Origin of the sequence: Arsenophonus sp. PmNCSU2021_1, assembly GCF_036919435.1 — a bacterium.
In the GTDB taxonomy this organism is placed as follows: domain Bacteria; phylum Pseudomonadota; class Gammaproteobacteria; order Enterobacterales; family Enterobacteriaceae; genus Arsenophonus; species Arsenophonus nilaparvatae.
Genome location: NZ_JAZHPL010000002.1, coordinates 1 through 53,457 on the forward strand (window position 1 = coordinate 1; position 53,457 = coordinate 53,457).

A 53,457-nucleotide genomic window follows, 5' to 3' on the forward strand; every position below is an offset into this window, starting at 1 on the left:
CGTGGTGGTTCAACAGTTGCGCGCGCGTTTCCAGGCGGCGGGCAAGACCTGGCGCAGTGAATTTTACACCACGCTAACCCAACGCTTCCCGGACGGCATACCCGCTGACCAGGTCGACGCGCTGGGTGATGAGCTGATGGCCCAGTCCACCGAGGTGGTGGTCAGTCTGGCCAGTCACGGTTAACGGGAGGCCATCATGCTGAAACTCAAAACCCTGTTACAACACCACAACCTGACCCAGGCAGCACTGGCCCGTGCGCTTGACCTTTCCGAGGCGACGCTGGCGCAAATAGTCAATCACCATCAGTGGCCGAAACAGGATACCGACGCACTAAAACACCGCATCCGTGGCTGGCTAAGTGACCAGGGCATCGCGGCGGACGACTGCTTTGACGGGGTCACATCCAGCAGCAAGGAAAAGCACACACCACCTAGCAACGAGGAAGACACCATGTTACTGAAAAAACAGGTATTACTGACTGCCACCAAAAAGCATTTTGGGCTGTTTCGTGCCCCATTTGACGACAACGCGGTACAAGGTCATGAAGATGTGTTTTTAACCCCTGAAAGTCGTTATGTGCGCGAGGCGTTGTACCAGACCGCCAGCTATGGCGGCTTTATCGCGGTTATCGGTGAATCCGGCTCGGGTAAAAGCACGCTGCGACGTGACCTGACTGACCGCATCTATCGGGAAAACGCCCCGGTGGTGGTGATTGAACCCTACGTGCTGGCGATGGAAGACAACGACCATCAGGGCAAAACCCTGAAAGCCGCCAGTCTCGCCGAGGCTATTGTCCATACCCTGGCCCCACTGGAAAAACTCAAACGCTCGCCGGAGGCCCGCTTTCGTCAGCTACACCGACTATTAAAAGAGAGCAGCCGCGCCGGGTACAGCCATGTACTGGTGATTGAAGAAGCCCATTGCCTGCCCATCCCGACCTTAAAGCACCTTAAACGCTTCTTTGAGCTGGAAGACGGCTTTAAAAAACTGCTGTCCATCGTCCTGCTGGGACAACCCGAACTGGGCGACAAGTTATCCGAGCGCCTGTTAGCGGTCAGGGAAGTGGTACAGCGCTGCGAGGTAATTGACCTGCCGCCGCTAGATGAACACTTGAACGACTTTCTTGATTTCAAGTTTAAACGCGTCGGCGGCGACCTTAGCAAAGTCCTTGGCCCGGATGCGATACCGGCACTGCGTCAACGCCTAAGCTGGCTGCGCCCGAAAAAAGACACGCCGGTCAGCCTGCTTTACCCCTTGGCTATCGGCAACCTGCTGACCGCCGCCATGAACCTGGCCGCGCAAAACGCCATCCCGGTTATCGACGCCAATATTATTCACAGTGTGCATTAAAGGAGGCTTTTATGCTGAACCCCGCCGTGACCATTAAAAACCCGTCAGCGATGACCTACCAGGCCATCCAGCAGCAGTTCAGGCAATGCCTGTCGGTGATGGATAAACTCAGCCAGGAAGGTTTTATCGTCAGTCAGTTTACCGTTGATGGCTATAGCCGTCCGACCCTTACCCTGCTGCATGACCGACGGTGTGATGCGTTATATAAAAACGGCCATGCCGTTCGCTATGCCCTGGGTACTGACCGTCAGGGCCGCTGGGAAAAATACCAGTTCCTGCAAGATAACTGCCGAATCACCTGGGAGGTACGTTAATCATGACAACACGCCCTGTCCGTATTACCGCTCGCCAATCGGTTTATTTGGCAAAGACCGTCGATATGCCGGAACAGGACGATGAAACCTATTTGTCGATTTGCGAGAACTGCCGTGATTTTGATGAACAAGACCAGCGTCTTGGTGAAATCGCGACCCGATACAACATGAATTTATTTGAGCATATTCAACACAGTGACGCCCTGGAAGACATTATTTTCGAGCGCGTTTAATTCCCGACGTTGTTAATGAAAAGGTAAAAAAGATGGCAAAGAAAATAACGCGGCTTAAAGCCGCGGCGGGTGCCTGCACGCCGCAAACCCGTGAGCAGGTAATAAACGATATTAAAAATCTGGGCGATATCCAGCGGGAAATGACCCGACTGGAGACAGAGATTAATGATGAAATTGCGCGGTTAACCCATCAACATGCGGCTGATATTGAAGCCAGGAAAGCCCGCATCACCCTGTTGCAAAGAGGTATCCAGACCTGGTGCGAGGCCAACCGTGAGGCGCTTACCCAAAACGGCAAAACCAAAACCGCCAACCTGATAACCGGCGAGGTGTCATGGCGTAACCGCCCACCGTCCGTTTCGGTAAAAGGGGTGGATGATATCATTCAGGCGCTGGAAGAAAACGGACAGACCGACTGCATTATTCGCAAAGCACAGCTTGATAAAAATGCCCTGCTCAAAAATCAGGACACTATCCAGCGACTGAATATTCCCGGCATTACGTTTCGCAATCAGCTTGAGGATTTCATTATTACGCCCTTCGAGCAGGAGGTGACCTCATGAGCTATCAGGAAATAAAACCTCTGCGCCGCCAAATTGAAAGGCACATAAACCGCGCCATGCATCACCTGCAGGCAGACCATTCTGCCGCCGCGTATTGTGAATTTCAAAATGCCTTCGAGATATTGGCCGAACTCATCGTCGCCTTAGATAAGGAAAACACGTTATGACCATTACCTGCATCAGCTGCCATCAGGCAACGCGACGCCTGAATCCTACCCAGGCCGAGATCATCCAACAACCGGAAAGCGGCGAGTGGGGGATTGACCTGTTACTGACCTGTCCACACTGCGGACAGCGGTATAGCGCCTGGGTACTTAATTGGGATGTCGTGCCGCTAAAAGGTATCACGGCAAAGTCGCCATCAACACCACCCCATCATCAAACGCACGAGGTAAATAAACCATGAACCTTGACCTTTGGTTAGTTTTTTTAGGCGGTGCCTTGCTCAGTGCCGTATTACCCGGCGCTGGCGCTATCCTCACGCTTAACCATGCCTTCCAGCGGGGATGGTGCAAGACGCTACCGCTTATTGCCGGTCAGGCGACCGCATTAGGCTTGATGGTACCCATTGTGGCACTAGGCACGGAAGCGTTGCGCGCTTCAGCGACAGCCTGGCTGTTACTGAAAGGCATTAGCGTACTCTGGCTACTGTTTGCCGCCTACCGAACCTGGCGCGCACCAGTCATCATGGATGCTTACGATGTCGTGACATTGACCCGCTGTGCGCAACGGTTCTGCTGGGGTTTTCTGACCGATATCACCAACGCCAAAGCGCTCGCCTTCCTACTTGCCACACTACCGGTCTTTCTTAATCCGTCCCAATCGTTAGGGCCACAAATTACCCTTATGACTCTGACGATGGTAATGGTCGATGCGCTGATGATGACGCTTTACGCGCTCATTGCCGCCCGCTTGCGGCCTTATTTTCAATCGCCCGAAACCCGCAAACAACAAAACCGCCTGTTTGCCGGTTTCTTGGTGTTCATTGCGGTCAGCCTTTGTTTTATTGAACATCCGACCTTAATTCAGTGAAAGAGGATAAATTATCATGTGGATATTAATTTTAGCCCTATACGCCAGTCCCTATGCCGGTAATGCTTTTTCCACGCTGCATACACAGGCGTTTGACACGGCAACCGCCTGTCAACAGGCCGCCAAACAGTTCGCAGAAAAATTTGAAACCTTCAAGGATATGGATGCCAAGGCGATTTGCGTGAAGAAGTCATAGCGGAAAAGCGGCGTTTACTGCATTCAATTGTATAATAACGATATTCATTTTATAATCCTTCAAAACCCGAAGGATTATTTTTTTATTCATGGCATAAGGAATCCTGACCCCGACCACAACGATAAAGGACGCCTCCGATGACCCGACAAAAATACCTGCAGTTAATCCATATTGCCGCCCACCACCTCAAACTGGATGACACGACTTACCGCCAGATGCTGCACAGGCTAACGAGGAAAACATCAGCAAAAGCCCTGAATATCGGTCAACTGGCGCAAGTGTTAAACGCCCTAAAAGCCAAAGGTTTTCGTATCCAGCCGACTCAACCCACGACGAAAAAGCAGACCGACCGTCCGCAAATCCAGAAAATGCAGGCCCTGTGGCAGGCAATGGCCGATGAGGGCATTGTCCGGGATGCGTCAGCAACAGCCCTGGCCCACTTTGTTAAACGGGAAACCGGCGGTGATTCGCCTTACTGGCTAGATAGCCAACAGGCCAGCCAGGTTATCGAGAAACTCAAGCAGTGGCAAAAACGCGTGGCAAGGACAACCTCATGCTAGAGCATACCTTTCGCAGTAAAGGGCCGGAGTTACTGGTTGAGCTGGCCGACCACACGGCGCAGATCGTCAGACAGATTATCGATGTTGACCCCGCTGTTGCCAGCCAGATAGGCGATGCCGTCGCCAGTCAAATGATGGCGGTATGGGGCGGGCAAAATGTCTATTTCCCGATGGGGCTGATGTGGAAAATAAACCAGCGCGACCGGGAGATATTTGCCGACTTCAATGGCCATAACCACCGCGCCCTGGCACGCAAGTACGAAGTCTCGCTACAGTGGATTTATTCCGTGATAAAACGGGTTAAAAAAGAAGAAATTGCTCGCATCCAGGGCAATCTGTTTGAAGATGAAGATAAGCCGTCTCGATGACTGTTTCTCGTTTCACATAGTGAAACGTCGGAGAGAAAAATATAACCTATACACCAGATAGTGAGCATTGGTTTAATGCTAACCAAACAATAGAAGGATATTTCATATGCTCGATTCATCACTGCTAAATCTGCCCTGGGCAACATTGGTGACGCTGGCTTCTGGCTATGTTGGATACTTTATTGCCAATGTTGGTCTGAAAGAGCACCACAAAACCGTTGACATAACGTTTTCGACATTAGTTTTTGGTCTTATATCTGCAACCGCTTATGAATCCGTCACCGTATATGCGGTTTACTGGTCAACCCTTGTAGCGCTGGTTACCGCAATAATAACAGGAGCCGTATGGCGTAAATACGGGCGTAGATGGATGTACAAGCTCATGCGCGCCTTAAACATCTCATGGTCTGATGGCACCCATTCCGCGTGGCAGCAGCTGTTCGGGCAGATTGAGTACCGAGCCACTGAAGTGTTTGTTATTCTCAAGGATGGCAGCGGGTTATTATCGCGGCCTCTGGCTCGTTTTGAAGGGCTCCCTAATGGGCCGTTTGCGCTGGGCAATACGGGAGACGTCATTCTTTATGTAACACACCATAGCGCACCAGATAGTGATGAATGGCGCGAGTTTGCTGGTGTGATCGATGACTCCTGGGGGGCGCTGGCGACCTACATTCCTGCAGAGCAAATAGCTAGGGTGGAAATTAGGAGGAACAAGATTAAAACTGCATCCACGCCTCCTAAGGTTTAGCTATCACTCATTTTTTAGGACGGATACCAGGCGGGTTATTTGACTGTTGCGATGGGGTGGGTTTATTCTCCTTGCTGGCATCTTTTTCAAACGTGACTACTCGGTCATTTTTGGGATTCTCTGTAAAGTCGGAACTATCATGATTGTTGTTCTTGGTCGTCATGGAAACTTCCTCTAAATGAAATCAATCGTAGTAGATTCGATTCTATACTCAACATACTTCAAGATGCAGGCGACTATTCAGCAAAAGCACGGGTAGTAAGGCCGTTAAGCTTCCTTTCCCTGCATCTTGAAGTTTATTGAGTATAGTTCAGTAAAGAGGATGGTTTCAATTAATGGGTTTTAAAACGTGATTTCTGTTTCACTATGTGCAACTTAATCCCTCTGACTTGTCCCAGATAGATCCAGTTTGTCCCAGGTAGATCCACATTTATCGCACGTTTCCCGTTTAAATATCTCACGTCCTATCAGGCTGGACATACCCGCACGACGGGTTGCGCGATTGCAGAGGAAATGGCGGCGGCGGCCAAAGCCGCATACCAGCAGAATCAGCCGCTTGAATTGTCGCTTTTAGCGCAAATCGTCACCTTAACGGATGAGGAAGATATGCCTGATATGGTCAGAGCCGAATTGTATAAATAGGTGGGTTTTTGTCAGCGCGATAATGGCTTGCCAGACGCCGCTCTCGACACCTTAAAACGCGCCCTGAGGCCTTTTCCAAGGGGTTGGCGTCAAAGGCGAGATCAAAAAGCTGGAAAAAACGCGCAACACCGGGTTACCAAACACATGAGTTGTGCCCACGCACCCGGGCGGCACAGTGAAAGACCGCTTATGTTCACCGTCCACCGCCCGACCTATTGAGATGAGGATATGGATTTTATTTCGCCAGAAAAACCGCCTAAAGAAGAAGATGACCTGGTGGCCGACGATCCCTTCTGGCCTGCCGTGTCACCCAAAAATTACCGCGCGGTGATGCGTGAGAACGATGGCACCATCATCGCTTCGCGCCTAAAGGATGCACTCACCCACGCGATGATTGAAGTGGCGTGCGAACTGCGGGACTGGCAAATCCAGAAAAAACGGGAAGGATTTAACCACTTAGCTAATATTCCGGCCATGCATATTAATGACGACAGTGCGCTTTGCCTGCTGTATGAACGCGCGGTATTTGGCCTGGCCAAGGCTAACTTATCGGAACGGTTTCGAGACATCGACACGCAAGCATCAGGCCATAAAAAGGCCGATAGCCTGTCGCCCACGATTGATGATTACCGCCGCGATGCCCTCTGGGCAATCGCCCGGATCAAAGGGCAGAGTCATAACGTGGTAGCGCTGATATGAAGGTCCTGAGTCAACAAAACGAGAGTCTGGATGAAATTTGTTTTCGCTACTATGGCACCTGCGTTGGCACCGTTGAACGGGTGCTTGAGGTTAATCCGGGACTTTGCAACCACGCCGCCAGATTGCCAATGGGCGTTGAAATTCAATTACCGGAAATCAGTGCGGCCACGTCAAATCGTTCACAGGTCGTGTTGTGGGACTAACAGGAGAAGGACACCCTGAAAGGAGAAAGTGATGCCTATGTTCGAAAAGTATTCAACCCCGACGGCTTACCTGTGGAGCATTATGACCAGTGTCATGGGCTTTTTTACCCTGGAACAATGGGCTGCCCTGACAGGTATCGTCTGCACGGTTATCACCTGTCTGGTCAACGGGTATTACAAACGCAAGGAGTACCGGTTAAAAGCGCGCAACATCAAAGGGATGCCATGATGAAGATACCGAAAAAATAGTGATAGCAACGGGCGGTAGCGCGTTGTTTTTAGCCTCAAGCATGATAACACATTTCGAAGGGCTGAGACTTAAGCCCTATTTTGATGGTGACGGTGTGCTTTCTGTTTGCTACGGTCATACTGGTTACGATATTGAGCGTGACCGGACGTACACCAAAGCCGAATGTGATAAGTGGCTTGATGACGATTTGAAAGTGGTTAAGCGTTATGTTGACCCATTGACTAAGGTCAATATCAATACGCTCACACAGGCAGCCCTTTACTCATTTGCCTACAACGTAGGCGTGGGGAATTTTGCTAAATCCACGTTACTTAAAAAACTCAACGCCAATGACCGAACGGGCGCATGTGATGAGATGAAACGATGGGTTTATGTGAAAGGTGAAGTCTGGAAAGGACTAATGACCCGTCGAGAAATAGAGAGCGTAATATGTTATGGCGACCTTACCCATTTGTCGTAGTGATTATTGCAGGATTAATCTTATGGGCATCTTGGTTGTTGACTTCCTTAAACGAAGTCAAAGCATTAAATGCAAAACTCACCGTTGACCTCAATAAACAGATAGCCATTACCACTAATGCTTTTCAGTCAATGAGGGTAATCAATGATATTGCACGAATTAATAGTGAAACCCGTCGGCGTAAAGGGGTTGACTCTGAAGCAACACAAGCCGCAATTAAAAAGCATGTCGTCAATCAGGATTGCGCCAATCGCGTTATCCCTAGTGGTGCTGTTGTCAAGTTGCAGCAGCACACGAGCCGAATACGTTCAGACCCCTCACATTCCGATACCCCCTCACCTACTCGCTGACTGCTTACCGCCAGCAATCACCGGTATGATGACATGGCGTGATAGCCTGATATTGAATGAGCAATTACTGACAGTGATTGAGCAGTGTAATCTTGACAAACAGGCAATTAAGCGAATTGAAGCGCAGAGAAATGAAAGTTAAGAACGAAAAACAGACGGAATATCGGCAAAAATATATTAAAACCGAGTGTTTAGGAAAATAACATTACCCCCCAACTCTTTCACGGTGATTGCCATCAATTATTAACCACGCTGCCGCCCGATAGTGTGGATTTGGTATTAACAGACCCGCCCTACGGGATTATGAAGTGCAACGGCAAAACCGGTTGGTACGCCGAAAAACTGCGCTGGGATGAACGACTCAATCAGACAACAATCTGGGCAGAACTCAATCGGGTCTTGAGACCCAAGGGCATGATTTTACTCTTTTCAAAAAAACCTTTGACGAGCCAGTTGATTCAGTCCCCCCATCCCAATCTGCCTTTTTCCTATCGGCTGATTTGGGTTAAAAATCATTTTGGCCATCCTCTTTCCTGTCGCCGAATGCCGGTGAATTTTTTTGAAGACATCGGCGTCTTTTACAAAAAGTTTGACAGCAATAAACGTGATCCGAGGCGGGATTATGTCGCCAAATTGCTGGAATTTATCGGCAAACCACTTAAAGCGATTATTGCCGAACACGGTCGTCGGCAATTTGCGCATTTTTTAAAACACCAAAATTTGCAATTTTCGCTTTGCACCGAAGCGGCCTGGCAGCAACTGACGGAATGCTTTTCACTTCATGCTTTCCCCAATTGGAAATCGTATAAACAATTGCAGGTGTGGCAGCCGTTTAAACGGACTTTCAATCTTCCGGCAGGTAAAAAATTCAAATCTAATGTCTTTTACTACCCGAAAGACGTGCCGAGTATGCATCCAACCCAAAAGCCGGTGGCGTTACTCACGGATTTAATGGATACCTTCAGCCATCCCGGTGATACGGTGCTCGATTTTACCATGGGCAGCGGCTCGACGGGCGTGGCCTGTGTGAAGACCGGACGCCACTTTGTCGGTATCGAAGCCCATGAATCCTATTTTGCGGTTGCCGAAAAACGCATCCGGCAGGCACAATCGATAAGGACAACGGATGAAGAAATTAAGCCAGCTGCGTGAGCATTTATCCCAGCATGTGCCGTTTTTGAACCACAATCCTGAACTGATGACGGTATTAGTCGAAAATGGGCGCGTTATTGCCACGCTCGCCCACTCCATCTCCTATGAATATCGTTATACCGTCAATATCATCATTGAGCGCTTTGGTGGCAATCAGGATATTCTGATGGCCGTTTTAGTGGATTGGATACGACAATATCAACCTGAACTCTTCACTAATTCCGACCGACGGCAACACGATTTTCGTTTTGAAATGGACTTCATTGATAACCAGACCGCGCATATCAGTATTGAAATAGACCTCACCGAGCGGGTGCTGGTAAAAACCGACGGCGGTAAACAGGTGGTGGAAGCCATCCCTGAACCCGATGATCCGTTCGATAAGTGGCCTGGCGTCAGTTAATGGACGACACCTTACGCCGTTTCGACGCAGAGCTGACTGCGCTGTTATCGCATCTGATGACCGCGGAGCGTAAAAAACTGGCCAACGTGCTCGGGAAGCGGTTGCGCCAATCCCAATTTGCCCGCCTTCGCGCTCAACAAAGCCCCGATGGTAGCCCGTTTACCCCGCGGAAAAAGGGTTTTATTGCCCTTCGGCGGGAGATGACACTGTTAATCGATGGCGAAACGGTTCACTTAACGAATGTGCAGCAATGGGGCCAAAAAATCACCGGCATTGACACTAAACGCCACCAGAAACGCAGCGTGCAACTGGCGGACATTCAAACCTTTCTTGAAAGCAAAAAAACACGGATCACCGCCCGGCGGTTAACCCATCAACAACGTATGTTTAAAAAACTGGCCACCGCCCGATTCTTACGCCTGAAAACCGATAGCCAGGGCGTCACCTTAGCCTTTTTGCCTTCTACCGAGCGAATAGCACGGGTTCATCATTTTGGGTTGACAGAGCGCTATCACGGCAAAACGGTACCTTATCCTGCCCGCCCGTTATTGGGGCTGACGGCGCAAGAGATGATTGATATTGAAAATCAGCTACTCGATTTTCTGACCCGTTAATTGTCTGAGCATTCAAACAAGGCCAATCGTGAGCAACCCACCTTGATATGCGTAACAATATCGGTATGACGTTGATTTACCAGTGACGGGAAAGGATAATGACCGCAAATCTGTTGCACCGCTTACAAAATCTTATTCGGGTCGGGGTGGTTGTTAAGGTAGATAGCCAAAAAGGTTGCCGGGTGAAAACCGGCGATCTTGTCACCGACTGGCTTAAATGGATCACCTTGCGGGCGGGACAAACCCGGACACTGAGTGCCCCAAGCAAGGGTGAGCAGGTGTTAATTTTTGCATTAGGGGGCGAACTCACCACCGCCTTTGTACTAACGGGCATTTTTTCCGGTGCCCATCCGGTACCCATTCCCTCATTGACCGCTGACCATCGTACCTATGCCGATGGGGCCGTGATTGAATATGAACCCGCTACCGGCCTATTGAAAGCCACGGGCATTAAGCAGGGCTACATTGAAGCAAAAAATAGCCTGTCAGTAAACGCAAAACAGGTCACTGTCAAGGCGGCAGTGAATATTGAACTCGACACCCCCAATGTTATTTGTACCCATAATCTGACCACCACGTCACTCACGGTCACTCAAGGCGCACAGATGGCAGGGGATGTAACTCACTCGGGCGGTACCTTGATGTCTAACGGCATTCGTGTTGATACCCATCGCCACGGCGGTGTTGAACGCGGCAGCGCCATGACTGAGGGACCCCAATGAATGCCCTGGGGATGAACCGGCAAACAGGCCGATTTATTAGCGAAAATGCCCATATTGCCCAGTCGGTGCAAGATATTTTACTGACCCCGGTGGGCAGTCGGGTCATGCGCCGTGACTATGGGTCACTGCTGTTTAGTCTGTTGGATAAACCCCAAACCCCGCCATTAACACTGAAATTGATGGCGGCCTGTTTTAGCGCGCTTTTACGCTTTGAACCCCGGATCAGACTCGAAAAAATTAACATCGACCAACACGACCAGACCACGCAGATTGCTATTGTGGCGCAAATTATCGACAGTGGCACCGCGTTTTCCTTTCATTTTCCAGTGAGCCCTCGATGACAACGATCGATTTAAGCCAGTTACCGAAACCGGATGTGGTTGAGATACTAGATTTTGACGCCCTGCTTGCCAGACGTAAAAATGCCCTGATTGCGGCGTGTCCGGCTGAAATCCGGGATGTTGTCGCGCAAACGCTGGCACTTCCCTCTGAACCGTTAACTAAGTTACTGGAAGAGAACGCCTATTATGATTTGCTGTTGCGAGGCCGAATTAATGAAGCGGCATTAGCCAATATGGTGGCCTTTGCAAAGGGGGCTGACCTTGACCATCTGGCGGCCAATAACAATGTCAAACGCCTGCTATTATCAGAAGGCGACGCGACGGCTATCCCGCCGGTGATGCCCGTTTTTGAATCCGATAACGATTTACGTCTGCGTATCCCAGCCGCCTTTGAGGGGCTGAGTGTAGCCGGCCCCATCGGCAGCTACGAATTTTATGCCCGCAGCGCCGATGGACAGGTCGCCGATGCCTCGGTTATTAGCCCGAAACCGGCAGAAGTAACCGTCACTATCCTGTCACGCGAGGGGGATGGCACGGCCAGTCAAACGCTGATTAACACGGTGGAAACAGCCCTTAATGATGAAAATGTGCGCCCCGTCGCCGACCGGGTTACGGTGCAATCGGCCGACATTCTATCCTATCAGGTCGATGCCACGCTTTATCTGTTACCTGCACCGGAATATGAACCGATTTTGCAAACGGCACGCCAAAAGTTGACCGCCTATACACGCGAACAACACCGATTAGGCCGCGATGTGGCCTTAAGTGCGCGTATGCCGCCTTACACGTCACTGGCGTAACACGGGTTGTTATTCACACACCGAAACAGGATATCAAGATAGCCAAAACGCAAGCCAGCTTCTGCACCGACATCAATCTTAAAATGGAGAGCAGGACCGATGCGTAAGACGTTATTACCGACCGGCTCTACAGCGCTGGAAAAAGCGGCCTCAGTGGCGTTGTCACGCATTTTGACTTTACCCATCCCGCTTCGCACGCTGATGAATCCCGACACATGCCCCGTCCATTTGCTGCCTTATCTGGCCTGGAGTTTCAGCGTTGATAGGTGGGATAAAGACTGGCCGGAGAAAACCAAACGCGAGGCGATTAAAGCCGCTCTCTTTATTCATCAGCATAAGGGCACCATCGGCGCACTGCGCCGCGTTGTTGAACCGCTCGGCTACCTGATACGGGTTATTGAATGGTGGAAAACGGGCGAGGCACCCGGCACCTTTCGATTAGACATTGGCGTACTGGAAAGTGGCATTACCGAATCGATGTATCATGAGATTGAAGCGTTGATTGCGGATGCAAAGCCAGCCAGTCGGCACTTGTTGGGGCTGTCGATTCAACTGGAAACGCGTGGCACCTTTTATACCGCTGCCGGTGTTTATCTGGGCGATGAATTAACCGTTTATGCTTACACGCCCGCGTTGATTAGCACCAGCGGCACCGTACAACACGCGGTGGCATTACACCTGATTGATACCGTAAGGATAACCGCATCATGAAATACTTTTGCCTGTTAACCCGCCAGGGCGAACACCGTGTTGCCGAAGCGACCGCACTGGGTACAAAAATCGCCATTACGCAAATGGCGGTCGGCGATGGGGGCGGCACGTTACCCACCCCAGACACCCACCAGACCCAACTGATTAATGAACGTCGTCGGGCGGCAATTAATCAGCTGTGGGTCGATAAAAATAATCCCAACCAACTGATTGCCGAGCAGGTTATTCCGGAAAATGAAGGCGGTTGGTGGATACGGGAGGTGGGAGTCTTTGATAAAGAGGGTGTGCTCATTGCGGTGGGTAACTGCCCGGAAACTTACAAACCGCAATTAGCCGAAGGTTCAGGTCGAACCCAGACGATAAGAGCCGTATTTATTGTCAGACATACGGCGGCGGTGACGCTTAAAATTGATCCCTCGATGGTACTGGCAACTCGACAATATGTCGATAGTGAAACAAACACGAGTTTCGCACAAAACTAATTTGGGTACGCTAATAAAACACGGATTTGCTCAGTAATAGCACTTTTGATTACGCCCCAATTTTGTTGATAAAGGGTTATTTTTTCAGATATACGACGTTTATGTTGTTCAAACCACGCAGAAATAGCGAGAAAAATATGATTTCTTTGCGCTCGGCTCGTGCGAGCCTGACAGCGTTCAATACCACAGTTTTGTTTAACTTCTCGATGATAAACTTCAACACGAGTTTCGCAATCTCCAAAAAAGAAGTATAAATTTAAAAACAAGAAAAAATCAGGGTGTTCATATTTTGTCGGGTTATCCATGTATTAAAGATATCTATAAAACATTCTTACAAGTAAGCAGTTTAAGATACTCTGGTTTAGCGTTATCAGAAGTAAGCCCATCGCCTTTATCTCATGACACTGTTAGCCGATGGCTGAAAAGTAGATGTTTTAGACCTAAAGACCTATGGCGATTAGTTGAACCTTCTATAGACAAAAAAAGCCCTTGCGTACTAATTGCCGATGATACATTGATTGCCAAAACACGTAGTAAAAAAATAGAGATGGTCCATTATCAATATTCAGGTAATGAACATGAGGTTATTGCTGGCATAGGTTTAGTTAATTTGCTTTGGCATGATCTGACGAAGGTTGAATCAATTCCTATCAATTATCGTATTTATGATAAAGATTCTGATGGAAAAACAAAAAACACGCACTTTTCCGAAATGCTCACTCTTGCTAAAAAAAGAGGGATCATGCCAGAAGCCGTAGTGATGGATGCTTGGTATTCTAGCCTGGATAACCTGAAATCAATTCGCTCTCATGGTTGGATCTGGGTAACCACGCTGAGGAAAAATAGGATTGTTAACCATAACAAACAACTGAACAAGTTAGACATCTCAGAAGAAGGAACGTCAATACACTTGCGAGGATATGGTTGGGTAACCGTTTTCAAATTTACAGCCAAAAACGGCCGTATTGATTACATAGTAACAAACAAAGAGAATCCCACCCGTCAATACCTCAAATCTATCATGGATGCCCGTTGGTCTGTTGAAGTTTATCATCGAGAAGTTAAACAAAACTGTGGTATTGAACGCTGTCAGGCTCGCACGAGCCGAGCGCAAAGAAATCATATTTTTCTCGCTATTTCTGCGTGGTTTGAACAACATAAACGTCGTATATCTGAAAAAATAACCCTTTATCAACAAAATTGGGACGTAATCAAAAGTGCTATTACTGAGCAAATCCGTGTTTTATTAGCGTACCCAAATTAGTTTTGTGCGAAACTCGTGTTCAACAGACCAACGGGCATCCATGATAGATTTGAGGTATTGACGGGTGGGATTCTCTTTGTTTGTTACTATGTAATCAATACGGCCGTTTTTGGCTGTAAATTTGAAAACGGTTACCCAACCATATCCTCGCAAGTGTATTGACGTTCCTTCTTCTGAGATGTCTAACTTGTTCAGTTGTTTGTTATGGTTAACAATCCTATTTTTCCTCAGCGTGGTTACCCAGATCCAACCATGAGAGCGAATTGATTTCAGGTTATCCAGGCTAGAATACCAAGCATCCATCACTACGGCTTCTGGCATGATCCCTCTTTTTTTAGCAAGAGTGAGCATTTCGGAAAAGTGCGTGTTTTTTGTTTTTCCATCAGAATCTTTATCATAAATACGATAATTGATAGGAATTGATTCAACCTTCGTCAGATCATGCCAAAGCAAATTAACTAAACCTATGCCAGCAATAACCTCATGTTCATTACCTGAATATTGATAATGGACCATCTCTATTTTTTTACTACGTGTTTTGGCAATCAATGTATCATCGGCAATTAGTACGCAAGGGCTTTTTTTGTCTATAGAAGGTTCAACTAATCGCCATAGGTCTTTAGGTCTAAAACATCTACTTTTTAGCCATCGGCTAACAGTGTCATGAGATAAAGGCGATGGGCTTACTTCTGATAACGCTAAACCAGAGTATCTTAAACTGCTTACTTGTAAGAATGTTTTATAGATATCTTTAATACATGGATAACCCGACAAAATATGAACACCCTGATTTTTTCTTGTTTTTAAATTTATACTTCTTTTTTGGAGATTGCGAAACTCGTGACAAATAAAAAAATCGACAAGCAAGCGATTAAACAGACAACAGGCGATTCCTCAAGCGATGTCATCAGCCAGTTAGGCGTCACGAAGGCATTAGATACCAAACAACCGATTGGCGATTATGTCACCCAGCTGGCCTTTAATAAGGGATTAAACAATAAAATCGATAAGACACAACTTGTCGGCACAACGGGGAATTCGACCGATAAAGTCATCCACCAAAAAGCCTGTGACGAACTGTTTGCCAAGAAAGACTCTTGGGAAACATTCACCGCAGGTCAAATAAAAATAAGGAGCAACAGTGATTATACCAGATTGGCCCTTATCAAAAGTGATGGGCAGATACTTGGGTTAGAAACTTCGCCCAATGATGCCTATTTCGTGTATAGAGATACTCAAGGCAACAATAAAGCCGTCGTCACCATTCCATCAGCTAAAAATGGCACGCTGGCATTAACCGCTGATGTGGACGCGATTAACAATTATCCGGTTGGCGCGCCTATTCCGTGGCCACACGAAACGGCACCAGCAGGCTATTTAATTTGTAATGGTCAAACGTTTACTAAAGCCGACTATCCCCAATTAGCCCTCGCTTACCCTTCTGGAAAATTACCGAATTTGTACGGTGAATTTATTCGGGGTCTGGATTTAGGCGGCAAAGTCGATCCAGGTAGAAAAATTTTAACTAACCAGGGAGATGCTATTCGCAATATCACCGGACGTATTGGATATGTGCGACAAGGCGAGTTGGGTCCCCCTATTGCAGCGGATCGCGCCTTTAAAGTAGATAGGAACCTCAACGCGAAAGTCGCTATGGGCAATAATGATAATTGGGGGGCAGTCGCCTCTTTTGATCCGTCTCGTGTCGTCCCAACCGCAAACGAAAACCGACCGCGAAATGTCGCATTTTTATACATACACGAGTTTCGCAATCTCCAAAAAAGAAGTATAAACACGAGTTTCGCACAGGCCTATAAAATTCTAGAAATGGCTTAAAAGTAATGATTAATCTGCAAGTTACTGAAATGCATAAATTCACTTAATTTACAATAAGTTATATTTAATTTATAAGGTTTTATCTATTTACATATTATGCTGAATTAAACTTAAAAATAGAGCGTTTTTTTATTGGTGCGAAACTCGTGATAAATTTAAAAACAAGAAAAAATCAGGGTGTTCATATTTTGTCGGGTTATCCATGTATTAAAGATATCTATAAAACATTCTTACAAGTAAGCAGTTTAAGATACTCTGGTTTAGCGTTATCAGAAGTAAGCCCATCGCCTTTATCTCATGACACTGTTAGCCGATGGCTAAAAAGTAGATGTTTTAGACCTAAAGACCTATGGCGATTAGTTGAACCTTCTATAGACAAAAAAAGCCCTTGCGTACTAATTGCCGATGATACATTGATTGCCAAAACACGTAGTAAAAAAATAGAGATGGTCCATTATCAATATTCAGGTAATGAACATGAGGTTATTGCTGGCATAGGTTTAGTTAATTTGCTTTGGCATGATCTGACGAAGGTTGAATCAATTCCTATCAATTATCGTATTTATGATAAAGATTCTGATGGAAAAACAAAAAACACGCACTTTTCCGAAATGCTCACTCTTGCTAAAAAAAGAGGGATCATGCCAGAAGCCGTAGTGATGGATGCTTGGTATTCTAGCCTGGATAACCTGAAATCAATTCGCTCTCATGGTTGGATCTGGGTAACCACGCTGAGGAAAAATAGGATTGTTAACCATAACAAACAACTGAACAAGTTAGACATCTCAGAAGAAGGAACGTCAATACACTTGCGAGGATATGGTTGGGTAACCGTTTTCAAATTTACAGCCAAAAACGGCCGTATTGATTACATAGTAACAAACAAAGAGAATCCCACCCGTCAATACCTCAAATCTATCATGGATGCCCGTTGGTCTGTTGAAGTTTATCATCGAGAAGTTAAACAAAACTGTGGTATTGAACGCTGTCAGGCTCGCACCAGCCGAGCGCAAAGAAATCATATTTTTCTCGCTATTTCTGCGTGGTTTGAACAACATAAACGTCGTATATCTGAAAAAATAACCCTTATATCAACAAAATTGGGACGTAATCAAAAGTGCTATTACTGAGCAAATCCGTGTTTTATTAGCGTACCCAAATTAGTTTTGTGCGAAACTCGTGACATAGTGAGGGCTGCATAGTGAAATACAGTACAGAAATACCTAAAGCAGAAATTGATGAAAACGGTTTTGCGAAAAACCGAGGCTGGATAAAAACCTACATGTCGAGGAATGAACCGCCGTATGAATATTTTGGCGCAACCATGGAATTGCTCTATAAAGGGGTGAGTGTCGGTCAATATTCCTATATTGATGCACCAGAGATACCCGATAATAACGAAATCGCCGTTGTCCGCAGTGATGATGGTAAACACTGGCGATACGTCCCAGACCACCGCGGCAAGACGGTATTTGATACCGAAAATCAGGCTTCCTATCCCGTTGATTATCTCTGCGAGATAAAAACCGGCTTTACCTTGTTAACACCGGCGACGAAATTCGATAAATGGGATGGCAAAAAATGGGTAACGGATAATCAGGCGATGAAAACCGACCAAATCAACACCGCACATCAAACAAAACACCAGTTAATCGATGAAGCGGAATCAAAAATCACCTTACTTGATCGTAAAGTGCGCTTAGGGATGGCAACCAATACACGAGTTTCGCACCGGCATATAAAATTCTAGAAATGGCTTCAGAACAATAATTAATCTGTAACTTGCTAATACGTATAAATTTACTTAAATTACAATAAGTTATTTTTAATTTATGAGATTTTTTCTATTTATATATTATGCTGAATTAAACTTAAAAATAGAGCGTTTTTTTATTGGTGCGAAACTCGTGCAATAGTAAAAAAACCGCTTTACGCGCTTGGGAAATGTACAGCGTAAAACTCAATGATATTGATACCGCCACCGCGCCCGAGATTGACTGGCCGAAAAAACCGGCGTGATTGTCTGAGCGCTCATACAGTGCCAATAACAGGATTTTATCCCCTGGATGAAAGACACTGAATAATATAACGAAAGCAGGAATCCGATTATGCCGCAAGACTATCATCATGGCGTGCGTGTGATTGAAATCAATGAAGGCACGCGCTCTATCCACACCAGCAGCACCGCGATTGCCGGTGTCGTCTGTACCGCAGACGATGCCGACAGTACCACCTTTCCACTTAATACCGCGGTGCGTTTAATTGACCTCGCCGCTGCGATAGGCAAAGCGGGAAAAAAAGGGACGCTCGGCCCCGTGTTAACCGCGATTTTAGCCCAAACCAGCCCAGTCACCGTGGTCGTCAGGGTTGCCGAAGGGAAAACTCCCGAGGAAACCACCACCAATATCATTGGCACCACCACGGCAGAGGGCAAAAAAACCGGCTTACAGGCGCTGTTATCGGCTAACAACACGTTGGGTGTAAAACCGCGTATTCTGGCGGTTCCAGGGCTGGATAACCAGGCGGTCGCAGTGGCACTTGCAACCGTCGCCCAAAAGTTACGCGCGATGGCCTATATCAGTGCCGCAGGGTGTAACACCGTGACCGACGCGATAGCGTATCGTAAAAACTTTAGCCAACGTGAGCTGATGCTGATTTGGCCGGATTTTTTAGCCTGGAACAGTGCCACCAATCGTGAACAAACCGTTTATGCTACGGCATTTGCATTGGGGTTGCGGGCAAAAATCGATAATGACACGGGCTGGCATAAAACGCTTTCTAATGTGGGCATTAATGGTGTGACGGCGATTTCCGCTGACCTGTCGTGGGATTTGCAAGACCCGGATACCGATGCCGGATTATTAAACCAACATGCCATCACCACCCTTATTCGCCAGGATGGCTTCCGGTTCTGGGGTTCGCGTACCTGCTCGGATGAGCCGCTTTTTCAATTCGAAAGTGCCACCCGCACCGCCCATATTTTAGCCGATACCTTTGCCGAGGCGCATTTCTGGGCGATAGATAAAACATTCAGTCCGGCGTTAACGCGCGATATCATTGAAAGCATTAACGCCAAGCTTCGAAGCTTGATTGCCGAGGGGTATTTACTGGGTGGGCAGTGCTGGTATGACGAAAAGGTAAATACCAAAGAAACGCTCAAAGACGGCAAGCTGACGCTGGATTATGACTATACGCCGGTTCCGCCGTTGGAAAACCTGTTATTACGCCAGCGCATCACCGACCAGTATTTACTGGATTTTAGCAACAAGATTAAGGGTTAAGTATGGCATTACCACGCAAATTAAAAAACATGAACCTGTTTGATGATGGGCAAAGCTGGTTAGGGGTGGTTGAAGAGGTGACGCAGCCCAAACTGACCCGCAAAATGGAAGGCTACCGCGGCGGTGGCATGAATGGCGAAGCACAGATTGACTTAGGGCTTGACGGCGGTGCGCTGGATATGGAATTCACGTTAGGGGGTCTTGATGCACAGCTTTATAAGCAATGGGGGATAACCACCCTTGATGGTGTGCCACTGCGTTTTTGTGGAGCCTATCAACGCGACGATACAGGGGAAGTGACCGCAGTTGAAATCGTCACCCGCGGCCGATTCTCTGAAATTGACCCAGGGAGCGCCAAGTCCGGCGATAACACACAAACCAAACTCAGCGTTAAAGCCACCTATTTTAAGCTGCTGTGGGACGGTCAGGAACTGATTGAAATTGATGTGATTAATTTAATTGAAAAAGTGGCTGGCGTTGATCGCCTTGAAAAACAACGCGCCGCATTAGGACTTTAACCCATGAAAAAAACACCGAATACCCGAATTATAAACCTGGAAGAACCCATCGCACGCGGTGAAACACCGATTAATCAGGTGACACTGCGAAAACCGCACGTCGGCGACCTACGGGGAGTCCAGTTAAGTCCGCTGATGCAGATGGATGTCGATGCGGTGATGAAAGTCTTACCGCGCATTATGAACCCAAGCTTAAACGAGCAGGAAATGCGACAAATGAGCCCGGGCGATTTTTTCAATCTCGCCAATGAGCTTGGGCTTTTTTTGTTGCCGAAATCGGTGACGGCCGACTTCCCGATACCTTAACCGTCGAAGCCCTGGAAGCCGATATTGCGGTCATTTTTCACTGGCCACCCTCTGAAACTGGCCAATTATCCTTGTCTGATTTGCTGATGTGGCGGCATCAGGCCTATTTACGAAGTGGGTCGCATGAGTAAAGAATTACGTTTACAAGTGGTCTTAGGCGCCATCGATAGACTCAGTGGGCCTTTTGAGAAAGCCAAAACCGCCAATACCCGACTAGCGAAACAGCTTAAAAGCACGCGCGAGAATTTGACGCAACTCAATCAGGCGAGCCAAAAACTGACCCAATTACAGACGTTGGGTGGCAAAATCAATACGCTCGGTCAGGCGCTGGAAAAAGCGCGCCTGAAAGGCAAAATGATGGGCCTTGAGATGGCGGGTCTCCAAAATCCCACCCAAAAACAAACCGCCGCACTGGAAAAACAGTGGGCCAGCGTGGCAAAACTTGAGCGTCAGTATCAGGGCTTTCTCACCCAACATCAAAAAATCCGGTCGTCGTTTGATAAAATGGGGATATCCGTCAATCATGCAGACCAGGCCACCGGCCATATCCGGCAAGAAACCCAGAAATATACCCAGGCGTTAAAAAGTCAGGAAGGCCAGCTTGCAAAAATTTCAGCGCGCGAAAAACACCTCACCAGCGCATGAATCGCCGGAATACCCTGCTGTCTCATGGGGCGGGCATGGTCGCCACCGGTGCTGCCACCGCCATGGCGGTCAAACCGACCCTCAATGAAGCGGCGATTTATCAAAAAGAAGCGGTTTCCTTTAAAGCCCTCGGGGGTGGGGAGACGATGCTGGCGGATGCTGAAAAATTTGCTAAAGGCATGCATATTTTTGGTAACAGCACCACCGAAAATCTCAAAGTCATTAAAGAAACGTATTCGGTATTGCGCGATTATCATGAAACCGAAATGGTCTCGCCGACGTTGCTTAACCTGCAATTTGCCACTAAATTTATGTCGTCACATGGCGTAAGCGAATCCGCTGCCCAGGCGCTACGTGACCAGTCACCCGCTGTGCTCAAAATTGCCGAGTTACGTAATGAAATTAACACGCCAGCGCAATTTAACCGCTCGGTTGATATGACGGCAAAATCGATGACCGCCAGTGGGGGGATGGTCTTGCCGGAAGATTACCTGGCGATGCTAAAAACAGGCGGTACGGCCGTCAAACAGCTAGAGAATGATGCGTTTTATTTTGTCACTGTCACCGATCATGCAAAACTGATCCACTAACGATCATCTAAAACTGATCCACTTGGTATTATTCGTACATTTTTGTACGGGTAATTTATGTTAACCAAGGAGATATTTGTGGATATTCATGTTCGCTTTACACAAGGACAAAGCCTTCGAAAAATTGCCCGTGAATTAGGCATTTCCCGTAACACCGTAAAACATCATTTACAACAACAGGCAATGCCAACTTATGCTAAAAGAAGTCAACAACCGAGTAAACTGGCACCCTTTAAACCTTATTTGCTTCAGCGAATTGAATTGGCTAAACCTGATTGGATCCCTGCAACAGTGTTATTTGATGAGGTAGCTGAAAGAGGTTATCAAGGCGGTATTGCTCAGTTACGCCGATTTGTTTGTCAATTAAACCAAGCATTGTTCCCGAAGCTGTCGTCCGTTTTGAAACACAGCCAGGTCAACAAATGCAAATCGACTTCACCAGCATCCGGCGAGGTAAAAAATCCCTAAAAGCGTTTGTTGCAACACTAGGCTATTCGCGTGCTAGTTATGTAAAGTTCTTTGATAATGAACGAGCAGGATCGTGGCAACAAGGTTTAAGAGAAGCTTTCGACTATTTTGGTGGTGTACCACAGGAAGTATTGTGTGATAACGCAAAATCCCTCATCATAGAACGGGATGCTTATGCAGAAGGTGAACATAAATTGCATGTCGAAATGCTTCAAATGTCGAAAGATTACGGTTTTAAATTGAAGGCTTGCAAGCCCTACAGGGCAAAAACGAAAGGGAAAGTAGAGCGCTTTAACCACTATTTAAAAAACAGTTTTATCGTGCCATTAAATACCGACCTTCGTGCTCATAATCTTGAACTAGATATCGAGATAGCCAACGCAAAAGTGGGTCCATGGTTACAACGCGTTGCCCATCAGCGGATTCATGGAACAACTTTACACGAGTTTCGCACAAAACTAATTTGGGTACGCTAATAAAACACGGATTTGCTCAGTAATAGCACTTTTGATTACGTCCCAATTTTGTTGATAAAGGGTTATTTTTTCAGATATACGACGTTTATGTTGTTCAAACCACGCAGAAATAGCGAGAAAAATATGATTTCTTTGCGCTCGGCTCGTGCGAGCCTGACAGCGTTCAATACCACAGTTTTGTTTAACTTCTCGATGATAAACTTCAACAGACCAACGGGCATCCATGATAGATTTGACGTATTGACGGGTGGGATTCTCTTTGTTTGTTACTATGTAACCTGAGTTCGGGATAAGAAATAAAGAGAAAGTCTTGATATTCAAATAGTTGAATGAGCCTGTTTTGTTAAAATACTCTAACAGTCTGGTTAAAGAGTAGAGCATTGTTAAACAATTATGGAAAATCTTACTGAACTTTATTGCCTGATGGATGATTTTTGCAAAGACTTCGAGCCAAAAATGCATGAATATTTGCTGACTAACGGTACTAAGCGTCGTAGACGGTCTACTCAGCTTTCGTTGGCGGAAATGATGACACTGGTTGTGTTGTTTCATCAACTCCGATTCAGGCAATTCAAGGTATTTTATCTCTATTATGTCCGCTTATATCTCCGGAAGGAATTTCCTAACTTGCCATCCTATTCATGCTGTGTAGAGTTACTTCCGCGTAGTGCCTTAGCGTTAACGGCACTGTTTGAGTCAATTAAGGGAAAATGCACGGGGCTATCGGTTGCCGATTCTACTCCGATAGCGGTGTGTGATAACTTACGGATCCGCAGACATAAAGTCTTCAATGGGATAGCTGAACGGGGAAAAAATTCAACAGGTTGGTTCTTTGGTTTCAAGCTTCATGTAATTATCAATCATTTGGGGGAAATACTCAGTTTTCGACTCACACCAGGAAACACCGATGATCGAAAACCATTGCCTGAGCTGACAAAGGATCTTTCTGGTTGTTTGTACGCAGATAAAGGGTATTTATCGGCTTCACTGAAACAGCAACTCAAAACGATGGGAATTAGCCTTATAACGAATATCAAGAAGAAAATGAAGCCTATTAAACAGACTTGTTTCGACAAAGCCATCTTGCGTCATCGTTCTGTCATTGAAACGGTATTTGATGAGTTAAAAAATCTTTGTCAAATAGAGCATACGCGACATCGCTCTCCGGCTAACTTTGTAGTGAATTTATTAGGCGGACTGGTTGCATATTGTTTAATGCCATCTAAACCAAAGATACCTGTTGCAGGTACGTATCTTCAAGTATAATTGATAATGCTTATCCCGAACTCAGGTTATGTAATCAATACGGCCGTTTTTGGCTGTAAATTTGAAAACGGTTACCCAACCATATCCTCGCAAGTGTATTGACGTTCCTTCTTCTGAGATGTCTAACTTGTTCAGTTGTTTGTTATGGTTAACAATCCTATTTTTCCTCAGCGTGGTTACCCAGATCCAACCATGAGAGCGGATTGATTTCAGGTTATCCAGGCTAGAATACCAAGCATCCATCACTACCGCTTCTGGCATGATCCCTCTTTTTTTAGCAAGAGTGAGCATTTCGGAAAAGTGCGTGTTTTTTGTTTTTCCATCAGAATCTTTATCATAAATACGATAATTGATAGGAATTGATTCAACCTTCGTCAGATCATGCCAAAGCAAATTAACTAAACCTATGCCAGCAATAACCTCATGTTCATTACCTGAATATTGATAATGGACCATCTCTATTTTTTTACTACGTGTTTTGGCAATCAATGTATCATCGGCAATTAGTACGCAAGGGCTTTTTTTGTCTATAGAAGGTTCAACTAATCGCCATAGGTCTTTAGGTCTAAAACATCTACTTTTTAGCCATCGGCTGACAGTGTCATGAGATAAAGGCGATGGGCTTACTTCTGATAACGCTAAACCAGAGTATCTTAAACTGCTTACTTGTAAGAATGTTTTATAGATATCTTTAATACATGGATAACCCGACAAAATATGAACACCCTGATTTTTTCTTGTTTTTAAATTTATACTTCTTTTTTGGAGATTGCGAAACTCGTGCTTTAGAAAAGCCAGCAGACAGATTAGCTAAGGAAGTTAAGTATCTTCTTCCCTTACCAGCAAGGGTTTGCCAATCTATCCCGCAGACTAATACGCTTAATATTCGTATCGTACCGCCCCTTGAATCTGTCAATTTGCAACACTCAATCAGCGTATATGAAGCATTGCTGGGAGGTGAACATGTTATTGCATGAACAAATTGAACACCTGTGTGAGTCATTGAAATTAAATTCTGTTCCCAGTCATTGGTCATCACTTGCAGAACAATGCATTGCCCAAGACAAAAGCTACGGAGAGTTTTTACTGTCCCTATTAAAATGTGAGCAACAACAACGAGATGAACGAACTCGTAATCTCTTGAGTCGGATGGCAGGATTCCCAGTACACAAAGAACTTAATACGTTCGATTTTAAGTTTGCAACGAGTGTTCCTAAACAACAAATACAGGAATTAAGCGCATTAACATTTATTGAACGTAATGAAAATGTCGTATTGCTTGGCCCAAGTGGTGTAGGTAAAACGCATTTAGCTATTGGATTAGGACACGAGTTTCGCACCAATAAAAAAGCGTTCTATTTTTAAGTTTAATTCAGCATAATATATAAATAGAAAAAATCTCATAAATTAAAAATAACTTATTGTAATTTAAGTAAATTTATACGTCTTAGCAAGTTACAGATTAATTATTGTTCTGAAGCCATTTCTAGAATTTTATATGCCCGTGCGAAACTTGTGTAGGATTAAAAGCAGTACAGGCTAGGAAGAAAACTCGCTTTACAACAGCGGCTGAACTGATGTTGCAACTCTCAACTGCCAAACGACAAAATAAGCTCAAACAATATCTATCACGTTCGGTGATGGCCCCGAAGTTGTTGATCATAGATGAGATTGGATACTTGCCGTTTGGGCGAGAGGAAGCAACCCTATTTTTTAATGTGATTGCCAAGCGTTATGAGCATGGTAGTGTCATATTGACGAGTAACTTATCATTTGGGCAATGGCCTGGTACTTTTGCTGATGACGCAACATTAACCGCCTCTATGCTTGATCGTTTACTTCATCATTCGCATGTACTGCAATTAAGCGGTGAAAGCTATCGATTGAAAGATAAGCGGCGATCAGGAGCAATAACCGAGTAAAACAGTGGATCAATTTTGATTGATCGTATTTAGATAAAAAGTGGATCAGTTTTCGGTGATCGTTGACAGTCACCTCCCATCTTATCCAGCAATTAGGTGGTGACCGAACCGGCACCGCGTTAAACAGTGCTTATCAGAATCTGGTAAAAGGCAAAACAACCCAGGGTGCGATGGAAAACCTGATGGGACTCGGTCTCTTGAAAAAAGGATCCGTCAAATACGGCAAAACCGGTCACGTTACCAAAATGAATAACGATGCGCTAGGGCCTGTCATCAAATAAGCCAGACGACGGCAGCGGCCAGATGGATAGCGCCAAGAAAGTTGATGGCGGTTTTATCGTAACGGGTAGCAATAGCGCGATACTGCTTCAGTCGAGCAAAGAAGTTTTCGACTAAATGGCGAGCTTTGTAGAGGTGTTTGTCATACGTGCGGTGTTGTTTTCGGTTCGAGCGAGATGGGATCACTACCGCCTTGCCTTTGTCTTTCAATGGCTGGACAAGGCGCTCTTGAGCATCGTAGCCTTTATCGGCAATAATCGTTTGGCCTTGTGTATCCTCAAGCAACACATCGGCACCTTCTAGGTCGTGGGCCTGGCCCGGCGTAAGATGAAAGCCTGTAGGGTTACCGAGAGCATCGACTGTGACATGAATTTTGGTGCTTAACCCACCGCGACTACGCCCGATAGCTTGTTTGTCTGTATCCCCCCTTTTGCTCCAGCGCTATGCTGATGGGCCCGCACTATAGTCGAGTCAATCATCGCATACTCGTTGTCAGCATCCTGCGCCAGGGCGTTGAAAATGCGCTCCCATACGCCAGTCTTGCTCCAGCGTGAGTGACGTAAGTGCACAATACGAAAGTCGCCAAAACGTTCGGGCAGGTCTCTCCAAGGAATACCTGTTCGATAACGGTAGATCACCGCCTCTACGAACAACCGGTTGTTACGTGCGGTCATGCCCACATGGCCTTTCCGTCCAGGAAGGAATGTCTCAATCCGAGCCCATTGATCATCTCGAAGTGCATAGCGACGCGTCATCTCTTTCTCTTTGGCCGAAGTGGATAATCATATATGGGGCATATCATACACGTTTATCCCGACATTTGATGACAGGCCCTAGTCAATGTAGAACTCTACAAGCGCGACCCTTTCCGCTATCTGATGGACGAAATTGTGCCGCGAATTCGAAAGAAATACCCGCAATTAACCGAATCGCAAATGGAAACAAAAATCGCGCAACTTATTTCCAGCCGTACCGGCTCGGATTTATTTGTGACGATGTATCGGGAACATGCCAACATTGAGAAACAAATCAAGGCCGGCAATGCCGCTTATGGCCTTGAGCAGCTGATTACCGAAGGTAAAAAAACCGCCCAGGTGCAACAGATTGAACTCGAAGCGAAAAAAGCCGATTTATACCGTGAGATGGGTGATAATCTGTTGCCGCTCTATACCCAGGGGCTTGAGATGCTGAACCAGCAATTAAGCAAATTAACGGATTTTTTCAAATCTCATCCCACAATGACCCGTTATTTTGGCGTGGCACTGGCTGGATTTGCGGCACTGATTACGATTGGTGGCGTCATGGCATTAACCATGGCGGCACTGACGGGGCCATTGACGGCGGTTAGACTGGGTTTGAGCCTGTTAAGTGCTGGCTTGCTCCGCTTAACCACCGTGGCATTAGCCAACCCGATTGTGTTAGGTATCACGGCGATTGCCGTCGCCGCGCTGCTGATTTACCGCTACTGGGATAACATCGCCCCCTTTTTCAAAAATCTGTGGAAAAAAACGTATCAGTTTTTCACCGACGGCTATCAAAAAATCAAAACCAGTATTAAAGATTTTGGCAGTGAACTGATTGATAACCTGAAAAATGGCGTGATGGAAAAATGGCAACAGTTAAAATCGTTGTTTTCCGAGATTAAAAACACCGTCACCGATTTATTACCCGACTGGATGGTCTCTGAGGAAACCAAAACCTTACGCGCGAACCAATCCTTGACAGTGTTAAATGCGGGCATAAAAGGGGCAGGGCTGTTTGATAAGGGTGGCATTATTCGTCGCGGAGCGGCGGGGATTGTTGGCGAGAACGGCCCTGAAATTGTTACCGGCTCTGCGCATGTATTAAGTCGTCGCCATACGGCGGCCTTTGCCGCTGCCGCCCTGACACTGAGCAATGCGTATGCCAACCAACCCATCCACCCTTTTGTGGCCGATAAAACCCAGGCGGTGGTTATCCGGACACCGCACACGACCGCCCCGTCAACAATTCACATTACCATTAATGCCGCCCCCGCCCAGTCGGCGCACGATATCGCACAGGAAGTGAACCGACAACTCCTTAAGCTTCAACGCCAGCAACAGGCGCAACAGCGAGGACGGTTTAGCGACAACCTGGAGGAATATTGATATGCCAATGGCCGCATTAGGACTGTTTGTGTTTCAGCTTAAAACCGCGCCCTATCAGACACTGCAAATCAATCGGCGCTGGCGCTATGGGTTCAACAGCCGATTAGGTATCCGACCTGCCTTTCAATTTATTGGGCTGGATAATGACGATATCACCCTATCAGGGGCACTTTATCCGGAATTGACGGGGGGCAGATTATCTCTGATTGCGCTCGAAGCGATGGCGGAAAGCGGTAAAGCCTGGCCCTTTCTGGATGGTGAAGGCAATATTTACGGCATGTTCGTGATAGAAGAAATCAGCCAAAGCAAAAGTCTTTTTTTTGCCGATGGCACACCGCGTAAGATTGAATTCAGCCTTAAGTTAAAACGGGTCGATGATTCGCTCTCCGCGATGTTTGGTGATTTAAGTGAACAGGTTAAGGGACTTTTCTAATGCCCTTTTTCAACACGGAGAATATCCCTGCGTTTGCACTAACGGCAGGCCGCAAAAATATTAATTCGCTGATTGAAGGCCGATTGATGTCACTGACGCTGACCGGATAATCGGGGATTTGAAGCCGACCAGCTAGACATTGAACTGGATGATAGTGACGGCAAACTGGCCTTGCCCCGACGCGGGGAAACCCTGACACTGGCGCTGGGCTGGAAAAACGAAAGTCTCATCCCGAAGGGGAAATTTATTGTTGATGAAATCGAATACAGTGGCGCGCCTGACCGTCTGACATTACGCGCACGAAGTGCTGATTTTCGCGCGACCCTCAATACGCGGCGAGAAGCCTCTTACCACAGTAAAACCCTGGAAGAAATTGTGCCCACGCTTGCCGGGCGCAATCAGTTAACCCCCTGTATTGATGCGGCGCTTAAGCCTATCCGAATTGCTCATATCGACCAGACAAACGAATCGGACGGCGCGTTTTTAACCCGACTCGGTCAGCAGGAAGGCGCGCTGGCGACGGTGAAAAATGACCAGCTGTTATTTTTGCAACAGGGAAAAAGCCAAACCGCCTCGGGTAAAAGGATACCGACGATGACCTTAAGTCGAAAAGACGGGGATAATTATTCGTTTTCACTGGCAGACCGCAGTGCTTACACGGGGGTGATTGCCAGTTGGCTGGACACCCAGCAGCCTGAAAAAAAACAAACCGTTAAAATCGCGCGCAAAAAGCCTTCTGCGTCAACAAAAAACAAACAGGGAGATTATTTCATCGGTGAGGAAGGCAATGTTTTGGTGCTTTCACATACCTACGCCAATCGTGCCAATGCGGCACGGGCAGCAAAAGCGACCTGGGCAAAAATTCAGCGCGGTATCGCCCGCTTTTCGATTCAGTTAGCCAAAGGACGCGCCGATATTTACCCCGAAACACCGATTAACGTCAGGGGCTTTAAACCGCAAATCGATAACGCCGACTGGATTGTGGTGAAAGTGACCCACAGTCTCAATGATAAAGGCTTTACCACCTCGCTTGAAATGGAGGTAAAAATCACCGATTTAGCGATGAAAAGTAACTAAATTGCTGGTAAAATAGCTGAAAAAAGGAGAAATGTCATCATGATGAATTGCCCCCTTTGTGGTCATGCGGCCCATACGCGAAGTTCCCACCAGATTTCAGAAAACACCCGTGAACGTTATAACCAGTGTCAGAACATTAATTGTGGAGCGACCTTCGTCAGCCACGAGAGCTTGACCCGCTTTATTGCAAAGCCGGGCAAGATTGACCCCGTCACCCCACATTGCACCGAGCAACAAATGTCACTCGCGGTTTAAAAGGCTACTATGATTTTTTCAAATGAGGATGAAAAAAGTGTATTTTAATCGAGAAATTAAAAACGATCACCGTGGATGATTTTAATGCCTTTCTTCATCATAAAAACATCACAACAATGTGCAGTATGTGTCATCAAGTAGGTGAACAGATTATTGATGAGACGGATTTTAAAAATATTATGAAAAAACCGTCGCTAACGTGTCATCACTGTGGTACTACGTATAGCGTTAGCGCAGTATTGCGGTGGTTAGCAGAGAATTAACGCTTGACTGTTTTGTCATAGTTTTGGAAAGGGGAGTGACATCCTTACGCTTTTTTCTGTTGAGAAATGCTAGATAGTTTAGATAAATATCCGTCATTTTTATTTTGGGTTTAATTTAATAACCAAAATGCCACCAAAAAATATAATTAAAACTAAAGCCCCAAAATTAAGATCAATCTGGTTACTTAAAATAAATCAAAAAGAAAAATATTTATTTTTAATCTTATTTTGGTTTATTTTTGGTAATAATATTTACACCAAAAAAGAAAGCAATTACTCTAAAAAATTCACATAATAGTATCAAAGGTGGTCATAAGCACGATGTTCAACAAAATTTAAAACACTATTAAGTATGATTTTCTGGCGCTTTATCTTTGCATTTGCAGACGAACTCCATTTTTTTATAACCCGTTTTTTTTGTCATCGCTTCTTCAATATGATTTAACGCATTGAGATCTGCTTCTGCCTGGTATTCTCTGACAGCATAGATGCCTCGTCTAAAAAATTTTTCCTGTTTCAATAAGCAACCCATAAGCTAATTTTATTCGTTCAAAAGGAGTTTTAGCATGGATTATAAGTAATAACATGGTGTTCACCTAGATAAAGAAGTTTCGGGCTTTAATCATATCCAAATACCCCAACAATTAACGTGTGTAGTTTTTGATACAAAGCCTATCTAACCTATTCTCTAAAAAAATACCGACTCAATTAGTCGGTATTTTTATATTAGTGTGGTCGATATGTGGACACTCGCGAAAACAAATCCTTTTGCTTCAAACACATAAATCATCATTTAGACGCCGCTTTTGCGGCGTTATTTGTTTTTACCATCATTAACGGCTTTTCTTGCCACGCCCTAATTGCTCACGTAAGTTTGGTGGTGTACCTTTAATTGTTAACGTATCCGTTGCCGGATCCCAAAAAACACGCTCATCAAGTAACAAAGCATCAAAGTTAATGGTCAAGCCACCACCACTACCTGAATATTTGGTTAATTGTTTGAGAGTCGTACGATCTGGTGGAAAACTTTCTGCCAATTGATAACCATTTTGTTGCGTAAATTCAGCAAAATTCTGCTCTCCTAAAGCAGGCAACTCTTTTGATAAACACTTTAATTCAATTTCTTCTCCGGCCTGTTGTTGCTCATTACAATAGCGATAAACTTGCTGGCGATATTCTTGTGTGGCGGCCTGGTTTAACTCAGACAAATCACAATAATCATTCACGGCTTGCAGTAATCCTTTATTCTGTATTTTAGCATTCATACCTTCGCTAGCTGACAGAAAATCCATAAAAAAATCAGATACTTTACGCCCGACGCGGCCCTTTAAAAAAGTTAAATAACGTTCAGAAGCGGGATTTCTTTCCCATTCTGTCAAGTCTATGCGAGCAACAATATCAACATGCGGAATATCAAGATAATGAGTAGTATTCAATTCCAGATTATCATTAACAAACATACTATTGCAGCTATTTAATACAGCTATCAATAAGTAATCTACCGCCAAATAACGATATTGACAAAACAGTACCACCCCACCTTCTGCAAACGGATATTTTGCCAATTCATCCCGCAAACGAATAGTAGCCGCACGGCTAAATCCCAAAAAGTTTTCATCTCCCTTTCTCAAAGCCACTAATGCTTCAGCTAATTCGCTCGCTTGATTAAAAGTGGCAAAGGCTTTACTTTTAGCGCCATAAATCCGATGCAATTCTGCCATCATTTCTTGCACTATATTATCCGTGCCTAATAAAGAATCACGCAGCACAACCTCTAGTGTTTGTTCATCACGTTTTATCAACTGATGTAAAGCAATCTGGCAAATATCCAGACTCATCATTTACTCCTTATTTTCTTTATGGCATAAAGATCAACGGTATTCAGACATCGATAACTTTTTCCGGCGGCTAAATGGATATAACATTTTTGTATTATGGGCATATAATAAGATTTGTAACTTATGGAAACCGGTCAATTTAAAATGTTACTAAATGAAATTATCCAGTTAAATTAGACAAAACAGCTACAGCAAAAAACACAATAATACGCTAAAATATAAAGCTTTATTCATTCAGGATTTTTATTATGCCACAATCATCCCGTTATAGTGATGAGCAAATTGAACATCTACTCCTAGAATTAGTCAAGGTATTAGAAAAATATAAAGCTCCAACTGATCTATCATTGATAGTATTAGGTAACATGGTGACAAACTTAATTAATACAACTGTTACACTGACTCAGCGTAAAACTATTGCAGAATCTTTCGCTCAGGCGTTACTTGCTTCTGTTAATGAAGAAAAAATTCACTAATTTAGCAGATAAAATATTACATGGTGACCAACTCTCGAAACTATCGTGAAAAAGTCTCCCAAATGATAAGCTGGGGACACTGGTTTACGTTATTCAATATAGTACTCAGTTTAGTATTAAGTAGCCGATATCTATTTGTTTTTGATTGGCCGGGTACGTTATTCGGCCGTATTTATGCTATTGTTAGCTGGCTTGGGCATTTTAGCTTTGTTATTTTTGCCTGTTATCTTTTAATCATCTTTCCTATTACTTTCATTATTGGTTCACAGCGACTGCTAAGATTTCTATACACCATCCTTACCACCACCATACTGACTTTTCTCATTTTTGATATTGCGTTTTTTTCGCGCTATAACCTCCATTTAACACCACTACTATGGGAGTTATTAATAAATCCTAAAAACGGCGAAATGGCGAGAGAATGGCAGTTGATGTTTATTTGTGTGCCTATCATTTTTTTAATTGAGATGTTATTTGCTACCTGGAGTTGGCAAAAATTACGCAGCCTAAACCGTCAACGATTCACTAAACCCTTGGCAGGTATCTTCATCACAGCATTTGTTGCTTCCCATTTAATGTATATTTGGGCTGATGCAAATTTTTATCGCCCAATAACTATGCAGCGAGCTAACTATCCCCTATCTCACCCAATGACAGCGAGAAAATTTCTTGAACGCTATGGTTATCTCGATCAAGTGGAATATCAACGCAAGATACAACAAGAAGGCAACCCTTCAGCACTGTCTATTGAATATCCACTCAAACCACTTAGCTATCAAAAACAAGCACCAAAGTATAATTTATTACTACTGGTCGTTAATAATCTTAACTATCAAGATACCACTGAAGGTATGCCAGCATTGAATACTGTTAAATCAATCAGTACGCAATTTAATCAACATCTCAGTGCAGGTATCCAAAACCAACGGGCGCTATTTAGCCTATTCTACGGTTTATCGCCTAGTTATTTAGATAGTATACTTAATAGCAGAAAACCTTCCGCCCTAATTGAAGCATTAAAATATCAAAACTATCAATTTGGTCTGTTTTCATCGAATGGTTTTAGCTCACCATTATTTCGTCATGCAATTCTGGCAGATTATTCGTTACCCGAAAATGCTACCGGTAATGATTATCAAACTACCAATGAATGGGTAAAATGGTTAGATAGCATAGAAAACCAGACTCGGTGGTTTTCTTTTCTTAATCTTAATGGTTTTGATAATCATAAATCGCAAAGTAATAATAAGTTACCATTAGATCATGAGATTAAACGCATAATTGATGCGCTAAAACAAAAAAATATGTTAAACAATACCGTTGTCGTCATTACGGCAAACCATAGTAGCAATCCAGAAACTCATGAAACAACAAAATGGTTCACTAACGGTAAATTTAATCTTAAACAAATGAAGGTGCCTTTATGGGTATATTGGCCTAATACCCCACCACAGCAAATTAATAAGCTAACCAGTCATCAAGATATTATGACCACCTTAATGCAGCGTTTACTTTATGTTGATAATTCACCAGAAGACTATTCTCAAGGAGAAGATCTTTTTACCCCTAAACGTAACCAACCCTGGGTTTTATCAGGTGATGAACAAGTACTAATTATTAACTTTACTAATAAAACGCTTTACCTTAATCAAAATGGTGAGGTTTATATCTTTGATGACAAAGGCAATAAAATAACAGATGAAAAACCTGATTTAACTCAACTGCTAAGAGCTTTTGCCGAATCTACCCGTTTTAATACTAATTAATGCTTAAAAATCAAGCGGTCGTAGTACTTGCTATTGATTTTAACCAAAAAAACGGTAGTATAGCGAGCCTATATCGGCATGTAGCGCAGCCTGGTAGCGCACCGTCATGGGGTGTCGGGGGTCGGAGGTTCAAATCCTCTCATGCCGACCAAGATTTACTAAGAAAACCAATCAGTTATGATTGGTTTTTTTGTGCCTGAAATTTGTAGGGGGAAAAACTAGGGAAAAATGGGGGAAAAACCCTCACTAAAAAATGATAAAAAAGCACAACTTTTTCAGCGAATTTTGCGCAATCAAATTACCTTTTTATAAAGTGTTTGCTAATCGTCATACTTATGAAAACTTTCTCTAAATACATTAAATATTCTTATTTATTTCGGGGTGTAACGCACGAGAACACACTTAGAAACTCTGAGAGCTACTTGTTGCCGATATGAAAACAGCAACAAACAAACTTGTTTAAATACCCATTGACGAAAGAAGAAATCATGCGCTATAGTTTATCTGCATCTGATAAATCAGATGTCGGGTTTCACAGCTCGTTGAAGTTAACCGCGACATATGCACACCGCGAGCGTGTTTTTTAATGTCGTAATCTAGCCACAATTCAATGGTGGGCTGGATGGGGCAGCTGAAAAGCTGGCCGATTGGTTAACTCGGTACTGTGAACCCTGTTCAGTTCACCCCCAGTAAGTTTCATAGCTTCGGTGGTGGAAATTTAAGTTAACCACTTGGAGGTCTCTATGACCACTTTAACTTTCCGTAACTACACCTTTTCACCTGTAACGTATCAAAATAAAATCTGGCTTACTTCTATCCAACTTGCCAAAGCATTAGAATATTCTAATCCTAAGTCAATTAGTAACCTCTATAATCAAAATATTGATGAATTTTCAATAGCAATGTCTCAGGTCATCGAATCAGTGACCTCAGGAAATTATCGTAAGAAGACTCGTATTTTCTCGTTACGAGGTGCTCATCTTGTTGCAATGTTCGCTCGTACGTCAGTAGCCAAAGAGTTCAGAAAATGGGTACTCGATATATTAGACAAGGAAATCGGTAATCCTCAACCCATACCCGAAGCCCACGAAAAATTTGGCAACAAAGATACACAAAATCTCGCCCGTATCATTGCACCGATGACACAAAACTTTCGTTTCAGGGATGCCTGGAATAATGCTATCTGGTATGCGTTAAGAGAAGTGACAGGTATTCCCTCACCTTATCCGATGGAAGTCAGACTAGTTCCTTCTATCGCTTCTGAATGTGAGCGTATTTGGCACGTAACGGAAGAGCTTCAAGATAAAATAGCCGATGCAGAGAAAACAGCGATTAAACAGATTATCCGCAAACGCGAAAATGCAGATAGAGTTATTGCTGAGATAGAAACTTTGTTATCTCAGACTACACAGGATAACCAGTTAATGCTAAATGGTGCCCTTTCAAATTGGCATAAAGCGGAATTGACCCACTTCCTCCAACGCTGCTAATAGGATGCCCCTGGGATGGGGCTATTCAGGCTTCTTAGGCCAATCAATCTCAGGCGCGGTTGAGGTATCAGTACGATAGACATTTAATCGATAAAGTTTCCAATTCCTAAGTTGCTTTATTTCGTCTTCTGTTGCCATCTCCAAATCAACCGCATCTTGTAAGGGAATAATCGCGTCAGTTGCCTCATGCATGAGCACTCTTTTTTCATTCTCAGCATCCGCGATTAATTCTTTCTTTGGTCTAGGGGGGATATCAACCCAAATTGGGTCACCATTTTCACTTGCCCCTAACATTTTACCGAGTGGGGCCTCCGAAAGCGCAAATTCATGATAAACGCTTTCAGGGACAGGTTTAGCATTATAATCCCAGCTACCGGCATTGATATAATCCATTTTCATTGAGCCTGCATACCAGGCTAACTCACTTGCACTAAAATACATTTGCTCTTCAAATCGATATGATGTCGCCATGTTATACTCCTATCGCCATCCAATAATAACCATCCATAAACGTATCGTTACTACCCCCCACACCCCTTACATAATAATTAAATCCCCTTGTCGTTACATCATAAGCAATTCCTACAAACATAGTGTCAGCGCTTGTATTATGTGCTTTAGAACTCGTCGTTATACTATAGACAGATGAAGAAAATGCAGTAGGAAAATTAATGGTATAAGAATTCCCTTCTTTTCTTTCTTTACTTCTATATCCCCATTGAATAATCAGGCCCGTATTTGGATCTTTAAGCCAACCATTTGCAGATTTTTTTACCGTCCATTTAGCCGAATTTATTTTTGCATCGACTTCTGTTTTAGTATAGTTATCTTCCTGTATTGCCAGCGTGCCATTTTTTTGCGGAAATATAACCGTTGTCTTTGAGCCAGTATCATGCACCTGGGTTCTTTTTGAATTTCTGACATAGGCAAATTCAGAGCCAGAGGAGCCATTTGTGCCGCCCAAATTAAAAATCGTATCACCTGTGGGCGATTCAACATTAAGTCTACCTACTTTGAGGGTTTCTTCTGAATTTTTCTTGGCATAGAACTCGTCACACGCTTTTTGGCTTATCACATCGGTTGTTGAGTCACCTGTCGTTTGTTTAATCGTTCCCTTTAATTTTTCAATATACTCAATATACTTTTCCGCCTGTTCTTTAAATCTATCAGGGTTATACTTTAATATATTTGGAAAATAGAACTGTTGTGCCCCATAAGCATCATAGACAGCCATTGAGTGGCCTTCTACTGTGACGAATTTGGATATCTGGCCATTATAAACTGGGAATCCAGATTGATTAATGATAATCGGTTGCGCAACGGGTATCGTTGAGCCATCTTCATTTTCAAGATATACTTGAATTTGATTCTGGGGTATGATTGGATCCATATCTATTTTACCGATATAGATTTTACCGTTTGTGCATGCCTGAAATTTTCGTCTCAGCGTAAATAACTGAGCAGGCATACTCACGACAACATTAGGGTTAATACCTGACATGTATTTCTCCATAAATATACAATTACACTATAATCAATTTTAATTTAGTGTTGGAAGTGTCACGACATGAATAAATTATCAATTATGATTTCTTTGCTTTTGGTTGGGTGTGCAAAAGTCAGTGACTATCAAGCCAATTGTGAGCAGATATATCCTAACTCAGCGAAATGGCTAACTGCCTTGATTCCAGCGTTAAGAACGATTCTCGCATGGCTTCTTCCTCCACTCCGAAACTGTATGTTTTGGCAGCAAAAATGTTAGGGCAACTTGTAGATCAGAAAAAAATCAGTGACCCTCAGGCTCGCCTTGAGCTGCAAAATTTATATGTCAACATTCAACGACAAGAAGCAGCTGACCAGCAGGCACAAGGAGCAGCTATTCAACAGGCGTTACTTGGATATCAAGCAATGAGCACTATGCAAGCTATAGAAAAAAAAGCAAACCGCCCTGAGATTTATTACCCACCTGCAACTTCACATGGTAACGTGTCAACAAACTGCTATCGCATGGGAAATAATGTGCAGTGTAACAGTTCATATTGATAGAAGGGTTATTATTCTTCTTCTTTATCACTGGTACCCGTCAAAATAGCTATTATTCCGGTCATTCTTAATGCGTTAATTTCCGCTGGAGTCAATTCCTCTCTTAAGATTTTTGTAACGTTAGGATTTGCCATTAATCGTTTCTCTGCCGCTTTCATGGCTGCATCTGAACCTCCTGCCCGAACAGCCTTTGTTCCTTCCTTTATAGCCTTTTGAACTACATATTTAACACTTCTCTTTTCTATGGCGCTTTCAATCAACCGACTAAATAGGTATTTGCCTGAAGCAATCGCCACTCCGCCTATACCTCCAAGGGCTACAGCACCGCCACCTATAGCAAGATCAAGTCCTCTATTCTCGGATGCCTTAAGAATCTGACCAGGAACACCGCTTATGCCTGATTCAAGCTCTTTTAAGGAGGTCGCCGTTCTACCCGTTTGCTCTACCTTTTTAAGATATGCGCTGGACGCTCTCGCGAGCGTGCCGTATGAAGAAAGGAGATCCGCCTCTTCAGGTAAATACTTCCTAATAGCTGAAATATTTTGTGGCGTTAAAATTTCGCCTATATTCTTAACGCCAGCACCTAAAGATTCACCTCCCCTAGAACCTTTTTCAACCGCCCTGCTTAAAGCAGATGCAAGCATTACTCCCCTTTCTTTTTCAGGTAACGACATCATCATTTTATGTACAGGTGCAACGCCATTTTCAGACGCATTGCGTAACGCAGAATTTAAGTTTTTGACAAACAGGTCATTGTCCATTAGCTTGCCAAATGCCGCTTTTGTTTCATCTCTCATTGAAAAATATTGCTTAGAGAGATTATTTGCTTTTTCCCATTCGTCGATGAAGCCATATTTATCGGCCATGCCTTTCATATCTTCAGTAAGCGCATTACGAACTAGAATGATCTTACGCGCCCTGTTATCTTTCCCGTTACGGATTGCTGTGCCTATAGAATCATCTAAATCGCCCCTCCATTCCTTCATTTGTTCAAAGGTGAGTGGTTTTTTAGAATCGGAAAGAAATTTCTTTACCGTTGGATCATCTATTCGAGAAAATGACTCATCAGCCAGCATTTGCCCTCTTGAGTTTAAGGCCTTCTCTTTTGTTGATGGGTTGGATGTATTACGCATGTTTTTCCATGCTAAATCTTTTTTCTCCTCAAGGGATTTTAGATTTTCTACAACCCTATCCCTTATTGAGGCCGTTTTTTCAGATGACGTTCCTGTTTCAGCTCCAAGCCTTTTAAGATCACCTTGCAACTTACGTGTTAATTCATTAAACCCTTTTTCTTGAGCATCACGAACAGGACCAGCAACAGAAGATAAGACACCTTCAACATCTTGCAGTCCAGGATTTCCACTTCTCTGCCCTGGAGTTAATGCGTTTATATCTACGCCTGCTAACTTGGCAGCATCATCTACAGAGGGGCTTACTTCTGAAAACGCACTATTTAACGCCTTACGACCCGATGAAGTTTTAGCAGCGTTAACTATCTCATTATTGGTTCTTGGGATACTTGCTTCAGATGCAGTTTGCTCTATATTTCCTGATAACTTACCAGCTACCGTATTATAAGCACGACTAAGTAAAGGAGCCGCTGCTCTAGCTAATCCACTACCCGTCACACCCACACCGAGATCAGTCGCTAAACCTTGTCCATCATCGGGCTGGCTATTCTGTGCTAATGCACCTACTGCATTTTCAGCAACCATATCCGCTAATTTAGTTGCACCACGCTCTAGTCTTCCCGCATTCGCAACCGATCCTAACGCTGCTGCTGCCCTCTCTGCGCCAATACCAGGAATAAGATAAGGGCCAATTTCAGCCCCTAACTTTGCATACGGATCTTGCGGCTTTAAATTATCAGGTAACTCTAACCGCTGTGCAGGTGTATAAGCACCATCGCCAATACCTAACTGATTGCCCGCCCATGAAGCACCTGACATAAATGCATCTGCAATTTCAGGAATAATATTTGCAGCATTAACACCTGTTTGCAGAAGACCTTTTCCAGCTTCTGCAATCGGGTTGCTTTCCTGATTTTGAGTAGATCGTCTTTGTTGAATTAATCCCGCAATTCGTTGAGCACCCGTCTTATCACCTGCTGAATCAGCATTTCTTAATGCAGTAAAAAGCTGCTCTTCTGAATACTCATTGATAGCCATGATTACCTCGGTAAATATTTATTTAATAATTCATCATCTGAAATATTTGAACTATCAACATTATTATTTTCAGTTGTCTCTGCTGCTTTAAAATTTGGATAAATTTGCTTGAAATTAGTATTCAGCCTATTTTTACTGCTATTTGCATTTTTTATAATATTTTGTAATGTTTTTCTTAAAGCTTCAGGCGACTGTTTTTCACTCAAATTACCCAATGAATTCTGTAATGAACCAAATTCTCGATTAGTGGTATTTCCTAATCCAGAAGCTCCATTGGCTGACAATTCTTTCATTGAACTGAGTGTTTGCAGTCCTATTTGATCTTTCAAATTGTTAATCTGTGCCGCTAAATCTGCTCTGGCAGTACCAGGAATATTGGGCATTATACTGCCTGCCCCCACCGTCCATTGCAGATGGGGATTATCCAATATACTTTGCGCTTGTTGAGCTAATCTATCTGCATTGTCATTAATGGTATCAATCCGTTTTCTATCATTAATCGGGGCAACCCGTTTCTTTTCATTTGCTTCATCTATCTTTTGCTGATTAGCGGCTATTTGTTGTGCTAATGTTTGCCTTCGTAGTTCGTTAGTCGAATTTTGTGCTTGACGATCAAGCTTTTTATTTTCTAGTTCTGCTTTCCTTATTTCTCTATCTAAAGTGGCATTCTGAGCAGAAATATTCTGACCACGAACTGTTACCGCCAGTTTATCTCTATCAATGTCACGACCTTCCTGTTTATCCTGAACGTCAAAATAGCTCTTTGGATCCGCATGCAGATGAATTAAATCGGTCATTTTATCAAACTGCTGAGGGTCTTGCTTGTAGGATAAAAAAGCCTCCTCAGGTGTTAAACCGAATTGACTTAATAAAGGTGCATTTTTCTGTAGAGAAGCGATAAGAGACTGATCCCCACTTTTTGCAGCAAGACGTAGATCCATTGCGGCCTGCCCAATAGCCTGATTTCTATCCTTATCAATAAAACCCATCCCTTTTTGAATGCGCTCGATTTGTTCAGGGTGAGCGGCTGCCAATTGCTTCATGGCATCACGATCATTCGCCGCATAAGCCGCCCCAAATGATTTCATAAAATCCGCTTCTGCCTGCTGTTGTTTGTTCGCCTCTAATCGCTCAGAAATGGCCCCTAAACCCTCTGCTAACATCACACCCGTATTAGGACGTTCAGCATATGGTGGGACGGTGGGCAAACCTAATCCCCCCGCAGTTTGATTAGCTACTAGCTGACTTGGTAAACCTGCCAGTTGAAACGTTGCCATAGAAACTCCAGATTAAAATAAACCACCTAATGCAGCTAAACCACCACCAATCACCGCACCCCATGGGCCACCAATAGAACCCTTCATCGCTCCAACGCTTGCCCCTGTTAAAGCACCCGCCATACCACCGCCTAACGCGCGGTGAAATCCAGAAGGCTGATTGGCGGCTCCCGCATTAGCCGCCCCAATGTTCTGTAACAATTGACCCACATTATTCGCATAATTTTGACCCGCAGACGCTTGTCCACTTGCCGCATTCATGCCAATACCCACCAGATTACCAAAATTTTGCATCTGTCCCGATAACCAGTTTTGTCCTAATGTAGGGGCAATTGTTGCTAATTGATTACCTGTTGCCGTAGAACCCAAGCCACCTGTTGCTTCGGCGGCATTTAAACTTTGATATCGGGCTTGATTGGCTAAATCATTGAACTGCTGGGAGTGGTAAAATTTGTTTAATGCCTGTCCTTGACCGTCTAATGTGGTCAGATTTTGCAATTCACCTAATGCCGGTGCGCCAACTTTCATATAAGGTGCCAGATTTTTCATCACCTGGTTCCATTGGTCTCTTTGCAAGTCTATCGCTTCACGGGATGCTCTGGCCTGTTCGCTAGCGCCATTATCTCCTCCGCTTCCACCCATCTTCTAATTCCTCTTTGGTGACCTGATACATTGTCATATTGATGTGTTGATTACCTGCGGTTAGTGCATTGTCGATCACACCGACTCTTCGCATATTCATTAATTGACAGATAATTTTCCCCCACGGCGTTTTTTCAGGAACATACGTAATCACGGTGGAGAAATTGAGATTATCCATCAACCATTTTGAAAAGTTTCTTGTTGCTCTCAAGGCGTATTTACCGCGGAAGCCAGGATCAAACACCGGATGAACTTCAATTAACTTGTTGCGAATAAATTCAATTGAGAAAAAACCAACCAGCATTACCCCTTCATAAACACCGACATAAAGCTGATTGTTCTTTAATTGATAATCCCCGTTATTTTCCATGGCGTAACCGATCTTGGTTTTATCAGAAAAAAATCGATAAAACTGTTCAATATTTTCGATAACTTTGATTTCCATCAGTCAATTAATCCGTGTGATCTCAGTGCATCTTCTAATGCCTTAATACGTTGTCTTGCTGCGACTAATCCATTACTTAAATTCTGAACTTCAGACCGATTGTAAGTTGTGCCTACATTGAAGGATTGATTCGCATTGAAAGCCACTTTCAACGCTGTGCCTGTAGCAGCAGTGAATCCAGTAACACGTTGACCAATGACTTTTGTGCCATTGACAGAGTAAGCAGTATTGACATTAAGAGGAGATGATAACGATTGCAATGCGGTTTGAGATTTAGAAATATAGTCTGCCTGAACCGCATTAATCTGCTGCGCATGTTTGGCGAGGACACTATCTTGCTCATCATTTCTTGCTTTCGACTGGTACGCATCGTCCGCCGCTTCATTGGCTTTACCTGCCACCCTACCCATATCCGATAAACTGTTTAATACAATCATGCGGTAAGCGGTAGAAAAATTAGCGGGTAAAATCGTTGGGTCAATGTGAGTGACCTGGATTTCAACGGGGTTAAAAGTATTACGTGGGGTCATTATTCCATCCTTATTGATAGATCGGACAAGGTCACCGGTGAGCGCGTAATAATGCGGATTTTAAAGCCAATATTTTTTCTCACTCGCCCAATACGTCGCCAGATAATTCGTTTGTCATACTGAAAAGGTGAGTTTTGTTCTATTAGTTGTTCTCTGCCGTAATTAATCCCATCTGTTGTTGCGGATAGAAATAGTTTGTCAGCAATCTGAGCAACACCGGTTGAGGCTTCCAGTTCAAAATCAAATAATCTTGCATTGTCAGCTTTTATCATTGGCGTATAAAGAAGATGTTCTGTCGATTGTTCATATTGATTTGATGCATTGAAAACTAAAAGACCAATAACGCCTTCTTTCTTGTCACCTGCGGTTATCTGATTATCAAAAAACATGAAGTCAATCGCGCGATAAGGTTCATCATAAAATCCGCTTTTCAATAATGACCATTGCGAATATTGATGGCTGGCCGAACCATCAAAACAAACTGTGTGTTTCGGCAGGTGAAGGAGTAATAATTCATGGTTATCAAATTTAATGGACTCCATCACTGATGTAGATAGTTCTTCAGCAGAATAATGACTGATTATTTTATCAATGGTGGCGGTGGATATTTTACTTCACGAGTTTCGCACAGGCCTATAAAATTCTAGAAATGGCTTAAAAGTAATGATTAATCTGCAAGTTACTGAAATGCATAAATTTACTTAATTTACAATAAGTTATATTTAAGTTATAAGGTTTTATCTATTTACATATTATGCTGAATTAAACTTAAAAATAGAGCGTTTTTTTATTGGTGCGAAACTCGTGTACTTTTTTCACCCGCCCCGATGAGATAAACAGCGGGTTGACCTGTTGATTGATGGCTCAGAATGGCGTATTTATCCTGATAACGACATTTACAATCCCGACCGGCAATACCCGACTGAATCATGTAGGCTGGCTGAGCCAGGTAGATAGGTTGCGAAGCTTCAGCCGATCCGGTCAAGGTAAAATATTCTATGCTTGATGAACCAAAACAAATTATCAAATCTCGCCATGAGTCGACGGAAACAATCCCATCCGGTTGGGATTAAGCACGATAAAAGGGGCGATATCTATCCGGTTTTGATTCATCTTCCAGATCAGTCACACCAAATCGTTCACCGCCTTTTTGTAGCCAGATGTAACGTCCCCGATTTCGACAGACATCAATCACTTCGCCTAAATCATATTGCGGGTATTTATCCTTTGGCCAGTTTGATAATTCCTTCTCTGTACCGTCATATCGATAAAACTTGAGGTTACCGTCAAAGCAAACCGCCTGACTATTGCTAGAATGGGAGAGTGAAACTCTGTCATTACCTAAAATGTCAGCAATTTCTTTCCCATTAAGATAAAGTGTATTGCCACAGACTCGATAGATGGTATTATTTTTGGTATTAAATTGCACACCACGGGATATGCCGTTCACTGCCTGTTTTTTTTCTATTCCAGGGAATGATCTTAAATAACCCGCAGCATTAAGCACCTCTTTGGGTGCTGCCAACATATTCACGGGTAAAGCATCAATATAATCGGCGGTCTTGACATCTTTAGCTAATCCTTTAGCCAGGGGTAATTTGATTATCGGCATAATTTATCTACTTAATGACATTACCTTTCTCGACATAAAAACGATCCCAGGAGAAGGCTTTCCTATTTCCTGCGCCCGTTGGCATATCGTTGCGGCGTTGAAGTGATGGAACTTTAGTTAATGCAATGCAAACTGCTTGATAGGCAGCATTAGCGGCAGTCAATAGTCCATCAGAGGGAGGCGTGACATAATCCATGCACAGATTGATTGCCAGCTTCAGTGATACCGCATCATTAGCCCAAGACGGTAATCCCGAGTCATCGTCAGACTGGGGAGGCTTATCCGCTTCTGAATCAGCGAACATGTAACCCAGATCGATTCCTTTTACTTTCCACTGCGCCATCATATCTTCAAGATCATGCAATGAATCTTCTACCTCTTGAGGAACGGCATCGGTAAGCGTGGCCTCAGAATAAAGTCCGGCTTTTCTTAGCGCCTTAAGCACTAATTCACCCTTGGTTTTCGGCATCTTTCACTGCCTTTTTACGCGTTGGCTTTTCCTCGGTTTCTTTTTTTTCTTCATCTTTTACTGCCGCTTCCTGTGGCGTTTTAAACCAACCCTGTTTCAGCTTTTAACTAATTTGATTGTCAGAAACAATAATGTAATCAAGTGATAAGTTGCCACAGGTGATTATTGAACCGGATTTGTATAGCATTGTTGTTGACATAACGCTCTCCTGAGAAAAAGGGCATCAGCCCCTGATATTACTGCCCCGCGATCAGCAAACCAACATATTCCGGCACTAACACAGAACAGCCGTACAACGTAGTGAACCGAGCCGTGGTGACCCCTTTGATGTGGTCAAAGAAATAAGACATGATTAACGTTGCACCTTGTTCGGTTGTTGCCGTCATGACTTGAGGACCTTGTCCAGTCGGGAAGGCTAATTTGCCGTACATCAACTCGACTGAGCCATCAGCCCAGAACAAATTAGCAGACGCCGCATTCTTATTCAGAAGCGTAATTGCTGCACCGTTAGCGGCGTTAGCATTAACGTTTGCATAAGGTCTGCTTGCTACGTCTGCATTATCGGGCGGCAAAATCTGGGGCGAAATAGTTACCGATGTTCCACTGACTTCTAAAACACGGAAAACCTGTGGTTGGTCAGTGGTATCTTTAGATATTTGATGTACAGAGTTCACACCGGCGATAGTAAAGGCGTCACCAACCTGTAGACCTGCCGCTGAAACGGTGATAGTGCCTTGACGGTTATCCATTGGCATATCATTAGTATTCTTTGCAACAACTTTGTGACTGGGGACTGCTGCCAGTGTTAATGCTTGCGTTGTTCCTTTGGGTACTCGGCCAGAAATATCCGTCTTGTAGCTGTCAAAGCTGGCCACGGGTGGGATTTGCGCTTTCTCATAGGCAGCAAGGTTCACGCCTTGCGTATAGGCACGACTACCTAACTCACCCGCCAAGTCCTTATAGTTGAACGGATTCCAAAAACTACGGCGGTTAATGCCTTGTGGCACACCGATAGCGGTCATAATCGCATCAATAGCCGCCGCGCCGTTCCATAAATCTTTTCCTTGACCACCCGAAGTATTGTTAGCCATTGCCACCACGTTAGTGGCTCGTTGAGTAGCCATATTAATTAAATCCGCGTCAATCTGAGCCGCCAGACGTTGACCTGCCGCTCTTCCTGCTTCTGTTTTATGCTCAGGATCACGCATTTCACGCGCATCCAGCGTGTAAAGAATATTCTTGGGCTCTTTGTATACGGAAGATACCAGCCGCTGAACCAGTTCAGTTGGGGTTTTATTCGTTAAATCTAACCCTTCTTCAATATTCATGTGGTAATGCTGAGGGCGGTAAATCATATCACCGGCACGCTGCATGCTTGTATCACTCGGACGGAATTTCTTGGCATTGCGAGAAACCACACAAGCGGCTTCAAAGCCGTCTACGCAGTTTTCAAATAGGATTTCCAGGTCTTTTGCTAATTGGTTAGCCATATCTCATTTGCTCCGATAGGTTATTTTTTGTTCGCCTTGCGTCTGGCTGCGTGGTATTCGGTGTAATCACCGGTTTCACGGGCTTTTTCACGTAGCTTTTCTAAATGGTTTAATGCAGCGCCATGACTGCCTTTAATTTCAGGGGTGGGTGCTGCTGTTTTTGGTTTAGGCATGATCCTGGCCTTTGATTCAATTGAACCGATTAAACGCCCAATCGCCACGGGGTCAGTGGCATTCGCCATTTGTTGACGGAGTTCAGCATTACGTCCAAGTGCCAATACCACCATTTCAGGCTTTTCAGCCCAGTGAATGATCATCGCCTGAATGGCTTCTGGCACCTCATCAATAACCACTTGCTCAGCTTGCTGATAATGAGGAATTTTCAGATGTTTAACACGTTGTTGATAATGTGTTAACTTTTATTGATGTGCTTGCTGTAATGATAGTTGTTGGCGTTCCTGCTCTGCCTTCTGATTTAGGTATTTGCTATTACTCTCAGCCCATTCATTAACCTTGGCGGTATAAATGTCTTCATCGTAATCAATACCCGCATCTGATAACTGAGGCATACGAGGCGCCTGCGTAATTGGCTGCTGATAGCCAGACTGTTGGGTTTGCTGTCTACGAAACACTTTCAGTTCTTTATCTTTTTCCTTGATAGTATTTCGTAAATGTTTCACCAAGCCTTGCTCCGGATCTTCTTCACTGGACGGCAAACCCAGTTCATCATCACCGAAATAAAACGCTTGCTCTGAATCATCGTCAGGCTTATGGTCACTCTCAGTTGGCGGTAATTCGCCATCCGTTGAACCTTTTTGCCCCTCATTTAACGTGTTTTCATCTGTGCCTACATCGAGTGGCACATTATCCGTTTTTACTTCTGGTGTGTTTTCTGCCGTATCTGACATAACTACCCCTTGTTTACTCGATATAAGCCTATCGGAAGGCAATAGAATGACTGGCTTCATAAAGACAGAGATTAACGTGATTAACGGTGATTACTGCGCTGATTTTTGCTGTGATGTTTGCAGAGTGTTGGCGCTATTCATGCTCTGTGAAGGATTTTGAGCCGCCCCTTTTAGCATCAATTCCGCATCAGCACGGGCATTGTCTCCTTGCTTTTGCTGGAATGTGCTAAACAGGGTTAAGAATTCCCTGAACTCCTTGCGTTTGCTTAAATCCATCGCGTTAAATATATCGGCCACTTTCGCGGCGTTGAGTTGGTTTTGGCCTTCCACTTTCGCGGCTTCTATTTGAATCTCAAGCCGTCTGTTTTCCTCCCTGATGACTTCCGCTTGCCCTTGAAGTAAAACACCCTGAGCAGCTAGTACCTCTGCATTAGGCTGTGATTGCTGGGCTGCTTGAGCCTGGGTAATCATCTGTTCTTCTTCGGGGGTTCTTGGTTTAACCACACCAGACAATAACAGTTGCTTGCGGTTGTATTCCTTTAAATCATCAAGCCCCTCACCGTCCATATTATCGAGGACTATCGAGGTTAACAGGTCATGCCTGGGTGTGTTTGGTGGAACCATCGATAAAAGGTGCGTTAATGATTTAACGGTTGAGTCTCGCCGCGTTGCAAATGACTGACCGACATCAACAGTGACTTCATACTTTCCTTGTGATAAATCATTTAACGCCACCCGTCGACCAGTTTGGTGATCGAATACCTCACCATTCATCAATGTCACATCGTCAGTATTATCTTCATTGACAATGCGCATCGGGGTATCGCTAGCATATATCTCTCTGGCCATTGACAGCCAGACGACACCCGTCCACCGCATGGATTTGGCCATGTTATCCATGTAGATATAGCTTTGTGTGTCCATCCGGTTAAAAATACTATCAACCGTTTCAGTCGCTACATTGTTCGGCATATTCTCAAACTGTGAAGCCCCCGTGATTTGTTGAATAGCGGTTCCGGTGTACTGCAACAAGCCAGCCAGCGCCGGAGACATTTCGGTGATGGGGGTATAACCACTTATTTGAGCCGGCGAGACGACATTTCCCAGATTATCCTTTAAACTCGTCATCGGCAGAAAGGCCGGTCTGCTCTTGTTTCTGGTTTCCCAATGTTGCGTTAGCGGGGCAGGAATAAAATCAACGTCTACGATAGGGATCCCGTCACCGCCCGCTTTGGTGGCATTATCCGCCATCATCGATACCATGAGGTTTTCTAACCGCTGAGCATCCATTGCCTTAGCGGCATGACCTTCGATACGTTCTTGGTTGTCAACGAATGAACGGCGACCATAAACAGGGATCAACGGAATGTATTCACCTGCGATCCGCTTCGGCTCTTCAAGCCATTCTGCCCCAGATAACAAACCACAATAAACGCGCCGCTTTTTAACTTCACGTTCATTGATTAACTCAAATTCACCATCTTCCAGCTCATCGACAATGTCTTTAATTTGTTCAGCGTCATAAATAGCCGTCGCACCCGTGATGGGATTACGCCAAGTGCTGACCGTTGTCTTTTCTATGCGGACTTCATAATAACGCGCGACATAGATAGCTTCACGCGCTGACCAATCGTATTGTGTTCCCGTGTCATCACGACTCAGGCTGGTTGTGTTTGCGTTTGGATACTCTGATTTAAATGCCTCGGGGGTCATAGAGAACATTTCAAGTGCGCACATTGCATCACTTCTATCGTATTGCTTGCTATCCTGGTCAAAGAATACGCATGTCGCAGGGTCATATACGGGCACTAGACTTATTCGCCGTTGCTCATTGTTCGGATCCATTTCATCTTCATCATCAGCACACAGCCGAAAGCACCCAAACCCGCCAACAACCGCATCATCGAATGCGTTGTCACAGGCTTCTGCCCCTGCTGTTTCTTGATAATCTGCCCGAAACTTCCCATTCATTTTCTCAGACAACGCTTCTGATGCCTCGCTATCTTTCGGGCGAAACTTAACACTAATTCTGTTTTGTCGGTATTCACCGATAATTCGGTCACACTCTCTCGCTATTTTGTTTAGCTCGAATCGAGGGTAATGTTCAAACCGACCTTCCTCAAATGAATAGCCCGCATTCGTGCTGCCTTCCCATTGCGCACCTAACACTCTCACAAATCGTTGGGCAGTGGCGACTTGCTCTCGCATACTCTGCGTGTTGGAATAGGCCTTATCAAAGTTACGCAAAACCTTTTTATGCCAGTCTGCCAACTGACTGGTCATCTTTTCTTTTTTAGTCATATCAACCTACACCACAAGGTATTCTGTAATGCGTATAATCGGGGATAATGGGACGGAGTGGACAATACATACACATCATTAACGCGTCTGCCAGGTTAGGCGATGGAATACCAAGCTTTTGTTTCATCTCAACCTTGGTCATTAATTCAAGCTTCCCATTACCGTTAAATTTTCGTTGGATTTGGGTCAACTCCGCAAATAACTTCGCTAACATCTGCTCGCCAATGCACGCTTTATCGAAACTTATCATGTCATCAGGGTTAGCATACTCACCCTGTGTAACAGCACGATACGTAAGATAAAGCCTATCTGCCAACGTGTAATAAAATTGGGCGCGTTTATTTCTGAAAACATCGCCCAGGGTACGAATATTGTCACCTTCGACAACCTCATCAAACCAGGCACCTGATTGATACGCGGCCTCTTCATTGAATGGCGATTCGCTCCCTTTAAACAGGGTAACAACGGTTTTTTTTCCCTCGAAAGCGGCCGTAATCTGTCGACGAAGTCCAGCGCCGAGGCCATCAGCGTCCCAAAGGAAGTGATCTACACCCTGCTTAATGGCTAATTCCGTCGCCCAATCAGCACCCTCGTTAACGTCCATTTGTAAGTCTTCTGATATATGCTTCACCACTGACCCGTGGCGCATTGCATAGCCTTTCGCATCTGGGCCAGTATCTGATGGGTCATGCGCGGCAATAATTACCCCTTTCGCTTTCCAACCAAGCACCTTATGGGCATCGATAGCCGCTTCCAGCCATTCGCGTTTGATGATAGCCCTCTCACTTGCACTGACGGGCTCACCTAACCAGATATGACGGTAAAGTGTTGGATTACGGTGTTTACATTCTTCCATTTCTAATCTGAGTACTTCAGGAAAATGCGGGTTATCAGTGTAATTGGCGGTCAGCAGGCAGATATCATCAGGGGGATTTACAACAAATCGCTGGTAAGTATCATCAAGAATATTTTTAGGGTTGAAGCTCACCCATATTTCAGAATTGGGTTTTCGAATGGTCGGGATCAGAATATCCCAACTCTCTTTCGTCACCGCCTCGGCTTCTTCAACCCAGCAAATATCAATCCCTTCTAATGACTTAATCTTTGTTGGATTATTCTTGATGCCATAAAACATGAATTCAGCGTAAGTGCCAAGATGCCGAATCATAAAACGCTGGATTTCAAATTCGGCGGCATACCCTTGACGCTCAATCGTGTCTTCAAGTAATCGGATGACCGAATCGCTAATACTGTTCTGCAATTCACGCGCGCAAAGTATACGAATTGCCTGGCGTCTTGCCGCCTCAATGAGCAACCGCGCTATCGCCCATGACTTACCACTCCCTCGCCCACCTTTAGCGACCTTGTAGCGATGCGCTTCAATGAACGGCTCAAAGACAGGGTTAATCATTATCATTTCCCAAATAGTGTACTCATAGGGGATGTTTCAATTTTGATAGCCCCTCCTTCTTTACCCCTAAGGGCGGTTTCTTGTTTTTCTGCGTAGCCGTGATTAGATAACATTAACTTAATAATCGTTGGGTTAAACTCGCCTGTAAGCCCTTTATTTATTAAGCTATTTTCTTGAATAGTTTTTATGGCCTCTAACGTGCCCGAAAATTCTTGATTTTCTTTAGCATACTCCTGTGCGGTAGACCGGCTAATACCTAAGTAACAAGCCAGTCCGGCCACACTGGGCACAACATCCCCTACCGTTTTATATTCACCATTTAAATAGTCTTTGGCCTTTTCAAGACTCATAGCTAATTTACTTGGGCGTCCAATTTTCTTTTTACTCACCATAAGTTACTCACCAGATTTACTGGAAAAGGAGTAAAGCTTCTTTCCCTTTTTGGATTGACTTTTGTGCACGGGCAACAGGGGTACTTTCCGCACCTGACTCATGCCATAAATCCCGAAATATCTCAAATTTAAGCTTCTCGTCTTTCACAAAATCGATGGTGATTTGTGCTGCTGCCGTATCCAGCAATACCAACCTCAAGATATCGAGACGCATTTGTTGTTCTGCGGTAATTTCTTTCATCCACGAGTTTCGCAATCTCCAAAAAAGAAGTATAAATTTAAAAACAAGAAAAAATCAGGGTGTTCATATTTTGTCGGGTTATCCATGTATTAAAGATATCTATAAAACATTCTTACAAGTAAGCAGTTTAAGATACTCTGGTTTAGCGTTATCAGAAGTAAGCCCATCGCCTTTATCTCATGACACTGTTAGCCGATGGCTAAAAAGTAGATGTTTTAGACCTAAAGACCTATGGCGATTAGTTGAACCTTCTATAGACAAAAAAAGCCCTTGCGTACTAATTGCCGATGATACATTGATTGCCAAAACACGTAGTAAAAAAATAGAGATGGTCCATTATCAATATTCAGGTAATGAACATGATGTTATTGCTGGCATAGGTTTAGTTAATTTGCTTTGGCATGATCTGACGAAGGTTGAATCAATTCCTATCAATTATCGTATTTATGATAAAGATTCTGATGGAAAAACAAAAAACACGCACTTTTCCGAAATGCTCACTCTTGCTAAAAAAAGAGGGATCATGCCAGAAGCGGTAGTGATGGATGCTTGGTATTCTAGCCTGGATAACCTGAAATCAATTCGCTCTCATGGTTGGATCTGGGTAACCACGCTGAGGAAAAATAGGATTGTTAACCATAACAAACAACTGAACAAGTTAGACATCTCAGAAGAAGGAACGTCAATACACTTGCGAGGATATGGTTGGGTAACCGTTTTCAAATTTACAGCCAAAAACGGCCGTATTGATTACATAGTAACAAACAAAGAGAATCCCACCCGTCAATACGTCCAATCTATCATGGATGCCCGTTGGTCTGTTGAAGTTTATCATCGAGAAGTTAAACAAAACTGTGGTATTGAACGCTGTCAGGCTCGCACGAGCCGAGCGCAAAGAAATCATATTTTTCTCGCTATTTCTGCGTGGTTTGAACAACATAAACGTCGTATATCTGAAAAAATAACCCTTTATCAACAAAATTGGGACGTAATCAAAAGTGCTATTACTGAGCAAATCCGTGTTTTATTAGCGTACCCAAATTAGTTTTGTGCGAAACTCGTGTCATCATTTCACCTGTTTCAAATTAATGTTTATGTTTAGCAGCACTCTTCGCCCATCGTTTAGCCTGATTGAGACAATCTTCTATCATCTTGCCGCGTTTACTCGCTGGCTGTTTACGGTAGTACCGGATAGCTTCACTGGTGGCTAAACTGGCTACAGAGTTAGAAAAGCCGAGCTTGATTAACTCGGCCTTGACATTGGCTTCGATGAATTGCTCAGGGGTCATGATAACGCTCTACGTTATTCAAATGAGATATTGCTGAATTTCAGGTTTGCCCATTCACTTTCTGGTGGCAAAATAAGCATTCCTCTATCATCTTTAACACCAATATCCGAGATCATATCGCCAAATTCATGAAGCAGTGCGTTCATATACTTTATACCACGGCGGTTTAACTGTGGAACTTTGCCAGCGCAAATTATTGCTCGTGGATCTGCTTTTTTGCTGAATGGTGTCATCAATTTCATATAAAACCCCGCTCTCCATTCTGTCGGTTTTCTGCCCCCGAGATAACCATCAAGCAAAGGCATCAAAAAATGACGACTGACTTCGATATCACCAGTATCATAGCGGTATACGGGGCGACGATTCGTTGCCATCAGGTAATACATATAAGCCTCGGCTACTCGCCAGCAAAAGAATTCATGTGTAGTCATTTAATTAAGCCTCTATCAGTCCAGGTATGGTCATTT

General features: G+C 44.3%; 73 protein-coding genes, 1 tRNA gene and 9 pseudogenes (1 of these 83 only partly in view). 55 read left to right on the top strand and 28 right to left on the bottom strand.

What is annotated here, in order from left to right:
- The 12 genes from V3224_RS01560 to V3224_RS01615 all read left to right on the top strand — a co-directional run.
- A partial coding sequence (locus V3224_RS01560; protein ID WP_334468104.1) for a hypothetical protein occupies positions 1-184 on the top strand: 184 nt, incomplete at its 5' end.
- A 12-nt stretch (positions 185-196) separates the two neighbouring features.
- Complete coding sequence (locus tag V3224_RS01565; protein ID WP_334467739.1) at positions 197-1,351, top strand: AAA family ATPase; 1,155 nt, start codon at positions 197-199, stop codon at positions 1,349-1,351.
- A gap of 11 nt (positions 1,352-1,362) precedes the next feature.
- Complete coding sequence (locus tag V3224_RS01570; protein WP_334467740.1) at positions 1,363-1,665, top strand: hypothetical protein; 303 nt, start codon at positions 1,363-1,365, stop codon at positions 1,663-1,665.
- Between the two features lie 2 nt (positions 1,666-1,667).
- On the top strand, positions 1,668-1,898 hold the full coding sequence (locus tag V3224_RS01575; protein WP_334467742.1) for a hypothetical protein: 231 nt from the start codon (positions 1,668-1,670) through the stop codon (positions 1,896-1,898).
- 32 nt (positions 1,899-1,930) lie between these two features.
- Complete coding sequence (locus V3224_RS01580; protein WP_334467744.1) at positions 1,931-2,461, top strand: host-nuclease inhibitor Gam family protein; 531 nt, start codon at positions 1,931-1,933, stop codon at positions 2,459-2,461.
- Entirely contained in the window at positions 2,458-2,628 is a 171-nt protein-coding gene (locus tag V3224_RS01585; protein WP_334467745.1) for a hypothetical protein, read from the top strand. Before V3224_RS01580 ends, V3224_RS01585 begins: the two co-directional genes overlap by 4 nt.
- Positions 2,625-2,867, top strand: a complete 243-nt coding sequence (locus tag V3224_RS01590; RefSeq protein WP_334467747.1) for a hypothetical protein — start codon at positions 2,625-2,627, stop codon at positions 2,865-2,867. The genes V3224_RS01585 and V3224_RS01590 overlap by 4 nt, the downstream gene beginning before the upstream one ends.
- Positions 2,864-3,493 (top strand): LysE family translocator, encoded by a 630-nt coding sequence (locus tag V3224_RS01595; RefSeq protein WP_334467749.1) that lies wholly within the window; start codon positions 2,864-2,866, stop codon positions 3,491-3,493. The genes V3224_RS01590 and V3224_RS01595 overlap by 4 nt, the downstream gene beginning before the upstream one ends.
- 16 nt (positions 3,494-3,509) lie before the next feature.
- The gene (locus V3224_RS01600; RefSeq protein ID WP_334467751.1) at positions 3,510-3,689 is read left to right on the top strand and encodes a hypothetical protein; all 180 of its coding nucleotides are present in this window, start codon (positions 3,510-3,512) and stop codon (positions 3,687-3,689) included.
- A 137-nt stretch (positions 3,690-3,826) separates the two neighbouring features.
- A complete protein-coding gene (locus V3224_RS01605) occupies positions 3,827-4,249 on the top strand; it encodes a gp16 family protein (RefSeq protein WP_334467753.1) in 423 nt (140 codons plus the stop codon).
- Positions 4,243-4,617: a Mor transcription activator family protein gene (locus V3224_RS01610; RefSeq protein ID WP_334467755.1), complete on the top strand. Its 375-nt coding sequence runs from the start codon at positions 4,243-4,245 to the stop codon at positions 4,615-4,617. Before V3224_RS01605 ends, V3224_RS01610 begins: the two co-directional genes overlap by 7 nt.
- A gap of 106 nt (positions 4,618-4,723) precedes the next feature.
- Positions 4,724-5,365, top strand: a complete 642-nt coding sequence (locus V3224_RS01615; RefSeq protein WP_334468105.1) for a hypothetical protein — start codon at positions 4,724-4,726, stop codon at positions 5,363-5,365.
- 7 nt (positions 5,366-5,372) lie between these two features.
- On the opposite strand, the gene V3224_RS01620 is transcribed toward V3224_RS01615, so the two are convergent.
- Positions 5,373-5,528 carry a hypothetical protein gene (locus V3224_RS01620; RefSeq protein WP_334467759.1) on the bottom strand — a complete coding sequence of 52 codons (156 nt, stop codon included), beginning with the start codon at positions 5,526-5,528 and terminating at the stop codon, positions 5,373-5,375.
- Positions 5,529-5,797: 269 nt separating this feature from the next.
- Here V3224_RS01620 and gpM point away from each other — a divergent pair, with 269 nt between their 5' ends.
- The 15 genes and pseudogenes from gpM (at position 5,798) to V3224_RS01690 (ending at position 13,194) form a co-directional block, all read left to right on the top strand.
- Complete coding sequence (gpM, locus tag V3224_RS01625; RefSeq protein ID WP_334468287.1) at positions 5,798-6,007, top strand: phage terminase small subunit; 210 nt, start codon at positions 5,798-5,800, stop codon at positions 6,005-6,007.
- 228 nt (positions 6,008-6,235) lie between these two features.
- Positions 6,236-6,706: a head completion/stabilization protein gene (locus tag V3224_RS01630; RefSeq protein WP_334468107.1), complete on the top strand. Its 471-nt coding sequence runs from the start codon at positions 6,236-6,238 to the stop codon at positions 6,704-6,706.
- The gene (locus V3224_RS01635) at positions 6,703-6,909 is read left to right on the top strand and encodes a tail protein X (RefSeq protein ID WP_334468109.1); all 207 of its coding nucleotides are present in this window, start codon (positions 6,703-6,705) and stop codon (positions 6,907-6,909) included. Before V3224_RS01630 ends, V3224_RS01635 begins: the two co-directional genes overlap by 4 nt.
- Before the next feature lie 31 nt (positions 6,910-6,940).
- Positions 6,941-7,138, top strand: a complete 198-nt coding sequence (locus V3224_RS01640; protein WP_334468110.1) for a phage holin family protein — start codon at positions 6,941-6,943, stop codon at positions 7,136-7,138.
- 61 nt (positions 7,139-7,199) lie between these two features.
- On the top strand, positions 7,200-7,619 hold the full coding sequence (locus V3224_RS01645; protein ID WP_334468112.1) for a lysozyme: 420 nt from the start codon (positions 7,200-7,202) through the stop codon (positions 7,617-7,619).
- A complete protein-coding gene (locus tag V3224_RS01650; RefSeq protein ID WP_334468113.1) occupies positions 7,589-7,969 on the top strand; it encodes a hypothetical protein in 381 nt (126 codons plus the stop codon). Before V3224_RS01645 ends, V3224_RS01650 begins: the two co-directional genes overlap by 31 nt.
- The gene (gene lysC / locus V3224_RS29660) at positions 7,887-8,111 is read left to right on the top strand and encodes an Rz1-like lysis system protein LysC (protein WP_422389276.1); all 225 of its coding nucleotides are present in this window, start codon (positions 7,887-7,889) and stop codon (positions 8,109-8,111) included. Before V3224_RS01650 ends, lysC begins: the two co-directional genes overlap by 83 nt.
- A gap of 125 nt (positions 8,112-8,236) precedes the next feature.
- Positions 8,237-9,121, top strand: coding sequence for a DNA-methyltransferase (locus V3224_RS01655; protein ID WP_334468115.1), 885 nt, complete (start codon positions 8,237-8,239; stop codon positions 9,119-9,121).
- Positions 9,096-9,524 carry a phage tail protein gene (locus V3224_RS01660; RefSeq protein ID WP_334468116.1) on the top strand — a complete coding sequence of 143 codons (429 nt, stop codon included), beginning with the start codon at positions 9,096-9,098 and terminating at the stop codon, positions 9,522-9,524. The genes V3224_RS01655 and V3224_RS01660 overlap by 26 nt, the downstream gene beginning before the upstream one ends.
- The gene (locus tag V3224_RS01665) at positions 9,524-10,138 is read left to right on the top strand and encodes a phage virion morphogenesis protein (RefSeq protein ID WP_334468118.1); all 615 of its coding nucleotides are present in this window, start codon (positions 9,524-9,526) and stop codon (positions 10,136-10,138) included. The genes V3224_RS01660 and V3224_RS01665 overlap by 1 nt, the downstream gene beginning before the upstream one ends.
- 98 nt (positions 10,139-10,236) lie before the next feature.
- On the top strand, positions 10,237-10,860 hold the full coding sequence (locus V3224_RS01670) for a phage baseplate assembly protein V (RefSeq protein WP_334468119.1): 624 nt from the start codon (positions 10,237-10,239) through the stop codon (positions 10,858-10,860).
- Complete coding sequence (locus V3224_RS01675; protein WP_334468121.1) at positions 10,857-11,201, top strand: GPW/gp25 family protein; 345 nt, start codon at positions 10,857-10,859, stop codon at positions 11,199-11,201. The genes V3224_RS01670 and V3224_RS01675 overlap by 4 nt, the downstream gene beginning before the upstream one ends.
- Positions 11,198-12,108: pseudogene (locus V3224_RS01680) on the top strand (baseplate assembly protein). Before V3224_RS01675 ends, V3224_RS01680 begins: the two are co-directional and overlap by 4 nt.
- Positions 12,101-12,712 carry a phage tail protein I gene (locus tag V3224_RS01685; RefSeq protein ID WP_334468123.1) on the top strand — a complete coding sequence of 204 codons (612 nt, stop codon included), beginning with the start codon at positions 12,101-12,103 and terminating at the stop codon, positions 12,710-12,712. Before V3224_RS01680 ends, V3224_RS01685 begins: the two are co-directional and overlap by 8 nt.
- The gene (locus V3224_RS01690) at positions 12,709-13,194 is read left to right on the top strand and encodes a phage tail protein (protein WP_442889687.1); all 486 of its coding nucleotides are present in this window, start codon (positions 12,709-12,711) and stop codon (positions 13,192-13,194) included. The genes V3224_RS01685 and V3224_RS01690 overlap by 4 nt, the downstream gene beginning before the upstream one ends.
- Here the strand turns inward: V3224_RS01690 and V3224_RS01695 are convergent.
- Positions 13,191-13,430, bottom strand: a pseudogene (locus tag V3224_RS01695) (IS701 family transposase); the annotation flags it as partial. The gene V3224_RS01690 and the pseudogene V3224_RS01695 sit on opposite strands and share 4 nt — an antisense overlap.
- 53 nt (positions 13,431-13,483) lie before the next feature.
- On the opposite strand from V3224_RS01695, the gene V3224_RS01700 reads away from it, so the two are divergent.
- Complete coding sequence (locus V3224_RS01700) at positions 13,484-14,458, top strand: IS701 family transposase (protein WP_334468125.1); 975 nt, start codon at positions 13,484-13,486, stop codon at positions 14,456-14,458.
- Between the two features lie 18 nt (positions 14,459-14,476).
- Here the strand turns inward: V3224_RS01700 and V3224_RS01705 are convergent.
- Positions 14,477-15,232, bottom strand: a pseudogene (locus tag V3224_RS01705) (IS701 family transposase); the annotation flags it as partial.
- 66 nt (positions 15,233-15,298) lie between these two features.
- Here V3224_RS01705 and V3224_RS01710 point away from each other — a divergent pair.
- The 12 genes and pseudogenes from V3224_RS01710 (at position 15,299) to istA (ending at position 22,578) form a co-directional block, all read left to right on the top strand.
- Positions 15,299-16,294 carry a phage tail protein gene (locus V3224_RS01710; protein ID WP_334468129.1) on the top strand — a complete coding sequence of 332 codons (996 nt, stop codon included), beginning with the start codon at positions 15,299-15,301 and terminating at the stop codon, positions 16,292-16,294.
- 188 nt (positions 16,295-16,482) lie between these two features.
- Positions 16,483-17,458: pseudogene (locus V3224_RS01715) on the top strand (IS701 family transposase).
- A 37-nt stretch (positions 17,459-17,495) separates the two neighbouring features.
- A complete protein-coding gene (locus V3224_RS01720; protein WP_334468133.1) occupies positions 17,496-18,044 on the top strand; it encodes a tail fiber assembly protein in 549 nt (182 codons plus the stop codon).
- Positions 18,045-18,190: 146 nt separating this feature from the next.
- Positions 18,191-18,313: a tail fiber assembly protein gene (locus V3224_RS01725; RefSeq protein ID WP_334468134.1), complete on the top strand. Its 123-nt coding sequence runs from the start codon at positions 18,191-18,193 to the stop codon at positions 18,311-18,313.
- Between the two features lie 89 nt (positions 18,314-18,402).
- Positions 18,403-19,575, top strand: a complete 1,173-nt coding sequence (locus V3224_RS01730) for a phage tail sheath protein (RefSeq protein ID WP_334468135.1) — start codon at positions 18,403-18,405, stop codon at positions 19,573-19,575.
- 2 nt (positions 19,576-19,577) lie between these two features.
- Entirely contained in the window at positions 19,578-20,093 is a 516-nt protein-coding gene (locus V3224_RS01735; RefSeq protein ID WP_334468137.1) for a phage major tail tube protein, read from the top strand.
- Positions 20,094-20,096: 3 nt separating this feature from the next.
- On the top strand, positions 20,097-20,399 hold the full coding sequence (locus V3224_RS01740; RefSeq protein WP_334468138.1) for a phage tail assembly protein: 303 nt from the start codon (positions 20,097-20,099) through the stop codon (positions 20,397-20,399).
- A 23-nt stretch (positions 20,400-20,422) separates the two neighbouring features.
- Positions 20,423-20,530 (top strand): GpE family phage tail protein, encoded by a 108-nt coding sequence (locus V3224_RS01745; protein WP_442889727.1) that lies wholly within the window; start codon positions 20,423-20,425, stop codon positions 20,528-20,530.
- Positions 20,523-21,044, top strand: a complete 522-nt coding sequence (locus tag V3224_RS01750) for a hypothetical protein (protein ID WP_334468140.1) — start codon at positions 20,523-20,525, stop codon at positions 21,042-21,044. The genes V3224_RS01745 and V3224_RS01750 overlap by 8 nt, the downstream gene beginning before the upstream one ends.
- 35 nt (positions 21,045-21,079) lie before the next feature.
- The gene (locus V3224_RS01755) at positions 21,080-21,634 is read left to right on the top strand and encodes a hypothetical protein (RefSeq protein ID WP_334468142.1); all 555 of its coding nucleotides are present in this window, start codon (positions 21,080-21,082) and stop codon (positions 21,632-21,634) included.
- Positions 21,635-21,691: 57 nt separating this feature from the next.
- The gene (locus V3224_RS01760; protein ID WP_334468143.1) at positions 21,692-22,102 is read left to right on the top strand and encodes a helix-turn-helix domain-containing protein; all 411 of its coding nucleotides are present in this window, start codon (positions 21,692-21,694) and stop codon (positions 22,100-22,102) included.
- Positions 21,991-22,578, top strand: coding sequence for an IS21 family transposase (gene istA, locus V3224_RS01765; protein WP_334468145.1), 588 nt, complete (start codon positions 21,991-21,993; stop codon positions 22,576-22,578). Before V3224_RS01760 ends, istA begins: the two co-directional genes overlap by 112 nt.
- On the opposite strand, the gene V3224_RS01770 is transcribed toward istA, so the two are convergent.
- The gene (locus V3224_RS01770) at positions 22,561-23,040 is read right to left on the bottom strand and encodes a transposase (RefSeq protein ID WP_442889693.1); all 480 of its coding nucleotides are present in this window, start codon (positions 23,038-23,040) and stop codon (positions 22,561-22,563) included. The two genes, istA and V3224_RS01770, sit on opposite strands and share 18 nt — an antisense overlap.
- On the opposite strand from V3224_RS01770, the gene V3224_RS01775 reads away from it, so the two are divergent.
- Complete coding sequence (locus V3224_RS01775; RefSeq protein ID WP_334468149.1) at positions 22,972-23,844, top strand: IS982 family transposase; 873 nt, start codon at positions 22,972-22,974, stop codon at positions 23,842-23,844. The two genes, V3224_RS01770 and V3224_RS01775, sit on opposite strands and share 69 nt — an antisense overlap.
- Positions 23,845-23,871: 27 nt before the next feature.
- Here the strand turns inward: V3224_RS01775 and V3224_RS01780 are convergent.
- Positions 23,872-24,558 (bottom strand): annotated as a pseudogene (locus tag V3224_RS01780) (IS701 family transposase); the annotation flags it as partial.
- Here V3224_RS01780 and V3224_RS01785 point away from each other — a divergent pair.
- The 4 genes and pseudogenes from V3224_RS01785 to V3224_RS01800 all read left to right on the top strand — a co-directional run bounded on the left by V3224_RS01785 (position 24,543) and on the right by V3224_RS01800 (position 26,047).
- Positions 24,543-24,821: a hypothetical protein gene (locus V3224_RS01785; RefSeq protein WP_334468153.1), complete on the top strand. Its 279-nt coding sequence runs from the start codon at positions 24,543-24,545 to the stop codon at positions 24,819-24,821. The pseudogene V3224_RS01780 and the gene V3224_RS01785 sit on opposite strands and share 16 nt — an antisense overlap.
- A complete protein-coding gene (locus V3224_RS01790; RefSeq protein WP_334468155.1) occupies positions 24,808-25,209 on the top strand; it encodes an ATP-binding protein in 402 nt (133 codons plus the stop codon). The genes V3224_RS01785 and V3224_RS01790 overlap by 14 nt, the downstream gene beginning before the upstream one ends.
- A 152-nt stretch (positions 25,210-25,361) precedes the next feature.
- A pseudogene (locus V3224_RS01795) lies at positions 25,362-25,766 on the top strand (ATP-binding protein); the annotation flags it as partial.
- A 62-nt stretch (positions 25,767-25,828) separates the two neighbouring features.
- The gene (locus V3224_RS01800; protein WP_334468157.1) at positions 25,829-26,047 is read left to right on the top strand and encodes a hypothetical protein; all 219 of its coding nucleotides are present in this window, start codon (positions 25,829-25,831) and stop codon (positions 26,045-26,047) included.
- On the opposite strand, the gene V3224_RS01805 is transcribed toward V3224_RS01800, so the two are convergent.
- A protein-coding gene (locus V3224_RS01805; RefSeq protein ID WP_334468159.1) for an IS5 family transposase occupies positions 26,040-26,800 on the bottom strand; the annotation gives its coding sequence in 2 pieces (ribosomal slippage) (positions 26,040-26,462 and positions 26,465-26,800; 759 coding nt in all). The genes V3224_RS01800 and V3224_RS01805 overlap by 8 nt on opposite strands.
- Before the next feature lie 135 nt (positions 26,801-26,935).
- On the opposite strand from V3224_RS01805, the gene V3224_RS01810 reads away from it, so the two are divergent.
- From V3224_RS01810 to V3224_RS01825, 4 genes and pseudogenes are all read left to right on the top strand, one after another.
- Positions 26,936-28,174 (top strand): hypothetical protein, encoded by a 1,239-nt coding sequence (locus V3224_RS01810; protein ID WP_334468161.1) that lies wholly within the window; start codon positions 26,936-26,938, stop codon positions 28,172-28,174.
- A gap of 1 nt (position 28,175) precedes the next feature.
- Positions 28,176-28,607, top strand: a complete 432-nt coding sequence (locus V3224_RS01815) for a phage tail protein (RefSeq protein WP_334468163.1) — start codon at positions 28,176-28,178, stop codon at positions 28,605-28,607.
- Positions 28,607-29,684 (top strand): annotated as a pseudogene (locus V3224_RS01820) (phage late control D family protein). Before V3224_RS01815 ends, V3224_RS01820 begins: the two are co-directional and overlap by 1 nt.
- A 39-nt stretch (positions 29,685-29,723) precedes the next feature.
- Positions 29,724-29,939, top strand: a complete 216-nt coding sequence (locus V3224_RS01825) for an ogr/Delta-like zinc finger family protein (RefSeq protein WP_334468165.1) — start codon at positions 29,724-29,726, stop codon at positions 29,937-29,939.
- Between the two features lie 609 nt (positions 29,940-30,548).
- On the opposite strand, the gene V3224_RS01830 is transcribed toward V3224_RS01825, so the two are convergent.
- Both V3224_RS01830 and yejK read right to left on the bottom strand, forming a co-directional pair.
- Entirely contained in the window at positions 30,549-30,722 is a 174-nt protein-coding gene (locus tag V3224_RS01830; protein WP_334468167.1) for a hypothetical protein, read from the bottom strand.
- Between the two features lie 313 nt (positions 30,723-31,035).
- A complete protein-coding gene (gene yejK / locus V3224_RS01835) occupies positions 31,036-32,040 on the bottom strand; it encodes a nucleoid-associated protein YejK (protein ID WP_334468169.1) in 1,005 nt (334 codons plus the stop codon).
- 248 nt (positions 32,041-32,288) lie between these two features.
- Between yejK and V3224_RS01840 the strand changes: the two genes are divergently transcribed.
- From V3224_RS01840 to V3224_RS01855, 4 genes are all read left to right on the top strand, one after another.
- Positions 32,289-32,516, top strand: coding sequence for a DUF1414 domain-containing protein (locus tag V3224_RS01840; protein ID WP_032114647.1), 228 nt, complete (start codon positions 32,289-32,291; stop codon positions 32,514-32,516).
- A 20-nt stretch (positions 32,517-32,536) separates the two neighbouring features.
- Positions 32,537-34,282 (top strand): LPS biosynthesis-modulating metalloenzyme YejM, encoded by a 1,746-nt coding sequence (gene yejM, locus V3224_RS01845; RefSeq protein ID WP_334468172.1) that lies wholly within the window; start codon positions 32,537-32,539, stop codon positions 34,280-34,282.
- Between the two features lie 74 nt (positions 34,283-34,356).
- Positions 34,357-34,433: transfer RNA gene (locus tag V3224_RS01850), tRNA-Pro, on the top strand.
- Between the two features lie 592 nt (positions 34,434-35,025).
- Positions 35,026-35,772, top strand: a complete 747-nt coding sequence (locus V3224_RS01855) for a BRO-N domain-containing protein (protein ID WP_334468174.1) — start codon at positions 35,026-35,028, stop codon at positions 35,770-35,772.
- Between the two features lie 21 nt (positions 35,773-35,793).
- Here V3224_RS01855 and V3224_RS01860 read toward each other — a convergent pair whose 3' ends face one another.
- The 3 genes and pseudogenes from V3224_RS01860 to V3224_RS01865 all read right to left on the bottom strand — a co-directional run.
- Entirely contained in the window at positions 35,794-36,243 is a 450-nt protein-coding gene (locus V3224_RS01860; protein WP_334468176.1) for a tail fiber assembly protein, read from the bottom strand.
- 1 nt (position 36,244) lies between these two features.
- The gene (locus tag V3224_RS29665) at positions 36,245-36,847 is read right to left on the bottom strand and encodes a gp53-like domain-containing protein (protein WP_442889729.1); all 603 of its coding nucleotides are present in this window, start codon (positions 36,845-36,847) and stop codon (positions 36,245-36,247) included.
- A gap of 81 nt (positions 36,848-36,928) precedes the next feature.
- Positions 36,929-37,273 (bottom strand): annotated as a pseudogene (locus V3224_RS01865) (phage head-binding domain-containing protein); the annotation flags it as partial.
- Positions 37,274-37,440: 167 nt separating this feature from the next.
- On the opposite strand from V3224_RS01865, the gene V3224_RS01870 reads away from it, so the two are divergent.
- The gene (locus V3224_RS01870) at positions 37,441-37,815 is read left to right on the top strand and encodes a hypothetical protein (RefSeq protein ID WP_334468177.1); all 375 of its coding nucleotides are present in this window, start codon (positions 37,441-37,443) and stop codon (positions 37,813-37,815) included.
- A gap of 11 nt (positions 37,816-37,826) precedes the next feature.
- Here V3224_RS01870 and V3224_RS01875 read toward each other — a convergent pair whose 3' ends face one another.
- The 14 genes and pseudogenes from V3224_RS01875 to V3224_RS01950 form a co-directional block, all read right to left on the bottom strand.
- Positions 37,827-39,983 carry a hypothetical protein gene (locus V3224_RS01875; protein ID WP_334468178.1) on the bottom strand — a complete coding sequence of 719 codons (2,157 nt, stop codon included), beginning with the start codon at positions 39,981-39,983 and terminating at the stop codon, positions 37,827-37,829.
- 2 nt (positions 39,984-39,985) lie between these two features.
- Complete coding sequence (locus V3224_RS01880; RefSeq protein ID WP_334468180.1) at positions 39,986-41,260, bottom strand: phage DNA ejection protein; 1,275 nt, start codon at positions 41,258-41,260, stop codon at positions 39,986-39,988.
- A gap of 12 nt (positions 41,261-41,272) precedes the next feature.
- Entirely contained in the window at positions 41,273-41,902 is a 630-nt protein-coding gene (locus tag V3224_RS01885) for a DNA transfer protein (protein WP_334468181.1), read from the bottom strand.
- Positions 41,880-42,347, bottom strand: a complete 468-nt coding sequence (locus tag V3224_RS01890; RefSeq protein WP_334468182.1) for a DUF2824 family protein — start codon at positions 42,345-42,347, stop codon at positions 41,880-41,882. The genes V3224_RS01885 and V3224_RS01890 overlap by 23 nt, the downstream gene beginning before the upstream one ends.
- A complete protein-coding gene (locus V3224_RS01895; RefSeq protein WP_334468184.1) occupies positions 42,347-42,877 on the bottom strand; it encodes a DNA stabilization protein in 531 nt (176 codons plus the stop codon). Before V3224_RS01895 ends, V3224_RS01890 begins: the two co-directional genes overlap by 1 nt.
- Positions 42,877-44,489, bottom strand: a pseudogene (locus tag V3224_RS29670) (packaged DNA stabilization protein). The gene V3224_RS01895 and the pseudogene V3224_RS29670 overlap by 1 nt, the downstream one beginning before the upstream one ends.
- A gap of 7 nt (positions 44,490-44,496) precedes the next feature.
- Complete coding sequence (locus tag V3224_RS01915; protein ID WP_334468188.1) at positions 44,497-44,958, bottom strand: packaged DNA stabilization gp4 family protein; 462 nt, start codon at positions 44,956-44,958, stop codon at positions 44,497-44,499.
- Between the two features lie 236 nt (positions 44,959-45,194).
- Positions 45,195-46,448: a P22 phage major capsid protein family protein gene (locus V3224_RS01920; RefSeq protein WP_334468190.1), complete on the bottom strand. Its 1,254-nt coding sequence runs from the start codon at positions 46,446-46,448 to the stop codon at positions 45,195-45,197.
- Positions 46,449-46,468: 20 nt separating this feature from the next.
- Positions 46,469-46,801 carry a hypothetical protein gene (locus V3224_RS01925; RefSeq protein ID WP_334468192.1) on the bottom strand — a complete coding sequence of 111 codons (333 nt, stop codon included), beginning with the start codon at positions 46,799-46,801 and terminating at the stop codon, positions 46,469-46,471.
- Between the two features lie 66 nt (positions 46,802-46,867).
- On the bottom strand, positions 46,868-47,356 hold the full coding sequence (locus V3224_RS01930; RefSeq protein WP_334468193.1) for a hypothetical protein: 489 nt from the start codon (positions 47,354-47,356) through the stop codon (positions 46,868-46,870).
- 90 nt (positions 47,357-47,446) lie between these two features.
- Positions 47,447-49,657: a portal protein gene (locus V3224_RS01935; RefSeq protein WP_334468195.1), complete on the bottom strand. Its 2,211-nt coding sequence runs from the start codon at positions 49,655-49,657 to the stop codon at positions 47,447-47,449.
- 1 nt (position 49,658) lies between these two features.
- Positions 49,659-51,074 (bottom strand): PBSX family phage terminase large subunit, encoded by a 1,416-nt coding sequence (locus tag V3224_RS01940; protein WP_334468196.1) that lies wholly within the window; start codon positions 51,072-51,074, stop codon positions 49,659-49,661.
- On the bottom strand, positions 51,071-51,460 hold the full coding sequence (locus V3224_RS01945; RefSeq protein ID WP_334468197.1) for a DNA-packaging protein: 390 nt from the start codon (positions 51,458-51,460) through the stop codon (positions 51,071-51,073). Before V3224_RS01945 ends, V3224_RS01940 begins: the two co-directional genes overlap by 4 nt.
- 16 nt (positions 51,461-51,476) lie before the next feature.
- Positions 51,477-51,716 (bottom strand): DUF2560 family protein, encoded by a 240-nt coding sequence (locus V3224_RS01950; protein ID WP_334468199.1) that lies wholly within the window; start codon positions 51,714-51,716, stop codon positions 51,477-51,479.
- 55 nt (positions 51,717-51,771) lie between these two features.
- Here V3224_RS01950 and V3224_RS01955 point away from each other — a divergent pair, with 55 nt between their 5' ends.
- Positions 51,772-52,746, top strand: a complete 975-nt coding sequence (locus tag V3224_RS01955) for an IS701 family transposase (protein ID WP_334468201.1) — start codon at positions 51,772-51,774, stop codon at positions 52,744-52,746.
- Positions 52,747-52,786: 40 nt separating this feature from the next.
- Here the strand turns inward: V3224_RS01955 and V3224_RS01960 are convergent, their stop codons facing one another.
- The 3 genes in view from V3224_RS01960 to V3224_RS01970 are tightly spaced (at most 14 nt apart) and all read right to left on the bottom strand, a layout consistent with a single transcriptional unit that may run on beyond the window.
- On the bottom strand, positions 52,787-52,990 hold the full coding sequence (locus V3224_RS01960; RefSeq protein WP_334468203.1) for a hypothetical protein: 204 nt from the start codon (positions 52,988-52,990) through the stop codon (positions 52,787-52,789).
- A 14-nt stretch (positions 52,991-53,004) separates the two neighbouring features.
- A complete protein-coding gene (locus tag V3224_RS01965) occupies positions 53,005-53,421 on the bottom strand; it encodes a hypothetical protein (RefSeq protein WP_334468205.1) in 417 nt (138 codons plus the stop codon).
- A 4-nt stretch (positions 53,422-53,425) separates the two neighbouring features.
- Positions 53,426-53,457 carry the 3' portion of a KilA-N domain-containing protein gene (locus V3224_RS01970; RefSeq protein ID WP_334468206.1) on the bottom strand. 502 nt of this gene lie beyond the right edge of the window, so only the last 32 of its 534 coding nucleotides appear in the window; the start codon falls outside the window, past its right edge — the gene reads right to left on this strand; it ends in the stop codon at positions 53,426-53,428.

Bases quoted from the DNA above. Each gene is read 5' to 3' on its own strand.
- V3224_RS01855 (WP_334468174.1), top strand. From the start codon at position 35,026: ATGACCACTTTAACTTTCCGTAACTACACCTTTTCACCTGTAACGTAT.
- V3224_RS01690 (WP_442889687.1), top strand. From the start codon at position 12,709: ATGAAATACTTTTGCCTGTTAACCCGCCAGGGCGAACACCGTGTTGCC.
- V3224_RS01760 (WP_334468143.1), top strand. From the start codon at position 21,692: ATGTTAACCAAGGAGATATTTGTGGATATTCATGTTCGCTTTACACAA.
- V3224_RS01570 (WP_334467740.1), top strand. From the start codon at position 1,363: ATGCTGAACCCCGCCGTGACCATTAAAAACCCGTCAGCGATGACCTAC.
- V3224_RS01620 (WP_334467759.1), bottom strand. From the start codon at position 5,528: ATGACGACCAAGAACAACAATCATGATAGTTCCGACTTTACAGAGAAT.
- V3224_RS01790 (WP_334468155.1), top strand. From the start codon at position 24,808: ATGTTATTGCATGAACAAATTGAACACCTGTGTGAGTCATTGAAATTA.
- V3224_RS01895 (WP_334468184.1), bottom strand. From the start codon at position 42,877: ATGACCCCACGTAATACTTTTAACCCCGTTGAAATCCAGGTCACTCAC.
- V3224_RS01860 (WP_334468176.1), bottom strand. From the start codon at position 36,243: ATGGCGACATCATATCGATTTGAAGAGCAAATGTATTTTAGTGCAAGT.
- V3224_RS01575 (WP_334467742.1), top strand. From the start codon at position 1,668: ATGACAACACGCCCTGTCCGTATTACCGCTCGCCAATCGGTTTATTTG.
- V3224_RS01740 (WP_334468138.1), top strand. From the start codon at position 20,097: ATGAAAAAAACACCGAATACCCGAATTATAAACCTGGAAGAACCCATC.
- V3224_RS01920 (WP_334468190.1), bottom strand. From the start codon at position 46,448: ATGGCTAACCAATTAGCAAAAGACCTGGAAATCCTATTTGAAAACTGC.
- V3224_RS01965 (WP_334468205.1), bottom strand. From the start codon at position 53,421: ATGACTACACATGAATTCTTTTGCTGGCGAGTAGCCGAGGCTTATATG.
- V3224_RS01885 (WP_334468181.1), bottom strand. From the start codon at position 41,902: ATGGGTGGAAGCGGAGGAGATAATGGCGCTAGCGAACAGGCCAGAGCA.
- V3224_RS01635 (WP_334468109.1), top strand. From the start codon at position 6,703: ATGAAGGTCCTGAGTCAACAAAACGAGAGTCTGGATGAAATTTGTTTT.
- V3224_RS01605 (WP_334467753.1), top strand. From the start codon at position 3,827: ATGACCCGACAAAAATACCTGCAGTTAATCCATATTGCCGCCCACCAC.
- V3224_RS01770 (WP_442889693.1), bottom strand. From the start codon at position 23,040: ATGCATTTTTGGCTCGAAGTCTTTGCAAAAATCATCCATCAGGCAATA.
- V3224_RS01600 (WP_334467751.1), top strand. From the start codon at position 3,510: ATGTGGATATTAATTTTAGCCCTATACGCCAGTCCCTATGCCGGTAAT.
- yejM (WP_334468172.1), top strand. From the start codon at position 32,537: ATGGTGACCAACTCTCGAAACTATCGTGAAAAAGTCTCCCAAATGATA.
- V3224_RS01940 (WP_334468196.1), bottom strand. From the start codon at position 51,074: ATGATAATGATTAACCCTGTCTTTGAGCCGTTCATTGAAGCGCATCGC.
- V3224_RS01840 (WP_032114647.1), top strand. From the start codon at position 32,289: ATGCCACAATCATCCCGTTATAGTGATGAGCAAATTGAACATCTACTC.
- V3224_RS01585 (WP_334467745.1), top strand. From the start codon at position 2,458: ATGAGCTATCAGGAAATAAAACCTCTGCGCCGCCAAATTGAAAGGCAC.
- V3224_RS01930 (WP_334468193.1), bottom strand. From the start codon at position 47,356: ATGTCAGATACGGCAGAAAACACACCAGAAGTAAAAACGGATAATGTG.
- yejK (WP_334468169.1), bottom strand. From the start codon at position 32,040: ATGAGTCTGGATATTTGCCAGATTGCTTTACATCAGTTGATAAAACGT.
- V3224_RS01735 (WP_334468137.1), top strand. From the start codon at position 19,578: ATGGCATTACCACGCAAATTAAAAAACATGAACCTGTTTGATGATGGG.
- V3224_RS01675 (WP_334468121.1), top strand. From the start codon at position 10,857: ATGAATGCCCTGGGGATGAACCGGCAAACAGGCCGATTTATTAGCGAA.
- V3224_RS01640 (WP_334468110.1), top strand. From the start codon at position 6,941: ATGCCTATGTTCGAAAAGTATTCAACCCCGACGGCTTACCTGTGGAGC.
- V3224_RS01590 (WP_334467747.1), top strand. From the start codon at position 2,625: ATGACCATTACCTGCATCAGCTGCCATCAGGCAACGCGACGCCTGAAT.
- V3224_RS01595 (WP_334467749.1), top strand. From the start codon at position 2,864: ATGAACCTTGACCTTTGGTTAGTTTTTTTAGGCGGTGCCTTGCTCAGT.
- V3224_RS01650 (WP_334468113.1), top strand. From the start codon at position 7,589: ATGTTATGGCGACCTTACCCATTTGTCGTAGTGATTATTGCAGGATTA.
- V3224_RS01755 (WP_334468142.1), top strand. From the start codon at position 21,080: ATGGTCGCCACCGGTGCTGCCACCGCCATGGCGGTCAAACCGACCCTC.
- V3224_RS01665 (WP_334468118.1), top strand. From the start codon at position 9,524: ATGGACGACACCTTACGCCGTTTCGACGCAGAGCTGACTGCGCTGTTA.
- V3224_RS01880 (WP_334468180.1), bottom strand. From the start codon at position 41,260: ATGGCAACGTTTCAACTGGCAGGTTTACCAAGTCAGCTAGTAGCTAAT.
- V3224_RS01645 (WP_334468112.1), top strand. From the start codon at position 7,200: ATGATAACACATTTCGAAGGGCTGAGACTTAAGCCCTATTTTGATGGT.
- V3224_RS01580 (WP_334467744.1), top strand. From the start codon at position 1,931: ATGGCAAAGAAAATAACGCGGCTTAAAGCCGCGGCGGGTGCCTGCACG.
- V3224_RS01775 (WP_334468149.1), top strand. From the start codon at position 22,972: ATGGAAAATCTTACTGAACTTTATTGCCTGATGGATGATTTTTGCAAA.
- V3224_RS01730 (WP_334468135.1), top strand. From the start codon at position 18,403: ATGCCGCAAGACTATCATCATGGCGTGCGTGTGATTGAAATCAATGAA.
- V3224_RS01870 (WP_334468177.1), top strand. From the start codon at position 37,441: ATGGCTAACTGCCTTGATTCCAGCGTTAAGAACGATTCTCGCATGGCT.
- V3224_RS01565 (WP_334467739.1), top strand. From the start codon at position 197: ATGCTGAAACTCAAAACCCTGTTACAACACCACAACCTGACCCAGGCA.
- V3224_RS01630 (WP_334468107.1), top strand. From the start codon at position 6,236: ATGGATTTTATTTCGCCAGAAAAACCGCCTAAAGAAGAAGATGACCTG.
- V3224_RS01660 (WP_334468116.1), top strand. From the start codon at position 9,096: ATGAAGAAATTAAGCCAGCTGCGTGAGCATTTATCCCAGCATGTGCCG.
- V3224_RS01785 (WP_334468153.1), top strand. From the start codon at position 24,543: ATGGATAACCCGACAAAATATGAACACCCTGATTTTTTCTTGTTTTTA.
- V3224_RS01815 (WP_334468163.1), top strand. From the start codon at position 28,176: ATGCCAATGGCCGCATTAGGACTGTTTGTGTTTCAGCTTAAAACCGCG.
- V3224_RS01875 (WP_334468178.1), bottom strand. From the start codon at position 39,983: ATGGCTATCAATGAGTATTCAGAAGAGCAGCTTTTTACTGCATTAAGA.
- V3224_RS01685 (WP_334468123.1), top strand. From the start codon at position 12,101: ATGCGTAAGACGTTATTACCGACCGGCTCTACAGCGCTGGAAAAAGCG.
- V3224_RS01890 (WP_334468182.1), bottom strand. From the start codon at position 42,347: ATGGAAATCAAAGTTATCGAAAATATTGAACAGTTTTATCGATTTTTT.
- V3224_RS01960 (WP_334468203.1), bottom strand. From the start codon at position 52,990: ATGACCCCTGAGCAATTCATCGAAGCCAATGTCAAGGCCGAGTTAATC.
- V3224_RS01945 (WP_334468197.1), bottom strand. From the start codon at position 51,460: ATGGTGAGTAAAAAGAAAATTGGACGCCCAAGTAAATTAGCTATGAGT.
- V3224_RS01615 (WP_334468105.1), top strand. From the start codon at position 4,724: ATGCTCGATTCATCACTGCTAAATCTGCCCTGGGCAACATTGGTGACG.
- V3224_RS01670 (WP_334468119.1), top strand. From the start codon at position 10,237: ATGACCGCAAATCTGTTGCACCGCTTACAAAATCTTATTCGGGTCGGG.
- V3224_RS01915 (WP_334468188.1), bottom strand. From the start codon at position 44,958: ATGCCGAAAACCAAGGGTGAATTAGTGCTTAAGGCGCTAAGAAAAGCC.
- V3224_RS01825 (WP_334468165.1), top strand. From the start codon at position 29,724: ATGATGAATTGCCCCCTTTGTGGTCATGCGGCCCATACGCGAAGTTCC.
- V3224_RS01935 (WP_334468195.1), bottom strand. From the start codon at position 49,657: ATGACTAAAAAAGAAAAGATGACCAGTCAGTTGGCAGACTGGCATAAA.
- V3224_RS01750 (WP_334468140.1), top strand. From the start codon at position 20,523: ATGAGTAAAGAATTACGTTTACAAGTGGTCTTAGGCGCCATCGATAGA.
- V3224_RS01610 (WP_334467755.1), top strand. From the start codon at position 4,243: ATGCTAGAGCATACCTTTCGCAGTAAAGGGCCGGAGTTACTGGTTGAG.